Genomic DNA, 46,813 nt, shown 5'->3' with positions numbered 1-46,813 from the left:
CTTCGTAGCCCGGCGTCGCGGTCGCCAGGGCTGCGAGCCCCCGCGATGCGCCCGCGGGAATCTGACGGACCGGCCGCAGGCCGTGACGAAGATGACGAGGGGGTAGTCCGGAGCGAACGCTCCGGACCGCAATCGTGGGCGCTCGCAGCCACGGCGCCCGCGACGACGGGCGGCCTACGAAGAACGAGAGACCACCGAAGAACCTGGCACCTGCGAACCACAGCGATCCACGACAAGAAAAGCTCCGACCCGCAATCGCCATCACCCGCCAAAAAGAAAAAGGCCCTGCACCAGCAAGGCCTTCCAAACGAACTCAACAGCAGCCGATCCGCTTCTTCCCCCCGTAGCGCGCCTCCTGCCGCTCCCGAAAGAAATCCTCGTAGCTCATCGGCTCCTGATCAGGATGCGTACGCCGCATGTGCTCCACATACGTCTCGTAATCCGGCACCCCGACCATCAGCCGGAGCGTCTGCCCCAGGTAGCGGCCGGCGGCGCCGGCCGCCGAAGTCATGTTGCTGAACAGCATGCAGCGTCTCCTGTATCAGGGTCAGTCGGCGCCGGCCGCCGCCGTCGCCGGCAGCACCTCGTACGGCGTCTCGCGAGCCGTCGGCTTGTTCTCGTTGCGGGCGCGTTGGACCGACTTCAGGCCGAACACCACGATGCTCACCACCACGAAGATGAAGATCGCGCACAGCCCGGCGTTGATGTAGTCGTTCATCACCACCCGCGACATCTCGCCCAGCGACTTGGCCGGAGCCAGCACCTTGCCCTCGGCGATCGCCGCGTTGTACTTGTCCGCGTGCGCCAGGAAGCTGACGCGCGGATCCGCGTGGAACAGCTTCTGCCAGCCGGCGGTCAGCGTGCATGCCAGCAGCCAGATCGTCGGCACGATCGTCACCCAGGCGTAGCGGTCGCGCTTCATCTTGAACAGCACCACCGTGCCCAGCGTCAGCGCAATCGCGGCCAGCATCTGGTTGGCGATGCCGAACAGCGGCCACAGCGTGTTGATGCCGCCCAGCGGATCCACCACGCCCTGATACAGGAAGTAGCCCCACGCCGCCACGCACAGGCCGGTCGCGATCAGGTTGGCGGGCAGCGAATCCGTGCGCTTGAGCGACGGGGCGAACGTGCCCAGCAGGTCTTGCAGCATGAAGCGACCGGCGCGCGTGCCCGCGTCCACCGCCGTCAGGATGAACAGCGCCTCGAACAGGATCGCAAAGTGGTACCAGAAGGCCATCATGCCCGGGCCGCCCAGCGCCTGGTGCAGGATGTGCGCCATGCCGACGGCCAGCGTCGGCGCGCCGCCTGCGCGCGAGATGATGGTGCTTTCGCCCACGTCCTTGGCCGTCTGGACCAGGTCCGCCGGGCTGATCACGAAGCCCCAGCTGGACACCACCTGGGCCACCTGGTCCGGCGTCGTGCCGATAACGGCCGCCGGGCTGTTCATGGCGTAATAGATGCCCGGCTCGATCACGCAAGCCGCCACCAGCGCCATGATGGCCACGAAGGATTCCATCAGCATGCCGCCGTAGCCGATATAGCGGGCCTGGGTCTCGTTTTCGATCAGCTTGGGCGTCGTGCCCGAGGAGATCAGGGCATGGAAGCCCGACACCGCGCCGCAGGCGATGGTGATGAACAGGAACGGGAACAGGTTGCCCGACCACACCGGGCCGGTGCCGTCCACGAACTGGGTCAGCGCGGGCATCTTCAGCTCGGGCGCCACCACCACGATGCCGATCGCCAGGCCGACGATGGTGCCGATCTTCAGGAAGGTCGACAGGTAGTCGCGCGGGGCCAGCAGCAGCCACACGGGCAACACGGACGCGATGAAGCCGTAGACGATCAGGATCCAGGTCAGGCCCTTGCCGTCGAAGTCGAACATCGGGCCGATGACCGGATGCGCGGCCACGTCCTGCCCGAAGGTGATGGCCGCCATCAGGCCCACGAAGCCGATGATCGAGACTTCGCCGATCTTGCCCGGGCGGATGTAGCGCAGGTACACGCCCATGAAGAGCGCGATGGGGATGGTCGCGGCCACCGTGAAGGTGCCCCACGGCGAATGCGTCAGCGCCTTGACCACGATCAGCGCCAGCACGGCCAGGATGATCACCATGATCATGAACGCGCCGAACAGCGCGATCACGCCCGGGATCTTGCCCAGTTCCGACTTGACCAGGTCGCCCAGCGAGCGGCCGTCGCGGCGCGTGGAAATGAAGAGGATCGTGAAGTCCTGCACGGCGCCGGCGAACACCACGCCGGCCAGGATCCACAGCATGCCGGGCAGATAGCCCATCTGCGCGGCCAGCACCGGTCCGACCAGAGGGCCCGCGCCGGCGATAGCGGCGAAATGGTGGCCGAACAGCACGTGCTTGTTGGTGGGCACGTAGTCCAGGCCGTCGTTGTATTTCCAGGCCGGCGTCATGCGCGTCGGATCAAGCTGGAAGACCTTGCGCGCGATGAAGCGGCTGTAATAGCGGTACGCGATGAGATAGACGCAGACGGCGGCAATCACCACCCATAGCGCGTTGATGGTCTCCCCTCTGGCCAGCGCCACGGTGCCCAGCGCGAACGCGCCCAGTACCGCAACCGCCAGCCAGACCAGGTGCTGACCCAGTCCCTTACTGCTGGTATGCATAAGTGCTCCTCTTGCCTCCCGCCATGCTCTTGGCGTGAAACGCTTTTTTCGTCCCGCGGAAGGCAGACTCATTGTTGTGGGGTGGCGGACGCACGCGTCCGCACTGCGTCCTGTCGACGCGGCCGCTAGTATTTCGTCTCGCCCCCCGGGCAACAAGCGCGGAACTACGCAAACCGGCTACGTGTTACTACGCCATGCGGCGCAGCAAAATTTCCTGGAAATCGTAAAATCCTCGGACACTTGACCCATTTCTCCCAGGCGCTCCGTCCCTAATGCGCCGCAGCAATTCCCGCCCGCTCCGAAACAAATCCTTATGAAGCTGCGCCTCAAGATCCTGCTGCTCGCGGCGGTTCCCCTGCTGGTGGCCGTCGCCGCCATCACGGTCGCCGTCTACGTGCAGGGATTGCAATTGGCGCAGCGCGAAAAACAGGTCGTGGAAACCGCCTGGCTCGCCAGCAAGGAAGGCGAGCTGCGCCACTACGTCAACCTGGCCTACAGCGCCATCGCCCCGCTGCAGGCGGCCGGCGACGACGACGCCACCCGCCAGCGCGCGCTGGACCTGCTGGCGCAGATGGAATTCGGGCACGACGGCTACTTCTTCGTCTACGACCTGCAGGGCCGCAACCTGATGCACCCGCGCCAGCCCGAACTCGTCGGCCAGGATCTCTGGAACCTGCGCGACACCCAGGGTCAGCCGGTCATCCAGAACCTGCTGACGGCCGCCCGGCGCGGCGGCGAGCAAGGCGAGACGGTGCATTACCTGTGGGAAAAGCCGTCCACGCACCAGACCGAGGAAAAGCTCGGCTACGTCGTGGTGCTGGAGCGCTGGGGCTGGATGCTGGGCACGGGCATCTACCTGGACGACGTGCAGCAGGCGCTGGTGCGCATCGACGCCGCCGCGCAGGCCAACATCCGCAACATGTTCGCCTGGGTGGCGGGCATTGCCGCGGTGTCCATCCTGGGCGTGGCCGCCTGCGGCCTGGCGCTCAACATCAGCGACCATCGCCAGTCGGACGCCAAGCTGCGCCTGATGGCCCAGCAGCTCGTCCGCTCGCAAGAGGACGAACGCGCCCGGCTGTCGCGCGAACTGCACGACGGCATCAGCCAGGTGCTGGTGTCGGTCAAGCTGTCGCTGGAGGCCGCGCGCGAACGGCTGCGCCAGTCGCAGCCGCGAGACCCGGCCGCGCTGGCGCACATCGACACGCCGCTGGGCGGCGCGCTGGACCGCCTGAACACCGCCGTGGGCGAGGTGCGCCGCATTTCGCACAACCTGCGCCCAACGCTGCTGGACGACCTGGGCCTGCCCGCCGCGCTTGAGCATCTGGGGCGGGAATTCGCCGTGCCCGCCGAAGACGGCGCGCCCCCGCTGGCCGTCGACCTGCGCACCACCGGGCTGCCGGTGAGGCTGCCCGACGCCTACGCCACCGCCCTGTTCCGGGTCACCCAAGAGGCGCTGACCAACGTCCTGCGCCACGCGGGCGCCACCCGCGCCGACCTGACGCTGGCCTATTCCTCGCGCGATTTGCGCCTGACCATCACCGACGACGGCCGCGGCTTCGACTATGCCGAGGTGCAGCAGGACCCGCACCGCGGCATCGGCCTGCGCAACATGCGTGAACGCATGAGCGCGCTGTCCGGCAGCCTGAGCTTCCATTCCACCGCCCAAGGCACGACCTTGCAGGCCTGGCTGCCCCTGCCGGCCGCCGGCGCCCCACCCGCGACACCCCAAGCATGACCGACAACCTCGACGCCGTCCGCCTTCTGCTGATCGACGACCACCCGCTGGTGCGCGACGGCCTGCGCCTGCGCCTGGAAACCGTGCCGCACCTGCGTGTGGTGGGCGAAGCAGGCAATGCCGCCGCCGCCCAGGCCTTCCTGGCCGCCTGCGTGGCCGAGGATCCGCAGGGCGGCACCCTGCCCCACCTGGCGCTGATGGACCTGAACATGCCCGGCGTGGGCGGGCTGGAGCTCACCGCCGTGCTGCATGAACGCTATCCGCAGATCGCCGTGCTGGTGCTGTCCATGCACGACAATCCGGAATACATGGTGCAGGCGGTCAAGGCCGGCGCCCGCGGCTACCTGCTCAAGGACGAGCCGGCCCAGGAGATCATCGCCGCGATCGATGCGGTCATGGCCGGCCGCAGCTACTTCAGCGCGGCGGCGGCGGTGCGGCTGTCGCAGGCCAGCGCGCTTGCCACCCTGCTCACGCAGCGCGAACGCGACGTGCTGCGCCACATCGCCGACGGCCACGCCAACAAGCAGATCGCGCATGCGCTGGGGTTGTCCGTGCGCACAGTGGAAACCCATCGCCTGAACATCAAGCGCAAACTGGGGATCGACGGGCAGGCCGAACTCATCAAGTACGCGGTGGAAAACAAAGGGGTATGAAGGCCGCCAATACCCCCACACGGCGTGCGCCAGCCCCCAGACCCGTCCCCGGCCTGAGGTAGACTTGCGTCACAAATGCACCACGGCGCGCCACAGGGCGCGCGCAGCCCCAGGAGTCCCCCCATGTCATTGGAAAAGCACTACACCGCCATTCTTGAAGCACTAGGGGAAGATCCGTCCCGCGAAGGGCTGGCCGACACGCCCGCGCGCGCCGCCAAGGCCATGCGCCACCTGTGCCGCGGCTACGACCAGAACCTGGACGAAATCGTCAACGGCGCGCTGTTCACCTCCGACACGCGTGAGATCGTGCTGGTCAAGAACATCGAGCTGTACTCGCTCTGTGAGCACCACATGCTGCCGTTCATCGGCAAGGCCCACGTCGCCTACCTGCCGGCCGGCAAGGTGCTGGGCCTGTCCAAGGTTGCGCGCATCGTCGAAATGTACGCGCGCCGCCTGCAGATCCAGGAAAACCTCAGCCGCCAGGTGGCCGAGGCCGTGCAAAGCGTCACCGGCGCGGCCGGCGTGGCGGTCGTGATCGAGGCGCAGCACATGTGCATGATGATGCGCGGCGTCGAAAAGCAGAATTCCTCCATGGTCACGTCGGTCATGCTGGGCGAATTCCACGACAACCCCTCCACCCGGGCGGAATTCCTCAGCCTGATCCGCTGAACGCGGGCGCGGCCGCCGCGCCCCTCATCCTTTTGGCGCATATCGCGGGCCCGCCCGCTGCGACGACGATGCCCCTGCGGGCATTGCCGGCGCGGCCGGCGGGCCCGGGCGCTTCCGGCGCCCGGTTTTGGCCCCTTGTTTTGGCACCTACTGATCCGGACATCTGGCCCTAGCGTTCTGGTCCCATCCGGGCAAACTGGCACCAGCAAGCCGGTCGCGCCGGGGCGCGGCCGTTCTCTCTCCCGGAGATCACCATGAACGCGATATACCGCCTGATTCGCCGCTGCACCCTGGCCGGCCTGGCCGCCGCGCTGCTGGCCGCGCCTGCCTACGCGCAGACCAAACTCGTGGTGGGCTACCAGCTCATCGTGGGGCCGTTCCTGTCCGCCATCGCGGACGGCAGTTTCGACAAGGCCCTGAAAGAGGCCGGATACCAGGTGGACTGGCGCCAGTTCACCTCGGGCGGCGACATTTCCACCGCGCTGGCCTCCGGCAACGTCCCGGTCGGCGTGCTGGGCTCCACCGGCATCACCTCGGGCGCCACGCGCGGCGTGGACATGCAGCTCTTCTGGATCCTGGACAACATCGGCAAGTCCGAGGCCCTGGTGGCGCGCAATGGCTCCGGCATCAACAGCACCGCCGACCTGAAGGGCAAGCGCGTGGCAACGCCCTTCGTGTCCACGTCCCACTTCCACCTGCTGGTCGGCCTGGAACAGGTCTGGAAGGTGCCGCCGCGCGACGTGCGCATCCTGAACATGCAGCCGCCGCAGATCGTGGCCGCCTGGACGCGCGGCGACATCGACGCCGCCTACGTCTGGCCGCCGGCGCTGACCGAGATCGCCAAGACCGGCAAGATCATCGCCGACTCCGAGCAGATCGGGGCCGCCAGCGTTCCGACCTTCGACGGCATCGTGGTCGACAAGGCCTGGGCGCAGAAGAACCCGAAGTTCATGGCCGCCTTCACCGGCGTGCTGGCCAAGTCCTACGCCGACTACCGCGCCAACGGCGCCAAGTGGACCGCGGACTCGCCGCAGGTCAAGGGCATCGTCAAGCTCATCGGCGGCAAGCCGGACGACATCGTCGAGGCGCTGGGCCTGCTGGTGTTCCCGACCGTCGAGGAACAGATCTCCAAGACCTGGCTGGGCGGCGGCAAGGAATCGGGCGCCGCGCGCGCCTTCGCGGCCAGCGCCAAGTTCCTGAAGGACCAGAAGCAGATCGACAAGGCGCTGGACGACTACAGCCCCTTCGTCACGGACCAGTACGCGAAGGCCGCGGCCAAGTAGTCCCGCCCGCCACGGCGCGGCGCCATCCCGGCGCCGCCGCCGGCCGCGGGCGCCGCCCTACACAACAGGGGGAAACGGCATGACCATGCAGTCCTCACCCACCGCGCAACGCCTGTGCGCGGAAGGCGTCAGCGTCACCTATCCCGGCCTGCACGACAGCGGGCCCGTCATCGCGCTGCACGACGTCAACCTGACCATCCAGCCGGGCGAATTCGTTGTCGCGCTGGGCGCGTCCGGCTGCGGCAAGACCACCCTGCTCAGCCTGCTGGCGGGATTCCTGTCGCCCACCGAAGGCGAGATCACGCTGGGCGGCAAGCCCATCGTGGGCCCCGGCGCCGACCGCGGCGTGGTGTTCCAGAAGCACGCGCTGCTGCCCTGGCTGAACGTGCTGGAAAACACCGAGTTCGGCCTGAAGCTGCAGGGCGTGGACAAGGAAACGCGCCGCGCCCGCGCCCGCCGCAACCTGGAGCTGGTGGGCCTGCAGGACTTCCACCGCCACATGATCTATCAGCTGTCCGGCGGCATGCAGCAGCGCGTGGGCATTGCGCGCGCCCTGACCTGCGACCCCGCCATGCTGCTGATGGACGAACCCATGGCCGCGCTGGACGCGCTGACCCGCGAAACCATCCAGGAACTGCTGCTGGATATCTGGCGCCAGACCGACAAGATGTTTTTCTTCATCACCCACAGCGTGGAAGAAGCGCTCTTCCTGGGCTCGCGCCTGATCGTCATGTCGCCGCGCCCGGGCCGGATCACGCACACTTTCGCGCCGGACTTCAACCGGCGCTACCTGGAGACCCGCGATGGCCGTGGCATCAAATCCAGTCCCGACTTCATCGCCATGCGCGAGCAAGTCCTCGGCATCATCTACGGGGACGAGCGCGCCGCCGCCCCGCACGCGGTGCATGCCTAAGCGCCGCGCCGGCCACACGCCGCCCGGCAAGGTCTACGGATCGCCGGGCGCCGGCTACAGCGGCCACATCAGCCTGCTGACCAGCCTGGCGCTGATCGCGCTGTGGTTCCTGGTCACCAGCGCCGGCTGGGTGCGGCCGCTGTTCCTGCCCTCGCCCATCGCGGTGTACGACAAGTTCGTGTTCGCCATGACCGAAGGCGTCGCCAATTCCACGCTGACCGAGCACGCGCTGGCCAGCCTGTCGCGGGTGTTCGGCGCCTTCTTCCTGGCCTGCGTCACGGCCATTCCCGTCGGCATCCTGATGGGCGTGAACCGCTACGCCCGGGGCGTCTTCGACCCGCCCATCGAGTTCTACCGTCCGCTGCCGCCGCTGGCCTACCTGCCGCTCATCATCATCTGGTTCGGGATCGGCGAATTCCCGAAGATCCTGCTGATCTACCTGGCCATCTTCGCGCCCATGGCGATCGCCGCGCGCGCGGGCGTGCGTTCGGTGTCCATCGAGCAGATCCACGCGGCCTACGCCATGGGCGGCAGCAGCCGGCAGATCGTCTGGCACGTGATCCTGAAGGCGGCCATGCCCGAGATCTTCACAGGCATGCGCATCGGCATCGGCGTGGGCTGGACGACGCTGGTGGCGGCCGAGATGGTGGCGGCCGACCGCGGGCTGGGCTTCATGGTGCTCAACGCCGCCCAGTTCCTGGCCAGCGACACCGTGATCATGGGCATCATCGTGATCGGCGTGTTCGCCTTCGCCTTCGATCTGCTGGTGCGCTACCTGGAGCGCTTCGCCATCCCCTGGAAGGGGCGTGTCTGACAGGGCAATCCCGCATTCCTTACCCCATCCGGCTCCTTTATCCTGAGACTCGGACACCCCGGGCGCGGCAGCGCCGCGCCCGTCCGTGCCGCAGTCAAAAGGAGCCGTCCATGTCCAGCCAGGCCTCGATGCTCAAGCCTGTGTTGTGGGAACGCCTGTTCGAAAAGGCCAGCGCGCCCAACCTCAGCCTGCAGGGCCGCGTGCGCCAGATGCTGGTGTCCGCCATCCTCAGCGGCCACCTGCCGCCGGGCATGCCGGTGCCCTCCAGCCGCTATCTGGCCGACCAGCTCCGCATCGCGCGCAATACGGTCGTGTTCGCCTACCAGCAGCTGGTCTGCGAAGGGTATCTGGTGTCGCGCGAGCGCAGCGGCCATTTCGTCAGCGACACCGTCATGCAAGGGCATTCCGGCCCGTCCGCCGACGCCGCCGCGCCGGCCGACGCGGCGGGCGCCCAGGACGTACGCTGGGACGAACGCCTGCGCTTCCGGCCCACGCGGCAGCGCAACATCACCAAGCCGCGCGACTGGCAGAAGCAGCCCTACCCGTTCGTCTACGGACAATTCGACCAGGACCTGTTCCCCACGGCCGAATGGCGCGAATGCTGCATCAAGGCCTTGTCCGTGCTGGACATCCGCAGCTGGGCGCCCGACCTCATCACCCATGACGACCCCGCGCTGATCGAGCAGATACGCACGCAGGTCCTGCCGCGCCGCGGCGTGTGGGCCGACGCCGAGGAAATCGTCTGCACGGTGGGCGCGCAGCACGCCCTTTACCTGCTGGCCGACCTGCTGGTGAACGAGGACACCGTCGTGGGCATGGAAGACCCCGGCTACCCCGACGCCCGCAATATCTTCGCCAGCCACACCCGCCACCTGTTGCCCCTGCCGGTGGACGAACAGGGCCTGCGCACCGGAACGCAGCTCCTGGGCTGCGACTACGTGTTCGTCACGCCCGGGCACCAGTGCCCCACCACCGTCACGCTGTCGATGGAGCGCCGCGCGAGCCTGCTGGCGCTGGCGCGGCAGGCCGACAGCCTCATCATCGAGGACGACTTCGAAAGCGAAAGCCGCTGGGGCGAAGGCGCGATTCCCGCCCTGAAAAGCCTGGACCGCGACGGCCGCGTCATCTACGTGGGCAGCCTCGCGAAGTCCTTCGCGCCCGGGCTGCGCATCGGCTACATCGTCGCGCCGCGCGAACTGGCGGCGGAGCTGCGCGCGCTGCGCCGCCTGATGCTGCGCCATCCGTCCGCGTACATCCAGCGCGCGTTCTCGCTCTTCATTTCGCTAGGGCACCACCATTCGCTGCTGCGGCGCCAGTCGCAGGCCTACCAGAAGCGCGGCGCCGAACTGGCCCGGGCGCTGGCCCGCCATCTGCCGGACTTCAGGCCCATGCCGATCACCGGCTCATCTTCGTGCTGGCTGCAGGGTCCGCCGTGGCTCAACGCCACGGCGCTGTCCGAGGCCGCGCTGGCCGAAGGCGTGGTCGTCGAGCCGGGCGACGTGTTCTTCATGGACGGCGCCGACGCACCACGCAATTTCCTGCGCGTGGGATTCACGTCCATCCGGCCGGAACAGATCGAACCCGGCATCGCGCGGCTGGCGAAAGTGGTCGACGCCCAGCGCCGCGCCGCGCAGGATCTCGCATACTGCCCAGGTGCGTGAGCGCTGCGAGCTGAGCCCTACAGCAGCTCGTCCCGCAGGTAATACCACCGATACAGCAACCCCTGCCCGATCCTGCGGAACGGCGCGAACATATGCCCCGGCAGCGGCGAGTCATAGATCGGCAGATCCCATGCAATGCCGTCCTGGCCCATCATCCGCTGCGCCAGCCGCCGGCCGGCATGGGCCGAGAACGCCACGCCATTGCCGCCATAGCCGAATGCGTAATACACCTGCTGCGCCGGATCCGGCTGCGTGATGCGCGGCATCATGTCGTGGCTGACGTCCACCCAGCCCCACCACGAATACGCCACGTCCACGCCCCGCAGCGCCGGGAACTTGCGCGCCAGGCCTTCGCGCAGCAGCGCCAGGTGGCGCGGGTTTTCCGCGTCCGCGCCGCGCAGCGCGCTGCGGCTGCCGATCTGCATGCGGCCGTCGGGCAGCAGCCGGTAGTAGAAGCGCAACGTGCGCGTGTCGGTGATGAACACCGTGCTTTTCAGCCCGGCCGCCTCGCGCTCGGCCGGCGTCAGCACCCGCGTCACCATCGAATTGGACAACACCGGCATGATCCGGTTGTCCAGCAGGCGATTCACGCCCTGCGCGGTGTAGCCGCCCGTGGCGAACGCCACGCGCCTGGCCCGCACCGTGCCCCCGGGCGTCTGCAGCCGGTACATGCCGTTTTCCACGCGCCATCCCAGCACCGGGCTGGCGGGATGCAGGCGCACCCCCAGCGCACGCGCCTGCCGCAGATAGCCATAGGCCAGTTTCAGCGGGTGCACGCCCACGCCGTCCGGCTCGTGCATCGCGCCCACGGCTTCGCGATCGTCCACATACCGCTCCCGCAGCTGCGCGCGGCTGAGTATCCGGGCGTCGTAGCCGAACACGTCCCGCATCACCTTGGCCTCGTTTTCCAGGAAGGCCATCTTCTTCTGGCGGTGCGCCGTGTACAGGTGCCCCCCCGGCTGCGCGTCGCAGTCCACCTGCGCCACCAGGCTCTTCCAGTATTCGAAGCCTTCTCGGATCTCGGCGTCCAGCCGCCGCGCGGTGTCCAGCCCCCAGCGCGCGATCCACTGCGACCGGTACAGGCGCCCGGAGGCGTTCTGGCCCTGGCCGCCATTGCGGCTGGTGCAGCCCCACACGGCGCGGTTGGCCTCCAGCACCACGGCCTTGACGCCGAAGTCCCGCGCCAGCGCCAGGGCCGCCGATAGCCCCGTGAAGCCGCTGCCGACGATCACGACGTCGGCGTCGATATCGCCCTGGATCGGACCATCGTCCTCGGGCGGCGCGCCAGCCGTCGCAACCCAATACGTGGGCGCATAATCCTGGCCCCGACCAGGCGGGGATACCAGCGGATCGTAAGCCGGGTTATAGGCGTTGATCGCGGCGCCGGACGCGGCGGCCGGGCGGTGGGAGCCGACGGACATTTGCGTATCCATGACGAGGTCTACGTCCGTGCCGGCAAGGCCGGACGCTGTTTGCGGAATGCGTTCTTCACGCGGATCTTGCCGTCCTGGAACGTGAACACGTCGACCATGTCGGCCTCCACCCGCGAGCCGTCCGCCGCCGTGCCGCGGAACGTGGATTCCGACACGCCGCGGTCCCCGGCCACCCAGTGCCGCCCGTCGTCCCAACGCGCGTCGGGGAAATTCTTCCAGGCCGCGGCGAACGCGGCGCGCACCGCTTCCGGGCCGGCATGGCGGCTGCCGTACTGTTCGGGTCCGCCAACGGTCTCGAACACGCAATCCTCGCTCATGAACGACATCAGGGCGTCGATGTCGTGCCGGTTCCAGGCGGCCGCGAACTCGGCCAGCATCTCGACGGTGACGGACTTTTGCATTGCCTACCCTCCTCTGCGGGCGAGGCGCGAGATGCGCCCACGCTGAACCCCCAAGGTACGTTCGGGGTACGCCAGGGTCTAGAACCAGACACGGGGAATCGCTTGCACCAGATCTAGGCGCCCGCGCCCATCTCGGGCACGCCGTGCGCGAACGCCTGCGCGAGCCGCGCCGAGACGGCTTCGAGGTCGACGCCGCCGCGCATGCCGATCAGCACCAGCGACGGGCCGTCCAGATCGGCTGGCGGGCGCGCCCGCGCGTCAAAGCGCACGCGGCGCCCGGCCAGCTGCACCAGCACCCGGCCGTGGCGGTCCGTATCCACCCAGCCCTTGGCGCGCAGCACCTCGCGCGGCAGTCCGCGCAGCGCGGCGGCCAGGCGGTCCGCATCCAGCAAGGCGGGCGCGCGCCACAGCCAGCTCTGGAACGGATGTTCGGGTGCGGAATGCGCATGCGGGCCGGCGCCGTGCGCGCAGTGGCGCCCGCAGACATGATCCTCATCACCTGCCGACGCCGCGCCATCGTCGCCGGCCAGGCAGCGCAGATCCACCCGCCCCTCGCGCGCGTCCACGATGGGCGCGCCGCCGCTCGCCTCGCGCAGCCACCCGCGCAGCGCCGCCAACGCGGCCGCGGGGACCAGATCGGTCTTGTTCAGGACCAGCAGGTCCGCCGCCCTGAGCTGGCGCTCGACGGTATCGGCCAGCAAGGGGTCGGCCGCCACGTCGCGGATGGCGCCCGCATCGGCCAGCACGACCACGGCTTGCAGCTGCAGCATGGGATCCGACAGGCCGACCTGCGCGATGCGGCCAGGGTCCGACACGCCGCTGGCCTCGATGACGATCCATTCCGGCAAGGGATCCAGCGCCAGCACCCGCGCCAGCGCATCGTCCAGCCCGCCCGCCATGGAACAGCAGACGCAGCCGTTGGCCAGCCGGATCACGCCGTCGGCGCGCTGGGCGATCAGGCCGGCGTCGATGTCGACGGGCCCGAAATCGTTGACCAGCACCGCCGCCCGCCGCGGGCTGGCCGCCAGCACGTGGTTCAGCAAGGTGGTCTTGCCCGCGCCCAGGAAGCCCCCCACCACCGTCAGCGGGATGCGCGCCATCTCACGCCTCCTGCAACGGCAGCGGACGTCCGCCGATGACCGTGCCCAGCACCTTCAGGTCTTTCAGGCTTTCGGGCGGCACAGCCGTCGGGTCGTCATGCAGCACGCAGAAGTCCGCGTGCTTGCCGACTTCGATGGAGCCGACCAGGTGGTCCATGTGCAGCGTGTACGCCGCGCCCAGCGTGATCGCGTGCAGCGCCGCATCCACGCCGATGCGCTCGGACTCCCCCAGCACGCGGCCCGACGCCGTCTGCCGGTTCGCCGCGCACCACGCGGTGAACAGCGGCCCCAGCGGCGTGATGGGCGCATCGGAATGGATGGCGAACGGCACGCCGGCACGCTCGGCCGACGCGCAGGCGTCCATGCGGTTGGCGCGGTCCGGACCCATGGTCAGCGCATAGTGCGCATCGCCCCAGTAGAAGATGTGGTTGGCAAACAGGTTCACGCACATGCCCAGGCTGGCCATGCGGCGGAACTGCGCGGCGTCCGCCATCTGGCAGTGCTGCAACGTGTGGCGGTGGTCGCGGCGCGGCGTGCGCTGCAGCGCGCGGTCCACGGCCTCGATCGCCAGCTGCGTGGCCTCGTCGCCGTTGGTATGGATGTGCAGTTGCGCGCCTGCGTCGTGATAGGCCTGCACCATCGCATCCAGTTCGCCCGGCGCGATGACCCAGATGCCGTTGGGCGCGCCGTTGAAATAGCCGGGCCAGCGCACCCGCGCCGTGAAACCCTGTATCGATCCGTCCACCACCAGCTTGACCATGCCCAGGCGCAGCTTGCCGTGGTTCAGCTTGCTGGCGGCCGCCAGCTTCTCCAGGCATCGCGCCGGGTCGCCGGCGTAGGTCAGCGCGGACGCAGCGGGCACGATCCGGACGGGATAGTCCGGCTCGGCGGTCACGCGCGCCAGCGTCGCCAGCCCATCGTCATTCAGCTCGTTGACCAGGTCCGTCGCGGTGGTCACGCCGGCCCATTGCGCCACCTTGCCGAACATCCGCAGGCCCTCTTCGGTCAGGCCCACCGTGCGGAACGGACTGCCGATCAGGCGCATCACGGGGAACATGGCCGCGAACTCGCAGAGCTCCCCGCTGGGCCGTCCATCGGCAAGCCGTGTCACGCCTTCGATGTCGGTGTCGCGGTCGATGCCCGCGCGCGCCAGCATGGGCGTGTTCACGTTCATCAGGTGCATGCTGGCGTGCATCACCACGACGGACCGCTCGGCCGACACGGCGTCCAGGTCGCGGATGCTCATGCGCTCGCCGCCGAAGAAGATGGGATCGAAGCCCCAGCCGATCAGCGTCTCGCCCTGCGGCAGCGTGCGCTCGACGTCGCGCAGCCTGGCGGCCACCTCGTCGAAACTCTTCAGGCCCGGCCACAGCTTGCCGTCCGGCCCGCGCCGGTCGTAATAGCCGACGTAGACGAACTTCCACATGCCGCCTTCGGGCAGATGGCAGTGCCCTTCCACCAGCCCCGGCATCAGCACGCGATCCGCAAAGCGCTCGTCGACGTCGGCGGGGCCCCAGCCCGCCAGGTCATCCAGGCTGCCCACGCCCAGGATGCGGCCGTCGCGCACCGCGACGTGCGTGGCGCGCGGCTGGGCGGGGTTCATGGTCAGGATGGTTCGCGCGGCATAGATCGTGGTGGCGCCGGAAGGTTGGCTCATCGGGCTTTTCCTTGGTTTCAATGGGATCAGGCCTGCAACGGCGATATCGCCTCGCCGTTGTGGGTCTCGACAAAATGGCAGGCGACGTGGTGGGCCGGGGCCACCTCGCGCAGCGCGGGTTCCCGTTCGGCGCACAACGGCTGCGCGGCCGGGCAACGGCCCGCAAAGCGGCAGCCCGGCGGCGGGTTCACCGGGCTGGGCGGATCGCCCGCCAGCCGGATGCGGCGCGCCGCCGTTTCGCGCCCGCCCTTCACGGTGGGCACGGCGGACATCAGCGCCACGCTGTACGGATGCAGCGGACGCGAAAAGAACGCGCGCCGCGAGGCCCGCTCGATGATCTTGCCCAGGTACATGACCGCGATGTCGTCGCAGACGTGCTCCACCACCGCCATGTCGTGCGAGATGAAGAGAAAGGACTGCCCCTGTTCGCGCTGGATCCGCCGCAGCAGGTTCAGGATCTGCGCGCGGATGGCGATGTCCAGCGCCGACACGGGCTCGTCGCACACGATCAGGTCGGGCGCGCTGGCCAGCGCCCGGGCGATGTTCAGCCGCTGCCGCTGGCCGCCGGAGAACTGGTGCGGAAACAGCTGGCGCTGTTCGGGCCGCAGACCCACCAGTTCGAACATCAGGGCCACCCGCGCCTCGCGTCCGCCGGGCGGATCGATGCCCATCAGGTCCAGCGGCGTGCGCACGATTTCCTCGGCCCGCTGGCGCGGATTGAGCGACGAATACGGGTCCTGGAAAACCAGCTGCAGGCGCCGCCGCATCTTGCGCAGCGCCGCGCCGCGCATCGCGGTCAGGTCGCTGCCGTCGAAATGGATGCTGCCGCCCGTGGGGTCCGCCAGGCGCAGCACGGACAGCGCCGTGGTGGTCTTGCCCGAACCGGACTCGCCCACGATGGCCAGCGTGCGTCCGCGCTCCAGGTCGAACGACACCCCGTCCACCGCACGCACGACCGCGGGCGCGCCGCCCGGCCCGCGCCCGCCCACCGGAAAGTGCACCGCCAGGTCGCGCACCGACAACAGGGAAGATGGCTGCGCCTGCATCATCGCGAGGCCTCCGGGTAGAGCCAACAGGACACCCCCTGCCCGCCTTCCAGCAGGGTCAGGGGCGGAAATTCACGGCTGCAGCGCGCCATCGCGTGGCCGCAGCGGTCATGGAAGGGGCAGCCCGCGCCGCGCTCCCACACCGACGGCACCACGCCGGGAATCTCCGGCAGGTCCGGCCGGTCCTCGCCGGGTTCGCGGTCCAGTTCCGGCAGGCAGGCGATCAGGCCCTGCGTGTAGGGATGGCGCGGATAGGACAGTATCTGCCCGACGCTGCCCTGCTCCACCACGCGCCCGCCATACATCACCACCACGCGGTCCGCCATCTCGGACACCGCGCCCATGTCGTGGGTGATCAGCAGCACGGCGGTGCCGCGGCGCGCCTGCTGCTCGCGCAGCAGGTCGAAGATCTGCGCCTGCACGGTCACGTCCAGGGCCGTCGTGGGCTCGTCCGCGATGAGCACGTCCGGGTCGCACGCGAGCGCGATCGCGATCATGACGCGCTGCCTCATGCCCCCGGACAACTGGTGCGGGTAGTCGTCCACGCGGCGCTCGGGCAGCGGGATGCCCACGGACTTGAGCATGTCGATGGCGCGCTCGCGCGCCTGGCTCTTGGTCAAGCCCTGGTGCAGGCGCAGCGGCTCGGCGATCTGGTCCCCCACCGAATACACCGGATTGAGCGCTGTCATGGGCTCCTGGAAAATCATCGAGATATTGTTGCCGCGCACCTGGCGCATGGCCTCGTCGTCGTGCATGGCCAGGTCGGCGCCGCGCAGGCGCACCGTGCCGGCCCCGATGCGCGCCAGGGGCGGTATCAGCCGCATGATGGCCAGCGCCGTCATGCTCTTGCCGCACCCGGATTCGCCCACCAGGCACAGCGTCTCGCCGGGACGCAGGTCGAAGCTCACGTCGCTGAGCACTTCGGCGGCGCGCCCGCGGGTCCGGAATTCCAGGCTCAGGCCCTCCACCTCCAGCACGGGTCCCAGGTCGGCGGCGTTCATGCCCGCCCCCGCGACGTCGGATTGAGGGCGTCGTTCAGGCCGTCGCCGATCAGGCTGACGGCCAGCACGGTCAGGAAAATGGCCGCGCCCGGCAGGGTCACCGCCCACCACGCCGTCAGGATGTACGGGCGGTTGCTGCCGATCATCAGGCCCCAGCTCATCACGTTCGGATCGCCCAGCCCCAGGAACGACAGGCCGGCCTCGAACAGGATCGCCGTGCCGATCGCCAGCGTGGCCGACACGATCAGCGGCGCCAGCGCGTTGGGCAGGATGACGCGCCAGATGATGCGCGCGTCCCCGGCGCCGATCACCCGTTCCGCCAGCACATATTCGCGCCGCTTCAGGCGCAGGAACTCGCCCCGCGCCAGGCGCGCCGTCCCGGTCCAGCTGACCACGCCGATGGCCACCGCGATGGTGGCGAGCGACGGCGTGAACAGCGTGACCAGCACCATGGCGAACAGCAAGGTGGGCAGCACCTGGAAGAACTCCGTGATGCGCATCAGCGTTTCGTCGACCCAGCCGCCGTAGTAGCCCGCCAGCGCGCCGACGGTGATGCCGATGGCCATGGACAGCACCGCCGCCACCACGCCCACCAGCAAGGTCGCGCGACCGCCGTAGACCATGCCGGTCAGCACGTCCCGGCCCAGGTAGTCCGACCCCAGCAGCAGATCGCCTCCGGGCGGCTCCATGGGCGCGGCCGCGATCTCGAACGGATCCGCCTCCATCGCCATCGGCCCGAAGATCGTCACGGCCAGGATCGCCGCCAGCAGCAGCACGCCGAACAGCGCGCTGGGGTTGCGCGCGAAGACGCGCAGCGCCTCGTAGGTAGGCCGGGGCGGCGGCTTGGGCCGCGCATCGCCGCGGGCGGCGGCGGGGATTGCAATGGGTGCGGGTCTCATGATGTCTTGATCCGGGGATCGATCAGCCGGTAGGCCAGATCGGTAAGCTGGTTCATCACCACCACCAGCAACGAGGCAAAGAGCAGGATGCCGAGCAGGGTCGGATAATCGCGCCTGAGCACCGAGTCGAAGGCCAGGCGGCCCAGCCCGGGCCAGTTGAAGACCGTCTCCACCAGGATCGCGCCGGCCAGCACGTTGCCGAACTGCAGGCCCAGCATCGTCACCACCGGCAGCACGCCGTTGCGCAGCGCGTGCTTGTACAGCACGGTGTTTTCGGACAACCCCTTGGCGCGCGCGGTGCGGATGTAGTCGGCCGACAGCGCGTCCATGACGCTGGCGCGCGCCAGCCGGCTGTACTGCGCCAGGTACACGAAGGCCAGCGTGAAGGCCGGCAGCACCAGGTGGTGCAGCACGTCCGCCACGCCCGCCCACCCGTCCTGCGGTCCGCCGGCCGAACGCATGTCGGACACCGGGAAGATCGGCAGCGCCGACGCGAACAGGATGATGAGGATGATGCCTGTCCAGAACACCGGCGCCGAATAGCCCACGATGGACAGCAGCGTGATGCCCTGCGACAGCAGCCCGTTGGGCTTCCTGGCGGCCAGCGTGCCCAGCAGCGTGCCGACGATGAACGCACAGGTCACCGACGTGACCACCAGCAGCAGCGTCGCCGGCACGCGCTCCCAGATCAGCTGGGCGACCGGCACATTGAAGAAGTACGAATAGCCCAGATCGCCGCGCAGCACCTGGGCCAGGTACAGCCCAAGCTGCGTGAGGAACGGCTTGTCCAGCCCGTACTGCACGCGCAACTGGGCGCGCAGTTCCTCGCTGATGCCGCCCATGGACCCCGCGATGGTTTCCACGGGATCGCCCGGCGAAATGTGGATGAGCAGGAAATTCAGCGTCACCACGGCCAGCAGCAACAGCGCGGCATAGGCAAGACGGCGCGAAAGATAGCGCATCATGTCGCGGCCCCCGCTACTGCAGGTACGTTTCGTCCAGCGGCGACAGCATGCCCCATATGCCCGCCGGCAGGCCCTGCACCTTCTTGGACGACAGCGTGTGGTACGGGATGATGGTCAGGAAGTCGATGGGCACGTCCTCGGTGACCAGGCGCTGGAACTCCGCGTACAGCGCGCGTCGCTTCTCCGCGTCGGTCTCGGTGCCTGCCTGCTCCAGCAGCGCGTCGACCTTGGGGTTCTTGTAGGACTGGGTGTTGGTCCAGATGATGTCGCGGATGTTGGACGACAGATACGTGCGGTGCACGCCGATGACGGGGTCGCCCCAGTTGAAGACGATGTCGGTGGTGATGTCGAAGTCATGGCTGGCGATGCGCTTGGCCCAGGTCGGGAAGTCCGGCGACGCGCGCACCTGCACGTTGATGCCCACCTTCTTGAGCTGGCTGCGCAGGTATTCGGCGACGTTCTTGCCCTGCACGTCGCTGCCCGGCATGTAGTCCACCGTCAGCGTCAGGCGCTCGCCCTTGCCGTCCTTCTTGAACCCGGCCTCTTCCAGCAGCTGTTCGGATTTCTTCAGGTCCAGCGGATACTTCTTCAGGTCCTGGGTGGCGAACGGGCTGGTGCCCACGATCGGGCCATACGCCGGCGCGGCGAAGCCCGCGTTCAGCGCCTTGGTGATGAAGCCCTTGTCCGTCGCATAGGCGATTGCCTGGCGCACCCGCACGTCGTCAAGCGGCTTGCGCGCCGTGTTGAACGCCAGCCAGCTCAGCGCGCCGATGCCTTCGTAGCCCTTGTTGGTCATGACGATGGCCGGATTGTCCTTGGCGCGCCGCAGGATGGTGGGCTCGGTCATGAAGGGCAGCGCGCCGATGTCGCCGCGCTCCAGCCCGATCAGCAGATTGGTCGCGTCGGGATTGATCTTGACCACCACGCGGTCCAGCAGCGGCTTGCCCGGCAGGAAGAACTTGTCGAAGCGTTCCAGCACGATCTCCTGGCCCGGCTTGAACTCCTTGAAGATGAACGGTCCCGAGCCCACCACGTTGGCGGAATTGCGGGGATGCGTCTTCAGGTCCTGGCCGTCGCCGTAGATGTGCTTGGGCAGGACCGGCATCAGGGCCGGCGACAGCGCCAGCAGGATCGCCGGATGCGGCTTGCTCATGCGCAGCACGGCGGTGCGCGCATCGGGCGTGTCCACGCGCTCGACCGGCGCGAACATGGTCTGGAACGGATGGTTCTGCTTGACCGCCATGACCGAGAACGCCACGTCTTCCGAGGTGACGGGCTTGCCGTCGTGGAACACCGCGTCGCCGCGCAGATGCAGCGTCAGCGACTTGCCGTCCGGCGCCAGTTCCCACGATTCGGCCAGGTAGGGCTGCGGCTTCCAGTCCGCGTCGTAGCGCAGCGGGCTGGCAAAGAGCTGCGCGCTGGGCAGCGCGGTGGCGGTGCCCGATTGCACCGCGCCGTTCAGGTGCCGCGGCACCTGCGTGGAACCGATGACCAGCGTGCCGCCCGCCTTGGGCGCGTCCGCCGCGACGGCGCCTCCCGCCATCGCGAACACCGACAATATCGTGGCCAGGCCGAATCTTGCGCTGCGCATGTGCTACCCCTTTGATGTCGTGGCGTGAACCATTCATGGATGGCTTGCGGTCTAGCGTATCCACCCATCGGGTCCGGGCTTAGTACCAAACCGCCGGACTTTCTGGTGCCAGGGTCCCGGGCCGGTCAGCCCGCCAGCGCGCGCCCGTACAGGGCCGCGACGGCGCAGCTGTTGACGCGCGCGTCCATCGAATCGGAGCGGCTGGTCAGCAGCACCGGCACGCGCGTGCCCAGCACCAGCCCCGCCGCGCCCGCGCCGGCCAGCCAGGTCAGCTCCTTGTAGAGCATGTTGCCGGCCTCGATGTCGGGCACCAGCAGGATGTCGGCATCGCCCGCCACGCGCGACACGATGCCCTTCTGGTCCGCGGCTTCGCGCGAAATCGCGTTGTCGAACGCCAGCGGCCCGTCGATGTCGCCGCCGCGGATCTGCTGCCTGTCGGCCATCTTGGACAAGGCCGCCGCGTCCAGCGTGGCGGGCATGGCCGGATTGACCGATTCGGTCGCGCACAGCACCGCGACCTTGGGCCGCTCCACGCCCAGCGCGCGCGCCAGGTCGATGGCGTTCTGCGCGATGTCCGCCTTCTCCTGCAGCGACGGCGCGATGTTGACGGCGGCGTCGGTCAGGATCAACAGCTTGGGATAGGCGGCCACCGCCATCACGAATGCGTGGCTGATGCGCCGGCCTGTGCGCAGGCCGGACTCGCGCGCCACCACCGCCGACATGAAATGGTCCGTGTGCAGGCTGCCCTTCATCAGCATGCGCACGGCCCCGTCGCGCGCCCGCGCGGCCGCGGCGCGCGCCGCCAGCAGCTCGTCGTCCGGCGTGTCGACGATCTCCATCGAAGCCGGATTGATGCCTTCCTGCGCCATCAGCGCGGCAAGCCGCGCCGACGGTCCGACCAGCACGGGCTCGATATAGCCCGCCTCGCCGGCCTGCGCGGCCGCGCGCAGGCTGGTGGCGCACAAGGGGTACGCCACCGCGGTGCGCAGGCGTCCCGCCGCCAGCGCGGCGACGCGCAGCGGCTCGAACAGACGGTCGACTGCCATGTCTTCGCTCCTGCCGCGGGCGCGCCCGCGGCCGCCCGGAAGATGTCCTGCGCGGCGCGGAACCTGTGCGGCCCCGCGCCGCGCACGCCTTTCAGCGTCCCGCCGGCTCGATCGGCAGCGGCACCTCGCCGGCCTTGAACGGCTGGTTCACGTACTTGCGGTACTTGTCCAGGAAGCGCACGGGCTGCTTGAGGGCGTCGCGGCGGAACGGGTCGCCCAGTTCCTGGCTGACCATCATCTCCAGCACGGTGGTCTTGCCTTCAAGCTGCGCCTGGCAGGCGGCCTGCAGCGCCGCGCCGACCTGGTCGGCATGCTCCACGCGGATGCCCTCCGCCCCCATGGCGCGCGCCAGGTCGGCAAAGCCCGGATTGCGCAGGTTGCTGCCCACGAAGCGCCGCCCGTAGAAATCCACCTGGTTCTTTTTCTCGGCGCCCCATTGGCCGTTGTGGAACACCACCGCGGTCACCGGAATCTGCTCGCGCACGCAGGTCAGCAATTCCTGGAAGCTCATGCACCACGCGCCGTCGCCCACGTAGGCCACGGCCGGACGGTCGGGCCGGCCCAGCTTGGCGCCGATCAGCGCCGGCAGCGCGTAGCCGCAGTTGCCGAAGCTCATCGCGGCCAGCATGGAATTGGGCTCGTCGAAACGCAGGTAGCTGTTGGACACCGAGCAGATGTTGCCGATGTCGGTCGACACCATCACGTGCTTGGGCATGGCGCGTTCCAGCTCGCGCAGCATGCGGCGCGGATGCATGCGGCCGCCGCCTTGCTCGATGATGTCCAGGCTCCAGTCGTCGCGTTCATGCGACCACCCGTCCAGTTCCTGTTCCCATTCCGCCTTCTGCGCGGCGATCTCGCCGGCGCGCCCTTCCTTCGTGCGGCTGCAGGCCACGTCGCGCGCCTGCAGTTTGGCCGTCAGCGCGGCCGCGGCGGGCTTGGCGTCGCCGCAGATGCCCACCGACACCGGCCGCACCAGGCCCAGCATGCGGTGGTCGGCGTCCACCTGGATGATGCGGGCATTCTGCGGCCAGTAGTCCAGCCCGTGCTGCGGCAAAGTGCCGAAGGGCCCCAGCCGCGTGCCCAGCGCCAGCACCACGTCCGCCTGCGCCAGCAGTTTCATGCCCGCCTTGGCGCCCTGGTAGCCCAGCGGCCCGCACCACAGCGGGTGGCTGGCCGGGAAGGCGTCGTTGTGCAGATAGCTGGTCACCACCGGCGCGCCCAGCAATTCGGCCAGCGCCACGCATTCGGCCTGGCCGTCCGAGAACAGCACGCCGCCGCCCGCCACGATGACCGGGAACCTGGCGTCGGCCAGCATGCGCGCCGCCGCTTCCAGGTCCTCTTCCGAGCCGGGCCCGCGGCGGATCCGGCGCGGTTCCGGAATCGCCACGTCGATCTCGCCGTAGAAGTAGTCGCGCGGGATGTTCAGCTGCGACGGCCCGCGTTCGGCCATGGCGTTGTCGAAGGCCTTGGCGGTGAATTCCGCGATGCGGTCCGGGCGGTTCACGTGCGCCTGGTATTTGGTGATGCGCGAAAAAATGGGCAGTTGCTCGGTCTCCTGGAAGCCGCCCAGGCCCATGCCCGACGTCCCGGTCTCGGGCGTGATCGCCACCACCGGGCTGTGCGCCCAATAGGCCGCCGCCACGCCCGTCACGAAATTGGTGATGCCGGGGCCGTTTTGCGCGATGCACACGCCGTGCCGGCCGGTCACCCGGGAATAGCCGTCGGCCATGTGCGCCGCGCCCTGCTCGTGCACGGTCGGCACAAAGCGGATGCCGGCCGCGGGAAACAGGTCCAGCGCATCCATGAAGGCCGAACCGACGATGCCGAAAACATCCTTGACGCCCTGCGCGACCAGCGTCTCGACAAACGCTTCGCTGGGGGTCATGTGTTGCTTGCTGCTCATGGTCTCTCTCCTGGCGGGCCGGCGCTCGTCCGATTGCTCATTGGCCGGTGTGATCCGATACTGCGCCAGAAAGCCCCGGCTTCCCACCCCTCGCCGTTTCATTTTCTGCAGTTTCTGTGCGAGGATGGACAGCCGTTCGCCGAATCTTCAAATATTGAAAGATGAAAGACGAATCCTCCGCCGCCCTGCGCGCGCTGACCCTGCTGGAACAGGTGGCGCGCTCCGCCCAGCCCGTCTCGCTGGCCGAACTCACCGACTCCACCGGCCTGCCCAAGCCCTCGGTGCTGCGCATCCTGTCGCGCCTGGTGGATGCCGGCATGCTCCTGCGCGAGCCCGCCGGCAAAAGCTATGTCAGCGGCCCGCGCCTGGGCGCCCTGGCCCGCGACACGCTGCTCAACTCGCCGCTGCGGGGCGAGCGCCACCGCATCCTCGACAGCCTGGTCGATGAAATCGGCGAAACCTGCAACTGCACCATGCTGGACGGCGACGAAGTCATCTACCTGGACCGCGTCGAAACCGCCTGGCCCCTGCGCGTCAACCTGCAGTCCGGCTCGCGCGTGCCCCTGCACTGTTCGGCTAGCGGCAAGCTGTTCCTGGCCTACATGCGCCGCGAAACGCGCCAGCGCCTGCTGGCGGCCGCCACGCTGCCGCGCTACACGCCCAACACCCTGTGCGACGTGGACGTACTGGAAGAGGAACTGCGCGTCATCAAGAAAGAAGGCGCCAGCTTCGACCGGGAAGAATTCCTGCTGGGCATCGTCTGCATGGCGGTGCCCATCCTGCACGGATCAAAGGCCATCGCGGCGGTGGCGCTGCATGCGCCGGTCGCCAGGCTGTCGATCGACGGGGCCCGGGCCTGGCTGCCGCGGATGCAGGAGGCGGCGCGGGCGCTGGCGGGGACCTACGCGCCTTTGCCTTAGCCGGCGCCGGATTGCGGCTGGTCTTCAGCGTAGCCGAACGGCCAGCGGCGCTTGGTCGAATCCGGCGTGGGGTTTTCACAGTTATTGGTTTGCATGCTGATTCCCTCTAAATATGTCCCCGAATCCTAGACCAGCAGTCGTAACGGCAATGTAAGCGTTCGCAAAGATCCTCGTCTGGGCGGGCCTGCTCGATAAAACCGGGCCTGGAAAACGCCGAACGGCGCACCGCCGCCGGAGCCAAACCCTTCCAGGCCTTAAACTATGGCCCAATTCAGCCTTTCCCCGATCCCACTGGATCCGCCCGCCGTGACCAACACCCCCTTCTCCACCCTTCCCCTCCTGCCCGCCCTGCTCGACAACCTGCAAAGCCTGGGTTTCGAGCAGATGACGCCCATCCAGGCGCAGGCCCTCCCGCTCATCCTGGAAGGCCGCGACCTGATCGCGCAGGCCAAGACCGGCAGCGGCAAGACCGCGGCGTTCGGGCTGGGCGTGCTCCAGAACCTGGACGTCAACCGCCTTGTGCCGCAAGGGCTGGTGGTGTGCCCCACCCGCGAACTGGCCGACCAGGTGGCGCAGGAACTGCGGCGACTGGCGCGCCTGATTCCCAACGTGAAGATCCTGACATTGTGCGGCGGCGCCGCCGCGCGGCCGCAGGCCGAATCGCTGGCGCGCGGCACGCATCTGGTGGTGGGCACGCCGGGCCGCATCCAGGACCACCTGGAACGCGGCAGCCTGGACCTGGCCGGCCTGAACACGCTGGTGCTGGACGAAGCCGACCGCATGGTGGACATGGGCTTCTACGACGACATCGTCGCCATCGCCTCGCACTGTCCGACCAAGCGCCAGACGCTGCTGTTCTCGGCCACCTACCCCGACAACATCCGCAAGCTCAGCGCGCGCTTCCTGCGCAACCCCGCCGAGGTCAAGGTAGAAGCGCAGCACGACGCCAGCCGCATCGAACAGTTCTTCTATGAGATCCGCGAAGACGAAAGGCTGGATGCCGTGGCGAAGCTGCTGGCCCACTTCCGTCCGGTGTCCACGCTGGCCTTCTGCAATACCAAGATCCGCAGCCATGACCTGGTCGAACGCCTGCAGGCCGAAGGCATCAGCGCGCAGGCGCTCAACGGCGACCTGGAACAGCGCGAGCGCGACGAGATCCTGATCCAGTTCGCCAACCAGAGCTGCGCCGTGCTGGTCGCCACCGACGTGGCCGCGCGCGGCCTGGACATCCAGAACCTGGGCGCCGTGATCAACGTGGACGTGACCAAGGACACCGAGGTCCACGTGCACCGCATCGGCCGCAGCGGCCGCGGCGACCAGAAGGGTCTGGCGCTGAGCCTGTGCTCGCCCGAGGAAATGCGCTGGGCCAACCTGATCGAGCAGTACCAGGGCTCGCCGCTGCAATGGGCCGACCTGAAATCGCTGCGGCCCAAGGCCGACCGCCCGCTGCGGGCGCCCATGATCACACTGAACATCCAGGGCGGCAAGAAGGACAAGCTGCGCCCCGGCGACCTGCTGGGCGCCCTGACCGGCGACGGCGGCCTGACCTTCGAGCAGGTCGGCAAGATCAACATCACCGAGTTCAATTCCTACGTGGCGCTGGACCGCCAGATCGCCAAGCAGGCGTTCTCGCGCATCTCCAACAGCAACATCAAGGGGCGCCGGTTCCGCATGCGCTTCCTGGAAGAGTTCTAAGCACGGAAAGGCCGGCCGGCGCCATGGTCCGGTGGCCGGCAACCGATGGCCCGGCCGATCCGCCTGCTTGCCCCATGGCGTCCGCCGCGATGGCGATTGTCGCGGTGGCGGCTTAATGCTTGATGGTTTTGCTTGGCCTTTGCCATAATGGCGCCGCCAGCACCTGGCCGGCCCCTCTCGCGGGGGGCTGGCCGGACGCGGAACCAAAGGCAAGCGGCGCGCTCCAACCAGCGCACTGTCCCCCTTAACCATCACAAGAGAAACTCACCATGATCAAGTCCGATGACACCGGCAAGCTGATCCTGCGCCTGACCCTCGGTATCCTGATTCTGCTCCACGGCCTGGCCAAACTGACCGGCGGCGGCGTCGGCGGCATCAGCGGCATGCTGTCCTCGCACGGCTTGCCCGGCTTCCTGGCCTACGGCGCCTATGTCGGCGAGATCATCGCCCCTGTCCTGCTGATCATCGGCGTCTACACCCGCCTGGGCGGCCTGCTGGTCGCCATCAACATGGTCGTGGCGATCCTGCTTGCGCACAGCGGCCAGATCGGCGGCATCAACAATCAAGGCGGCTGGGCACTGGAACTGCAAGGCATGTTCCTGTTCACCGGCCTGGCCATCGCCTTCATGGGCGCGGGCCGTTTCAGCCTGGCCGGCAACGGCGGCCGCTGGAACTGATCACAAGCCGCCGCACCTGCCCCTCCATGGGCGGGTCGACAAGGCCAGAGGGGCCGCTCGACGAGCGGCCCCTTTCTTTTGCGCAGACATTGATACGAACGACATTGACGGTCACGCAGACGCAAACATCCGTCACCCGAAAGCTGTTTCGGAACGATTACAGTCCGGAACGCGCAGCCCCGGCTATGGCCTAATTCCTACGAGCGCAAGAAAAGGCGTGCCTCACGCCCCGCGTTCGGCAGGAGCTGCGAATGAAGAAGAGTCTGTTGTTGTTGGTGGCGATGGCAAGCGCCCTGAGCGGGTGCGTGGTGGTTCCGGCGCGGCCGGCATACTACCGTCCCGCGCCGGTCTACTACACGCCGCATTATTACTATCCGGCCTATCCCGCGCCGCATTACTACTACCGCGGGTATTGAGCCGCGAGCCCCTGCGCAAAGGAAATCTCCATGAGTCCTTGTTTCCAGATCGTCCGATTGCGTCCCTTGGCCACCGCGGCCCTGCTGGCAGCCAGCGCGACGGCTGCCGCGCAGACCTATGCGCCGCCACCCGCACCGGCCGATGCCGCCTACGATCCCGCCTACGGCAACGGCGACCCCGCCAATGCCAACCTGGCGCTGGTCGACCGCAGCCCCGAACCGCCGCCGGCGCTGCCCGTCTACGTGCAGCCCCCTGCCCCCGGCGATGGCTACCTGTGGGTGCCGGGCTACTGGAGCCGCAATCACTACGGCTTCTTCTGGGTTCCGGGCGCCTGGGTCCTGGCGCCGTACGCAGGCGCCCTCTGGACGCCCGGCTACTGGGGCTATTCCAATGGCGTGTACCTCTGGAACGCGGGCTACTGGGGCCCTCACGTGGGCTTTTACGGCGGCATCAACTACGGCTTCGGCTACACCGGGCTGGGCTACGTCGGCGGCTACTGGAAACGCGACCGCTTCTACTACAACCGGTCCGTCACGAACGTGAACGTCACGCGCGTCACCAACGTCTACAACCACACCGTCGTGGTCAACAACGTCGACAACCGGCGGGTCAGCTATCACGGCGGCCCCTCCGGCATCCGGCGCCAGGCCGACCCTCGCGAGCTCGCCGCCCGGAAGGAGCGCCACGCCCCGCCCACCGACATGCAGCGCGCCTACGTCCGCGACGCCGGCAACAACCGCGCGCAGTTCTACGACCACAACAAGGGCCGGCCGCCCCAGGCCTACCTGGACCATTCCGATAACGGCAGGCGACCCGACGGACAGAAGCCCGGCTCCGAAGGCCGCCCGGGCCGCGGCTGGGACGGCCGGGACAATGTCCGCGAAAACCGGCCGGGCGGCGGCAATGACGCGGCCCAGGACCAACGCCAGCGCGCGCAGGTGGCGCAACAGGACCGGCAACAACAGGCCCGCGACCAGCAGGCCCGGGAACAGCTGCAGCGCGACCAGCGCAGCCAGCAACAGGCACGCGAGCAACAGAGCCGCGATCAACAAGCGCGGGAACGCCAGCAGAACGACGCCCAGGCGCAGCAGCAGGCCCGCCAGCAGCAGGCCCGCGACCAACAGGCGCGCGAGCAACAGGCCCGCCAGCAGCGTGAGCGCGACGACCGGGCACGGCAGCAGACCCGCGACCGGCAGGAGCACGAGCAGCAGGCCCACCAGCAACGCCAGCGGGACCAGCAGGCGCGCCAGCAACAGCAGCGCGACCAGCAGGATCAGCAGGCCCGCCAACAGCAGCAACGCGACCAGCAAGCCCAGCAGGCCCGCCAGCAGCAGCAACGCGACCAGCAAGCCCAGCAGGCCCGCCAGCAGCAGCAACGCGACCAGCAAGCCCAGCAGGCCCGACAGCAGCAACAGCAACGCGACCAGAATCGCGGCGATGGCAACGGCCGCGGTGGCGGCGACGGCAATGGCCGCGGCGGTCCGGGCCGCGACTGAACTGGACCCATGCCATCCGCGCCGCTACAGTAGGCAACTTGCGCGGCCTTCCCGCCGCGCCTGGACTCAGGAGACTCCGATGAAGCGCCTTGCCCCGTGGTTACTGGTATGCGGCCTGCTGGCCGGTCCGTCGGCGCAGGCCGCGCTGAACGTGGGCGCCCCCGCGCCGGACTTCAGCGCCCAGGCGTCGCTGGGCGGCAACGTGTTCACCTTCAAGCTGAACGAGGCGCTCAAGCAGGGTCCGGTGGTGCTGTATTTCTTCCCGGCCGCGTTCACGCAGGGCTGCACGATCGAAGCGCACAACTTCGCCGAGGCCACGGACGAATACAAGTCGCTGGGCGCCACCGTCATCGGCGTGTCCACCGACAACATCGACACCCTCAACAAATTCTCGGTCAGCGAATGCCGCAGCAAGTTCGCCGTGGCGGCGGACGGCGACGGCAAGATCATGAAAGCGTACGACGCCGTCCACGACAGGCGTCCGGAATACGCGCAGCGCGTGTCCTACGTGATCTCGCCGGACGGCAAGATCCTGTACGAATACACGGACATGAGCCCGGAATCGCACGTCGCGAACACGATGCGCGCCCTGCGCGACTGGAAGGCCAAGAAGTAGGCGGTCAAGGACCCCCTAGTTGAAGGGCCAGACCGTCTGATGCGTGCCGGGCGGGCTGGACGGACGCGTCCAGCGCGCGGGCGTTTCGGAAAACCGCGCGGCGTGGCGCACGGCGACCAGTTCGCCGAAGCCCGACGGCACGGTTTCCAGCAGTCCGTCGAAACCGGGCATGGGACAGGCAAGCCCACCTTCCACCCGACCCAGGCCGCGCAGCCAGTGCGCGGTCTGCGCCAGCGAGACCCGCACGTGCCAGCTCCCGCCTTCGGTCGCCTGCCGCGCCAGGGCCACCTGTGCACCGAACGCCATCAGGTAGCCCGACGCGTGGTCCAGGATCTGCATCGGCATCGGCTTGGGCACTTCCTGCCCGGCGGCCTGCGCCTCCGCATGGTTGAAGCCGGTTGCCGTCTGCACCAGAGAATCGAAGCCGCGGCGGTTGGCCCAGGGGCCCGAGTTGCCATAGGCGGTGAGCGACACGTAAACGATGCCCGGGCGGATGCGCGCCGCATCCTGCGGGCCGAATCCCAGGGCGGACATCCCGCCGGGACGGTAGCCCTGCACAAAGATGTGCGCGCTGCGCAGCAGATTGCCCAGCGCGATGCGGCCATCGGCCGTGTCCAGGTCGGCAAGCACGGAAAGCTTGCCGCGGCTGGTGTCGATGATGTTGTCGATATTGGGCAGCTGCGGGGAATTGACCAGCATGACGTCGGCGCCATAGGCGGCCAGCGCCCGGCCGCAGACCGGGCCGGCGATGATGCGCGTCAGGTCCAGCACGCGGATGTCCTTCAGGGGACGGGCGTCCTGCCCGTACCTGGGCAAGGGCCTGGGGTCGGCCTCGCCGATGCGTTCGATGGTCAGCAGCGGCTGGGCAGCCACGGCCTGCGCCTGCGGATGCCGGTCCCATTCGTCGAAGCTGCGCATGGCGGACACCACCATGCCCGCATCGGCCGCCACCTGCTCGAAATCCAGGGCCTTCCAGCGCGCAAGCGCGCGCTCCACGGCCTCACGCGTGGCGCCGTCCCCGGTGGGGCACCCCAGCAGCGCCAGGGCGCCGTCGCGATGATGGGCGAAGTTGGCGTGGATGCGCACCCAGCCGCCGTCGCCGCAGCGGTACACGCCGGTGATCGGATCCCACGGATTGGGCGTGATGCCGTTGATCGTGAAATGGCTGCGGCATTCCTGCGCCGCATGCAGCATGTCCACGCTGACCTGCTGCCTGGCGCCGCCGCGCAGGTGCCAGATTTCCGCGGCCGCCAAGGCGGCCGCCGCCATGCTTGCCTGCGCCGCCGTGCCCACGGCAAAGGAAGAGGGAACGACAGGGTCGGCCCCCGTCAGCACCACGTGTTCCAGCGATTCGTCGGGCAGGTCGACGGAACGCCACAGCTTTTGCAAGACATCCCGGGACGACTTGCCGGCGGGTGTGCGTCCCTTCAGAAAGGACGGGCGGAGGTCCATCAGATTTCCCATAGCGTTTGTCTGCTCTCATCGTTTACAGCCATTACATGGCGGGGTCCCACCCGCGTCAATACGCCCGACGCCCCAGCGTGTTTCATGGTTTGACCGTCCGAAAAGCGCCCGGAGCCGCCCGAGCGCCCGCTCGGCTCTCCCCCTGCCAGCAGCCCGGCGCGGCGGGTTGCACTGCAACACCCGTCACATCTCCTCGTAGTTTTTACATCGTCTTCCAGGCCCCGCTGACCGGGGCGCCGGCCGGGCTCGGGATAGAATCCCAGCCTCGCCGGCCAGCCGCCCGACCGCGCGCCGGCTCCCCTGCCCTGGAGCCCCTTCATGAATACGCTGCTCTGGCTGCGCACCGACCTGCGCATGCACGACAACGCCGCCCTGGCCGCGGCAGCCGAAGCCGGCGCCGTTACCGCGCTGTTCCTGGCGGCGCCCGGCCAATGGCGCCTGCACGGCGATGCGCCCGCGAAGGTGGATTTCTGGCTGCGCAACCTGCGCGAGCTGTCCCAGGATCTGGGCCGGCTGGGCATTCCGCTCAAGCTGCTGACCGTCAACGACTGGAGCGAGGCGCCCAAAGCCATTGCCGGCTTTTGCCAGGCGCACGCGATCGCAGAGGTCCACGCCAATGCCGAATGGGCGGTCAACGAACGCCGCCGCGACGCCGCCGTCGCGGACAGCCTGCAGGCCATGGGCGTGGACTGGACCCTGCATCACGGCGCCACGCTGTTGCGTCCGGGCACGGTGCTGACGGGCAAGGGCGAATGCTATCGGGTCTACACCCCCTACGCCCGCACCTGCCGCGAACGCCTGCGCACCGCGCCGATCCGCGCCATCCCCGCCCCGCGCGCCCAGACGCCGCCCGACTGGGCGGCCGACCCGCTGCCCGCCTCCTTTGACGGATTCGATGCGCCGGGCGACGCCGTGCGCGCCCTCTGGCCGGCTGGCGAAACCGCCGCCGGCGACCGCCTGGCGGCCTTTGCCGACGACGCCATCGACGCCTACAAGGACGAACGCGACTTCCCGTCGCTGCCCGCCACGAGCTGCCTGTCGCCCTACCTGGCCGCGGGCGTGCTGTCGCCCGGCCAGGCCCTGCGCGCGGCGCTGGCCGCCAATCACGGCGAGCTGGACAGCGGCAAGGCCGGCGCCGCCACCTGGATCAATGAACTGCTCTGGCGCGAGTTCTACCAGCACCTGCTGGCCGCCTATCCGTCCTTGTCCATGCACCAGCCCATGAAGCCCGAAACCGCCGCCGTGCCCTGGCGCGACGCGCCGGACGACCTGGCCGCGTGGCAGCAGGGAAAGACCGGCATCCCGATCGTCGACGCCGCCATGCGCCAACTACTGGCCCTGGGCTGGATGCACAACCGGCTGCGCATGGTGACCGCCATGTTCCTGTCCAAGAACCTGCTGATCGACTGGCGGCTGGGCGAGGCCTGGTTCATGTCGCAGCTGGTGGACGGCGACCTGGCCGCCAACAACGGCGGCTGGCAATGGAGCGCCTCCACGGGCGCGGATGCCGTGCCCTACTTCCGCGTGTTCAATCCGCTGTCGCAATCGCGCAGGTTCGACCCGCACGGCGCCTTCCTGCGCGAATGGCTGCCGGAGCTGGCGCACCTGGACGACAAGGCGATCCACGATCCCAGCCCCATGGAGCGCGCCGCCGCCGGTTATCCGCAGCCCATCGTGGATCTGGCGCAAAGCCGGCTGCGCGCGCTGGAAGCCTTCGGGAACCTGCCCGCCGCGTAAGCCGCCGAACCTCCCGGTCTGTTGACGTACGTCAACGCCGCCGCCCCGCCCGTCCCGGATGATCGCGCTGCCCCCGCCCATCACAGGACGCAAGACGCATGCGCAACAACCAGCCGGTTCATGACACGGAATACACGCTGCGGGACGAGCAGTACCTGATTTCCCGCACCGATGCGCGCGGCCGCATCATCTACGCCAACCCGGCGTTCGTCGAAGTCAGCGGCTTTTCGCGCGACGAGCTCGTCGGCGCGGCGCACAACATCGTGCGCCATCCCGACATGCCGCAGGCCGCGTTCGAAGACCTGTGGCGCACCATACAACGGGGCGAGTCGTGGACGGGCGTGGTCAAGAACCGCCGCAAGGACGGCGGCTTCTATTGGGTGCTGGCCAACGTCACTCCCATCGTGGAACGCGGCGAAACCGTCTGCTATGCCTCGGTCCGCGTCAAGCCGACGCCGGCGCAGATCGAGGCCGCGGAGCACGCCTACGCGCAACTAAGCGACGGCGCCGCGCGCGGCATCCGGCTCAGCGGCGGACAGGTCAGGCCCACCGGCCTGCGGGGCGTGCTGGCGCGCCTGAAGTTCTGGCGCCTTACCGGCGTGCGTTCGCGCATGCTGGCCTGGGCGGTGCTGGCATCGTCGCTGTTCCTGGCCGCCGGCGGCGCGGCCGTGTACGGCATGGCCGACCACCTGGGCGCCGAAGGGATCGGCATCGCGGCGGCGGCGCTGGCGGGCGGCGTGCTCCTGATCTTCGCCTCGGGCTGGGGCTTTGCCCGCTCCATCGCGGGGCTGCTGGTCACCGCGACCGACTTCACGCGCCAGATCGCCGCAGGCAATCTCAGCACGCCGTTGCCGCCTGGCACGGCGCAGGACGAGATCGGCGCGCTGAAGTTCTCGCTGGAAGTCATGCGCAAGAGCCTGGTCAGCATCACGCGGGACGTGCACAACGGCATCGAAAGCGCCCTGCAGTCCGCCGCCGAGATCGCCGACGGCAACGCCGACCTGTCGGCCCACACGGAACGCCAGGCCGCGTCGCTGGAAGAAGCCGCGGCCAGCATGGAACAGCTGGCCGCCACCGTGAAGCAGAATGCCGCCAACGCGCTCGGGGCGGACACGATGGCCAGCCAGGCCAGCGACGTGGCAAGGCACGGCGGCCAGGTGGTCGACGAGGCGGCGCAGGCCATGCAGGGCATCGTGCAGAGTTCATCGCGCATCGCCGAGGTGGTGGGCCTGATCGACGGCATCGCCTTCCAGACCAACATCCTGGCGCTAAACGCCGCCGTGGAAGCGGCGCGCGCCGGCGAGGCCGGCAAGGGTTTCGCGGTTGTCGCCAGCGAAGTGCGCGGCCTGGCGCAGAAAAGCGCCGTCGCCGCGCGCGAGATCAAGGCGCTGATCGAGGCCTCCAACGAGCGGGTCGGCGACGGCGTGCGCCACGTCGGACGGGCCGGCGAAAGCATGCGCGACATCGTTGCTTCGGTGCACCAGGTGACGCGCATCATGAACGAGATCGCCGCGACCTCCTCCGAACAGCATGCCGGCATCGACAACGTCAGCCGCACGATCTCGGAAACCGACAACGCCGCGCAACGCAACGCCGCGCGTGTCGAACAGGCTTCACGCGCCGTGGAGAACCTGCGCACGCACGGCGCGCAGCTGCGCCACGCGATCGAGGTGTTCCGGGTGTCGGGCACGCATTCTGCGCCGCGCGCCGCCGCCGCATCCGCCGGACGGCTTGCCGCCCCCAGGCCTGCCATCGCGCTGGAAATGACGTAGCATGCCGGGTCGCAAATCGGACAAGGCGTCGCCCGGACCCACGACATGGACAAGCAGGCCAGGAACATACTCTTCAAGACCTACTGGAGCAGCGGCTGGATCGACCGGGCGCAGCGCCACACCGCCCCCGAGGATTTCGAATACGCAAAGTCCAGGGGGCTGATGTTCGATCCGGTCAGCCTCTCGCACGATGACTGCCTGGCGCAAACGCTGGCCCTGCGCGAGCGCATCCCGGCATCGCTGCCGGCGCGCGCGTTCCTCTGCAGCCTTTCCGCCCGCCGCCTGGACTGGCGCTCGGGCCTGGCCTCGTATCAGGTCGCCCAGGCGCTGGCGCCCCACGCCTATGCGGCCGCGATCAGCGGTGAAAGCTACGCGCCCGACGGCAGCGTCGCGCACGTCAGCCACGTCTGCGGCGTCTGCCGCGACGCCGCAGGCAGCGTGGTCGCCAAGGAATGCTACGCGGACCTCGACCTGAACGTGATGAACTTCGAACGGATCAAGTGGGGCGGCGTGCGGCACGGCATGCTTGAATACACCTGGTTCGACCTGCGCGAACTGGCGGCCGCCGATATCCCCGCGCCCACCGCGCAGGACATCGCCTTGTTCCGGGAAATCCTGGCCGTCGCCGCCTCCTGCGACGCCAAAGATGGCCCCGGCGCGCTGGAGCAGAAGCTCAAGACCGTGGTCGCGTCATCGAAGTCCGAACGCCAGATGCTGATCGACATCCTGGCCTGCGCGGACGTGCTGCGCCCGCTGTCGTACGACCGCCGCGTGCCCGGCCGCAGCGACTGGCGCTATGCGGCAGCCTGGCGCGGCGAGGACGGCTATTCGGAGGACGCCGTGCAGCGCTGCTTCGGCGATTTTCTCTAGGCCCGCCGCGGGCGCTCAGGCGCCCGCCGCCTCTTTGTCCAGGCGCTTGATGAACACCTGCAGTTCCTTCACGACCTGCTGGTCGCCCCGGGCGTGGGCCGCCTGCAGGCCGGACTCCCAGGCGGCGCGCGCGCCGTCCTTGTCGCCCAGCCCCAGGTAAGCCTTGCCCAGCCATTTCCACGCCACCGAATAGGCGGGATCGAACGCCAGCGCCGCCCGCAGATGCGCTTGCGCCTCACGGTAGCAGGCCTGCTCGGCATAGGCCTTGCCCAGCGAAAAGCGCAGCAGCATGTTGTCCGTGCCCTTGGCCAGCATCGCCTCCAGGCGTTCCGTCATTCCTTCCATACTGTGGCTCCTTTTCCCTGGCGCATCCGGCAATAACGCATGATAGGACCGCCGCGGCTCACGGGCCGCAAAGCCCCCGCAGGCACTGGGGCCGGACGCGGACGCCGCCGGATCGCAAGCGCTTGCGGGAGCCATCCGGGATCAGCGGATCCTTGCGCCGCATCCATGCCCCGCGCGGCCGGCGGCGCTACACTCGCTGGGTGATTCCGCGTCGACGCGCCGCGTCCCCGACGCACACTCCAGGAGCCCGCATGACCACGATCCACGATTTCTCCGCCCGCGACATCGACGGCGCGGAACAGTCTCTTGCCGCCTATCGCGGCCGCGTGCTGCTGGTGGTGAACGTCGCGTCCAAGTGCGGCTTCACGCCGCAATACGCGGGACTCGAGGAACTGTACCGTTCGTTCCACGACGACGGCCTGACCGTGCTGGGCTTTCCCTGCGACCAGTTCGGCCACCAGGAACCCGGCAACGAAGCCGAGATCCGCGATTTCTGCAGCATGCAGTACGACATCACCTTCCCGCTGTTCGCCAAGATCAACGTCAACGGCACGGACGCCCATCCGCTCTACCAGTGGCTCAAGGGCGAAAAGCCTGGCGTCTTCGGCACCGAAGGCATCAAGTGGAACTTCACCAAGTTCCTGGTGGGGCGCGACGGCCAGGTCATCAAGCGCTATGCGCCCACCGACACGCCGGCCGGCATCCGCGACGACATCGCCAAGGCCCTGTCCGCGCCCGTCTGACGCGCTAACGCAGCGGCGGCAGCCGCCGGCGCACGGTGTGCGCCTTGACGATGGACGTGTTGGTTTCGGCAAATTCGGTCACGCGGTCCAGGATGCCGTCCAGGTGCGAGATCGACCTGAGCACCATGCGGGCGATGAAGCAGTCGTCGCCCGTCACCTTGTCGCATTCCACAAATTCCGGAATGTCCTGGATCACGCCTTCCACGTGGCGCAGCTGTCCGGGCAACGGCCGGATGCGCACGATGGCTTCCAGCCCGTAGCCCAGCGCCACCGGGTCCACATCCAACGTGTAGGCGCGGATCACCCCCGATTCCTCCAGGCGCCGCAGGCGGTCCGCCACGCTGGGCGCGGACATGCCGACCTGCCGGGCCAGATCGGCCGTGGTCGTGCGCGCATTGGCCGACAGCATCTCCACGAGACGGCGGTCGATGCCGTCCAGCACCGGGTTTTCATTTTTTAGGTCGTTTTGCATAAATTCCACCTAAAGGAAGGTTGAATCATCAAAGTGCCACGACAACATCATATAAGCAGTTCGAAGCGCCTGGGATAATTTCTCCATCGAACATCGGGGCCGCAGGGCCTGTGGAGAAACATCATGATCCCCTCGACTGAACGCGTCGGCCTTGCGCAAATGGCGGCTGCCATGACCCTGTCGGGCACGCTGGGCGTGTTTGTGCTGGAATCGGGCCAGAGCGCCTGGAACGTCGTCTTCTTCCGCTGCGTCTTCGGCGCGCTGTCGCTCTTTCTGTATTGCTGGGCCCGGGGCCTGCTCAAGCCCGGCCTCTTCACGGCCCGGACGCTGGCCCTGGCGCTGGGCGCGGGCGCGGCCCTGGTCCTGAACTGGGTGCTGCTGTTCTCGGCCTACCGGCTGGCTTCCATTTCGCTCGCCACCGCCGTCTACAACGTGCAGCCCTTCTTCCTGATCGGCCTGGGCGTGCTGTTCCTGGGCGAACGCCCGTCGCGCGGCAAGCTGGCCTGGTCGGTGGTGGCCTTTGCCGGCCTGCTGCTGGTGCTGCGGCTGGGCGATACGGGCGCCGCGGGCGGCAGCGCCTACCTGTCGGGCCTGATGCTGGGGCTGGGCGCGGCCGCGCTCTATGGCATCACCGCCATCATCGTCAAGCGCCTGAAGGGCATCCCGCCCCAGGTGCTCGCCCTGGTGCAGGTAACGCTGGGCGCGGTCATGCTGCTGCCCATGGCCGACTTCAACGCCCTGCCCGCCCAGCCCGTGCAATGGGGATACCTGGTGGCGCTGGGCCTCATCCACACCTGCCTGATGTACATCCTGATGTACTCGGCCATCCAGAAGCTGCCCACCACCTCCACCGCCGCGCTGAGCTTCATCTACCCGGCCGTCGCCATCCTGCTGGACTTCGTGGTCTACGGCCACCGCATGGACGCCTCGCAGATCGCGGGAGTTGCGCTGATCTTCCTGGCCGCCGCGGCCGTCAGCCTGAACTGGACCTGGCGCCTGCCGGGCAGCCCGCGCGCAGGCGCGGCCTGAGCACGCGGGGCCGGGACCGCGGGCAAACCCGCACCCGGTCCCCGGTTATTCAGGGGTCTGTCCGGCATGCCCCGCTATCATGGCCTTCCGAACCGCGGGCTCCGGCCCGCGGCGCCATGACGACAGGACACCCCCATGATCGATCTCTATTACTGGACTACCCCCAACGGTCACAAGATCACGCTGTTCCTCGAAGAAACCGGCCTGCCCTACAAGATCCACCCCGTGAACATCGGCCGGGGCGACCAATTCAAGCCCGAATTCCTGGCCATCGCGCCCAACAACCGCATCCCCGCGATCGTGGACCAGGCGCCCGCCGACGGCGGCGCGCCGATCCCGCTGTTCGAGTCCGGCGCCATCCTGCTCTACCTGGCCGAAAAGACCGGCCGCTTCCTGCCTGCCGACGTGCGCGGCCGCGCCGAAGTCTCCCAATGGCTCTTCTGGCAGATGGGCGGCCTGGGCCCCATGGCCGGCCAGAACCACCACTTCTCGGGCTACGCGCAGGAACGCATTGCCTACGCCATCGACCGCTACGTCAAGGAAACCAACCGCCTGTACGGCGTGTTGAACAAGCGCCTGGCGGACCGCGAATTCGTGGCCGGCGACTACTCCATCGCGGACATGGCGGCGTATCCCTGGATCGTGCCCCACGCCAAGCAGGGCCAGGACCTGAACGACTTCCCGCACCTGAAGCGCTGGTTCGACGCCATCCGCGCGCGCCCCGCCACGCAGCGTGCGTACGCGCTGGCCGACACGATCAACACCGCGCCGTCGGTCAGCGACGAGGAATCCCGCCGCATCCTGTTCGGCCAGACCGCCCAGAACGTCGCCCGCTGATTCCAAGGAAGCGCCATGACCGACCTGCAACTGGTTTTCCGCCGCGCGCGCCTGGCGGATCTGCCCGCCATCGTGGCGATGCTTGCCGACGATGCGCTGGGCGCGGCGCGCGAGGACGCGTCCATCCCGCTGAATCCGGCCTACACCGCCGCATTTGGCGCAATCCAGCAGGATCCCAACCAATTCCTGGCCGTGGTTGAGCAGGATTCACAAGTGGTAGGCTGTTTGCAGTTATCGTTCATACCCGGCTTGTCGCGGCTGGGGCAGTGGCGGGGTCAGATCGAAAGCGTGCGCATCGCTTCCTCGTTCCGCGGCGCCGGCCTGGGCCGCGCCATGTTCGAATGGGCAATAGAACAGTGCCGCACCCAGGGGTGCGGGCTGGTCCAGCTGACCACCGACCGCGCCCGTCCCGACGCGCGCCGGTTCTACGAAAGTCTGGGTTTCAAGGCCAGCCACGACGGCATGAAGCTCAGCCTGTAATGTCTTGTTTTCAAGGAGCGCCCATGCATGGCGAATACAAAGTCCCCGGCGGCAAGCTGGTCGTCGCGGATCTGGAAGTGCGGGACGGCCGCCTGGCCGACGTGCGCATCAGCGGCGACTTCTTCCTGGAGCCGCCCGAAGCGCTGGAGGCCATCAACCGCGGCCTGAACGGCATGCCCGCCGACGCGGGCGAACTGGAACTTGCGGTGGCGGTGCAATCCGCGTTGCCGGCCGATGCCGAAATGTTCGGCTTCTCCGCCGAAGCCGTGGCCGTGGTGCTGCGGAGGGCCCTTGCATGACCCGCACCGACTGGAACGACTACGACTGGCAATTGATCCATGAAGGCCCGCAGGCGCCCGCGCTGCACATGGCGCTGGACGCCGTCATCACCGACGAAGTCGGCGCCGGCCAGCGTCCGCCCACCCTGCGCATCTGGGAATGGTCCGCGCCCGCCGTCGTGATCGGCCGCTTCCAATCCCTGAAGAACGAGGTCGATCCCGAGGGCGCACGGCGCCACGGCATCGAGGTCGTGCGCCGCGTCAGCGGCGGCGGCGCGATGTTCATCGAACCCGGCAACTCCATCACCTATTCGCTGAGCGCGCCCCAGGCCCTGGTCCACGGCATGAGCTTCCAGGAGTCCTATGCGTTCCTGGACGCCTGGGTGCTGACCGCCCTGCAGGGCCTGGGCATCAAGGCCTGGTATCAGCCCCTGAACGACATCGCCTCGGACATCGGCAAGATCGGCGGGGCCGCCCAGGCCCGCCGCGCCGGCGCCGTGCTGCATCACGTCACCATGTCCTACGACATCGACGCCGATAAAATGGTCGAGGTCTTGCGCATCGGGCGCGAGAAGCTGTCCGACAAGGGCACCACCAGCGCGAAGAAGCGCGTCGATCCGCTGCGGACGCAGACCGGGCTTGCGCGCGAAGTCATCATCGACCGCATGGTGGAAACTTTTGCGGGGCTGCATCGTCTGACTCCGGGGCTGGTGGGCAGCGACACGCTGGCGCGCGCGCAGGCGCAGGCCGACGAAAAGTTCTCCACCGCGGAATGGACGGGTGTCGTGCCCTGAAGGCGGCGCCCTGGTTTTCTGGAGGTAATTCAATGCGTCGCACGTTCACGCCGCAAGGCGCGATAAGCGGTCTGATCCTGGGCGCTGCCCTGCTCGCGCTCGCGGGCTGCGGCAGCACGCCGCCGTCGAACATCACCCTGGCGTCGCCGGACGCCAAGTCGTCCGCCACGCCGGAAAAAGTGGGCGACCTGTCGACCGAGCGCATCAAGTGGGCGTCCAGCAAGCCCGGCTGCGACGGCGACTGCCCGCGCATTGAAATCGACAGCGTGGCCTTTCCGGGCATCCCCAAGCTGACGGCGCTGGTCGACCACGTACTGGCCTACATGACGGGCACCGACGCCAACCGCCGCGGTCCCTACGACACCCTGTCGGAATACACGAAGTACTTCTGGTCGACCGCGCGCCCCCGCGACGCGACCTACTTCAAGGCCAGCGTGAAGGACACCGTGGGCGACGTCGTGTCCATCGAACTGCATACCGAACAGTTCCTGACCGGCGCCGCGCACGGCATACCGGCCACGCAGTACCTCAACTGGGAGCGCAGCCGCGGCCGCGTGATGAGCCTGGACGAAGCGCTGATCCCCGGCCGGCGCGCCGAATACGTGGCCGCCCTGCAGCGGGCGCACACGAAGTGGCTGGCAGGCAACCCCGACGCCAAACGTGATCCGGCGTCCTACAACAAGATGTGGCCCTTCCAGGAAAGCGACAACTTTGCGCTGACGCGGGACGGCATCGTCGTCAAGTACGACGCCTATTCGATCGCGCCGTATTCGCACGGCGAGCCCGAACTGGCGATACCCTATGCGGACCTGCGGGGCATCCTGAAACCGGAGCTGCTGCCGGCGTCGTAGAGGCGGAACCGCGGCTTGCGTCGCAAGCCCGGAACCGGACGCGCGAACGTGGCACACAACCCGGGCGCACAGCCGGACACAAAACCGGACGCACAAACCGGACGCACAAATGGGAATCGCCCCTTTCGGGGCGATTCCTTTTTTTGTCTCTCTCGCCTCCTCGGCAATGCGCGGCAAAGCGCATTGCCGATTCAGTCTTTACGGATACAGGCCGCGCACCTGGCGCGCCTGCAGGATGCGCGTGCAAGCCACGATGAACGCCGCGGTGCGCAGCGTCACCTTGTGTTCGCGGGCCACTTGCGCCACCGATGCATAGGCTTCGCGCATCAGGCGTTCCAGGCGCTGGTTGATTTCCTCTTCGCTCCAGAAGAAGCTGGAGAAGTCCTGCACCCATTCGAAGTAGCTGACCGTCACGCCGCCGGCGTTGGCCAGCACGTCGGGCACCACATAGACGCCGTTTTCGGCCAGGATGTCGTCCGCTTCCGGGGTGGTCGGGCCGTTGGCGCCTTCGACCACGATCTTGGCGCGCACCTTGGCGGCGTTGTCCACCGTGATCTGGCTTTCCAGGGCTGCCGGGATCAGGAATTCGGTTTCCAGCGTCCAGAACTCGTTCTTGTCCAGCGCCTGGCCGCCCGAGAAGCCGCCCACGCCGCCGGTCTGCGACACGTGCGACAGCAGCTTGTGCACGTCCAGGCCCGCGGGATTGTGCACGGTGCCGGTGTGGTCCTGCGCGGCGATGACCTTGGCGCCGGCTTCATGGAACAGGCGGGCGGCCGTGCCGCCCACGTTGCCGAAGCCCTGCACGACGACGCGCGCCTTGGAGACATCGATGTTCTGGTCGCGCGCGGCTTCGCATGCCACGACGAACACGCCGCGGCCGGTGGCCTCGACGCGGCCCAGGCTGCCGCCCAGCGCGATGGGCTTGCCCGTCACCACGCCGGTGGCGGTGGCGCCTTCGTTCATGGAATACGTGTCCATCATCCAGGCCATGGTCTGGGCGTTGGTGTTCACGTCAGGCGCGGGAATGTCCTTGGAGGGTCCGATGATGACGCCGATTTCGCTGGTGTAGCGGCGCGTCATGCGCTCGAGTTCAGACGCGGAGAGCTTGCGCGGATCGACCCGCACGCCGCCCTTGGCGCCGCCGTAGGGCAGGTTCACCGCGGCGTTCTTGACCGACATCCAGGCGGCCAGCGCCATCACTTCGGACAGCGTGACGTCCTGGTGGAAGCGCACCCCGCCCTTGCCCGGGCCGCGCGACACGTTGTGCTGCACGCGGTAGCCCTCGAAGTGGGCGATGGTGCCGTTGTCCAGTTCGATCGGCACGTCAACGATCAGCGAGCGCTTCGGACGCTTCAGCGTCTCGACCCACCGGCTCAGGGAACCGAGGTACGGCGTAACCCGGTCGACTTGTTGCAGGTAATTACCCCAGGGGCCGAGGTCATCGGCATTCAGATAAGACGGCAAGGCATGGGTGGGAGTTTGAGACATGAGCATGCTCTCCTGACAAAGTTGCGCCATTTTATCCACGAAAATCATAGCGTCCCTATTTAAAGTTTAAATATTTTAAATGGGGACGTATATATGTTGCGGATACCGAACGGGTCGCAGACCGGCCCTGAAGGTCCTTCTATCCTAAGTCGCCATTCCGCACGCGTCCACCCTCCGGGCGCCCGCATCCGCCGCCTGGATGACGGCCCCCACCCCGCCACACCTCCCATCCAAATAAAAAAGGGCGGATTCCAAAGAATCCGCCCCCCACTCAAATCACCCCGCGACGCGTGCCGCAGGCCGTCACGCCGACATCAGCTGCCACGCCAGCCGCGCCGCCGCGCGCGCGCCGTGGCCGTCGATATCGAACGCCGGGTTGAATTCCGCCATGTCGGCCAGTCGCAGCTTGCCGCTGGCCTTGACCCGCAAGACGATTTCCTCGATCACCGCCATCGGCACCCCATAGGGCGCCGGCGCGGATACGCCCGGCATGACGGCCGCCGGCAGGACGTCCAGGTCGATCGTCAGGTACACGTGCCGCGCCCGGGCCAGCAAGGCGTCGACATTGGCCAGCCGCGCCTCGAGGTGGCGCTCCTGCATGTCGCGGTCTTCCACCCAGACAGCGCCCACTTCCGCGGCGCGCGCGTACAGCGCGGGCGTATTGGCCAGCCGCGACACGCCCAGGCAGGCGTACTGCAATGCCTGTCCGCGCGCTTCGCAATCGCGGGCGATCTGGTCGAACGGCGTGCCCGAACTGCCTGGCCGCCCGGTGCGCAGGTCGAAGTGCGCGTCCAGGTTCAGCACCAGCACGGGACCGGTATCGCCGCGCGCCTCCAGCCAGCGCTTCAGGCCCTGAAAGCTGCCCCACGCGATCTCGTGCCCGCCGCCCAGCACCACCGGCCGCGCGCCCTGCTCCATCAATCCCGCCACGCGCAGGCCCAGCCGTTCCTGGGCGTCTTCCAGTTCATCCCCCTGGCAAGCCACGTCGCCCGCATCCAGCAGGCGGGTCAGGCCATGCGCGGGCAGTCCCGCCATGAACTTGCGAATGCCCGCAGGACCCGCGGCCGCGCCCAGGCGGCCCTGGTTGCGCGCAACCCCCGCGTCGCAGGCAAAGCCCAGCAGCACGGCCTCGCCGCGCTTGGCCTGCCCGGCCTCCGGCTCGACGATATGCGCCAGCCGGCGCGTGTCGCCCTGCTCGGCGCTGTCGTCGCGCGCCTTCCAGAGGCTCTTGTCCAGTTGCGCCACGCTCATGCCGCCGCTCCCGGACCGGCGCTCAGGACCGCCTGCAGGAATTCCCGGGTGCGGGCCTCGCGCGGCTGGCTGAAGATGACCTCCGGCGGGCCGGATTCGAGAATGACGCCGCCGTCCATCACGGCCACCATGTCCGCCACGTCGCGGGCAAAGCCCATTTCGTGCGTCACGACCATCATGGTCATGCCCTCGCGGGCCAGCAGCTTCATGACCTGCAGCACCTCGCCCACCAGCTCGGGATCCAGCGCCGACGTCGGCTCGTCGAACAGCATGACCTGCGGCTGCATGGCCAGCGCGCGCGCAATCGCGACGCGCTGCTTCTGCCCGCCGGACAGGCTGGCCGGCATGGCCGACATCTTCTGCGACAGGCCGACCTTGTTGAGCAGGTCGGCAGCCAGGGCGTTGGCTTCCTCGCGGCCCATGCCGCGCAGCTTGCGCGGACCGACCGTCACGTTGTCCAGCACCGACAGGTGCGGGAACAGGTTGAAGCCCTGGAACACCATCCCCACCTGCATGCGCAGCTGGTTCAGCTCGGCCTCGGGCAGCATCTGGCCATGGTCCTGCAGCGTCTGGCCGCAAATCTCCACGGTGCCGCCCTGCGCCACCTCCAGGCCGTTGCAGCAGCGCAGCAAGGTGCTCTTGCCCGAGCCGCTGGGCCCGATGACCACCACCACCTGCGACGGCAGCACATCGAAATCGATGCCGCGCAGGACGGCGTGGTCGCCGTAGGACTTGTGCAGGCCGCGGATGCGGATCATTTCTTTGGCGTGGCTCATTGCACCATCCCTCCGGCGCGCAGGTGCTGTTCCACCTTGCGCAAAATCACCATGGCGACCGTGGTCAGGACCAGATAGATCAGCGCCACCACCAGGTAGGTTTCCAGCGAGCGATACGACACGCTGATGATCTTCTGCCCTTCGTGCATCAGATCGTGAATGGTCAGCAGCGACACCAGCGCGGAGTTCTTGATCAGCGCGATGAATTCGTTGCCCAGCGGCGGGATCATGCGCACCACCGCCTGCGGCAGGATGATGATGCGCATGGCCTGGCCGGACGACATGCCCAGCGACCGCGCCGCTTCCGTCTGGCCGCGGTCCACCGACTGGATCGCGCCCCGCACGATTTCCGACACGTACGCACCCGAGTACATACCCAGGCCGATCACGCCGCAGGCGAAGGCCGGCAGCGTCACCCCGAACTGCGGCAAGCCGAAGAACCAGATGAACAGCTGCACCAGCAGCGGCGTGCCGCGGAAGAACAGCAGGTACGTGCTGCACAGGTGATAGATGACGCGGCGTTGCGGGTTGAGGCGGCCGACGCCGACCAGCAGGCCCATCACGCAGCCCAGCAGCAAGGCGCCGGCGGTCACCTCGACGGTGACCAGCGCGCCACGCAGCAGCGCGTCGAAATCGGCGAAGACGGGAGCAAATTCCAGGTTCATTTCGCGGGCGCCTCGAACCACTTGTTCACGATGGCCTGGTAGCTGCCGTCAGCCTTGAGCTTCTGCAGCGCGGCGTTCAGGTCGCGCGTCAGCTCGGGCTTGTTCTTCGGCACGGCGATGCCGTAGTCCTCGGTCGTCACCTGCTCGTTCAGCACGGTCAGGCCCGTGGTGCTCTGCGCGAACAGCTTGGCGGCGGGCTTGCCCGTCACGGCCGCATCGGCGCGGCCGATCTGCACCAGGTTGAACATTTCCTGGTTCTTCTCGACTTCCACGCGCTGCACCTTCGGGAAGTGTTCCTTCAGGTAATTGACCGACTTGGTGCCGACCTGCACGGACACCTTGCGGCTGTCCAGGTCCTTCAGCGTCTTGATCGGACCGTCGGCCTTGGTCAGGACCACCAGGCCGCCCGCATAGTAGGGATCGGTGAAGTCGACGACCTTGCTGCGCTCGGGCGTGATGTAGATGGCGGACACGGCGATGTCGGCACGGCCGGCCTGCAGGGCGGGAATCAGCCCCTTGAAGTCGATGTCGATCCATTCGACTTTCTTGCCCATCGCGCCGGCCAGCGCTTCGACGAGTTCAATGTCGAAGCCGGTGCGCTTGCCGTCCTTGACGAACTCCATCGGCGGGAAGGTGGCGTCCGTGACGGCGCGAATGGTTTCCTGGGCATGCGCGGAACCGGCGGCCCAGGCCAGGCTCAGGGTCAGGGCGGCGGTCAGCAATGTGCGGCGAGTGGTCATGGTGGGTCCTATGGATATGGGTAGGTACGGTTTTCGTTGCGGCTAGGGACTGGCTAAGGGTGCAGCGTGTAATCCGGTATGGCGGCGGCCTGGCGGTCAGGCGGACTTCAATCGTTCGGAAATGCGGCGGGCGGCGGCCACGGTCATGTCGATCAGCGCGTCCGGGCGTTGCGCGGCCCGCGTGGACGGCGCCATCAGGGTGATGGAGGCGACGGCCTGGTGGGCGCGCTGGAAGATCGGAACGCTGACCCCCCACACGCCGGCATCGACCTCGCTGTCGGTCACGGCGTAGCCCTGCTCGCGGATGGCTTCCAGTTCGCCGGCCAGCCGGCCGGCATCCACGCCGGCTTCGGCGGCCAGGTAGGCCAGCGCAGCCTGAAGGCGGGCATGCGGCATGAATGCCAGCAGGGACTTGGCCGACGCGCCGCGCGCCAGGGGCAGCCCGCGGCCTTTGGTGAACGAGCAGCGCAGCGGGTGCTGGCTTTCCACCATGTCCAGGCAGACGGCCTGATCCTTGACGGCCACCAGCAGGCCGATGGTTTCGCCGGACGCCGCCGCCAACGCCGCCATGTCCGGCTGCGCTTCGTGAATCAGGAAGGAAGACTGGTCAAAGCCCCAGGCCAGCTGCACGCAGAGCGGTCCGGGTCCGTATTCGCCCTCGTGCTCGGCAACGAACCCCCAGCGCTTGAGCAGCGCGACCTGCCGGTAAAGCGTGCTCTGCGCCAGGCCGGTTTTTTCGGCCAGGGCGGCGATGCTGAGCGGGCCGTCGTGCCGGGCCAGGGTGGCCAGCACATACAGGACGCGATCCGCGCCCGCCCCTACGGACGTATCCGACATAAGCATTCATCTCCCAGCAATATGGCGGCGAGATTATCAACTTATGGTTTTGCGTCCTTGATTTTTTCCCACCTACTGAGAATCACAAGGGAAAACCCCGAAACACAGGCCAAAAAAAACCCGCCTCAGGCGGGTTTTCAGCGACTGCGGGGCTGCGC

Annotated in this window: 45 protein-coding genes; 23 read left to right on the top strand and 22 right to left on the bottom strand. The window is 68.2% G+C overall.

What is annotated here, in order from left to right; genetic code table 11:
* Positions 1-313: 313 nt before the first annotated feature.
* Together ABE485_RS24095 and ABE485_RS24090 are read right to left on the bottom strand one after the other, a co-directional pair.
* Positions 314-526, bottom strand: coding sequence for a YbdD/YjiX family protein (locus tag ABE485_RS24095; protein WP_085945451.1), 213 nt, complete (start codon positions 524-526; stop codon positions 314-316).
* 21 nt (positions 527-547) lie between these two features.
* On the bottom strand, positions 548-2,635 hold the full coding sequence (locus tag ABE485_RS24090; protein ID WP_346517766.1) for a carbon starvation CstA family protein: 2,088 nt from the start codon (positions 2,633-2,635) through the stop codon (positions 548-550).
* A 313-nt stretch (positions 2,636-2,948) separates the two neighbouring features.
* On the opposite strand from ABE485_RS24090, the gene ABE485_RS24085 reads away from it, so the two are divergent.
* The 7 genes from ABE485_RS24085 (at position 2,949) to ABE485_RS24055 (ending at position 10,363) form a co-directional block, all read left to right on the top strand.
* Positions 2,949-4,370, top strand: coding sequence for a cache domain-containing protein (locus ABE485_RS24085; protein ID WP_346517765.1), 1,422 nt, complete (start codon positions 2,949-2,951; stop codon positions 4,368-4,370).
* The gene (locus tag ABE485_RS24080; RefSeq protein WP_346517764.1) at positions 4,367-5,023 is read left to right on the top strand and encodes a response regulator transcription factor; all 657 of its coding nucleotides are present in this window, start codon (positions 4,367-4,369) and stop codon (positions 5,021-5,023) included. The genes ABE485_RS24085 and ABE485_RS24080 overlap by 4 nt, the downstream gene beginning before the upstream one ends.
* Before the next feature lie 123 nt (positions 5,024-5,146).
* Positions 5,147-5,692, top strand: coding sequence for a GTP cyclohydrolase I FolE (gene folE / locus ABE485_RS24075; protein ID WP_008162296.1), 546 nt, complete (start codon positions 5,147-5,149; stop codon positions 5,690-5,692).
* Between the two features lie 254 nt (positions 5,693-5,946).
* Positions 5,947-6,975, top strand: a complete 1,029-nt coding sequence (gene tauA / locus ABE485_RS24070; protein ID WP_346517763.1) for a taurine ABC transporter substrate-binding protein — start codon at positions 5,947-5,949, stop codon at positions 6,973-6,975.
* Between the two features lie 79 nt (positions 6,976-7,054).
* Complete coding sequence (locus ABE485_RS24065) at positions 7,055-7,888, top strand: taurine ABC transporter ATP-binding protein (RefSeq protein WP_346517762.1); 834 nt, start codon at positions 7,055-7,057, stop codon at positions 7,886-7,888.
* Positions 7,881-8,702 carry an ABC transporter permease subunit gene (locus tag ABE485_RS24060; RefSeq protein WP_346517761.1) on the top strand — a complete coding sequence of 274 codons (822 nt, stop codon included), beginning with the start codon at positions 7,881-7,883 and terminating at the stop codon, positions 8,700-8,702. Before ABE485_RS24065 ends, ABE485_RS24060 begins: the two co-directional genes overlap by 8 nt.
* Positions 8,703-8,812: 110 nt before the next feature.
* Positions 8,813-10,363: a PLP-dependent aminotransferase family protein gene (locus ABE485_RS24055; protein ID WP_346517760.1), complete on the top strand. Its 1,551-nt coding sequence runs from the start codon at positions 8,813-8,815 to the stop codon at positions 10,361-10,363.
* 17 nt (positions 10,364-10,380) lie between these two features.
* Here ABE485_RS24055 and ABE485_RS24050 read toward each other — a convergent pair whose 3' ends face one another.
* The 11 genes from ABE485_RS24050 to xsc form a co-directional block, all read right to left on the bottom strand.
* Positions 10,381-11,784, bottom strand: a complete 1,404-nt coding sequence (locus ABE485_RS24050; protein WP_346517759.1) for an NAD(P)/FAD-dependent oxidoreductase — start codon at positions 11,782-11,784, stop codon at positions 10,381-10,383.
* Between the two features lie 20 nt (positions 11,785-11,804).
* Positions 11,805-12,197 carry a nuclear transport factor 2 family protein gene (locus tag ABE485_RS24045; RefSeq protein ID WP_346517758.1) on the bottom strand — a complete coding sequence of 131 codons (393 nt, stop codon included), beginning with the start codon at positions 12,195-12,197 and terminating at the stop codon, positions 11,805-11,807.
* Between the two features lie 113 nt (positions 12,198-12,310).
* Positions 12,311-13,297 carry a CobW family GTP-binding protein gene (locus ABE485_RS24040; protein WP_346517757.1) on the bottom strand — a complete coding sequence of 329 codons (987 nt, stop codon included), beginning with the start codon at positions 13,295-13,297 and terminating at the stop codon, positions 12,311-12,313.
* A gap of 1 nt (position 13,298) precedes the next feature.
* Complete coding sequence (locus tag ABE485_RS24035; protein WP_346517756.1) at positions 13,299-14,954, bottom strand: amidohydrolase; 1,656 nt, start codon at positions 14,952-14,954, stop codon at positions 13,299-13,301.
* A 26-nt stretch (positions 14,955-14,980) separates the two neighbouring features.
* A complete protein-coding gene (locus ABE485_RS24030) occupies positions 14,981-16,003 on the bottom strand; it encodes an ABC transporter ATP-binding protein (RefSeq protein WP_346517755.1) in 1,023 nt (340 codons plus the stop codon).
* Positions 16,000-17,001 (bottom strand): ABC transporter ATP-binding protein, encoded by a 1,002-nt coding sequence (locus ABE485_RS24025; protein ID WP_346517754.1) that lies wholly within the window; start codon positions 16,999-17,001, stop codon positions 16,000-16,002. The genes ABE485_RS24030 and ABE485_RS24025 overlap by 4 nt, the downstream gene beginning before the upstream one ends.
* Positions 16,998-17,900: an ABC transporter permease gene (locus ABE485_RS24020; protein ID WP_346517753.1), complete on the bottom strand. Its 903-nt coding sequence runs from the start codon at positions 17,898-17,900 to the stop codon at positions 16,998-17,000. Before ABE485_RS24020 ends, ABE485_RS24025 begins: the two co-directional genes overlap by 4 nt.
* Complete coding sequence (locus ABE485_RS24015; RefSeq protein WP_346517752.1) at positions 17,897-18,865, bottom strand: ABC transporter permease; 969 nt, start codon at positions 18,863-18,865, stop codon at positions 17,897-17,899. The genes ABE485_RS24020 and ABE485_RS24015 overlap by 4 nt, the downstream gene beginning before the upstream one ends.
* 13 nt (positions 18,866-18,878) lie before the next feature.
* The gene (locus tag ABE485_RS24010) at positions 18,879-20,456 is read right to left on the bottom strand and encodes an ABC transporter substrate-binding protein (protein ID WP_346517751.1); all 1,578 of its coding nucleotides are present in this window, start codon (positions 20,454-20,456) and stop codon (positions 18,879-18,881) included.
* A 125-nt stretch (positions 20,457-20,581) separates the two neighbouring features.
* A complete protein-coding gene (locus ABE485_RS24005) occupies positions 20,582-21,502 on the bottom strand; it encodes a bifunctional enoyl-CoA hydratase/phosphate acetyltransferase (RefSeq protein ID WP_346517750.1) in 921 nt (306 codons plus the stop codon).
* A 91-nt stretch (positions 21,503-21,593) separates the two neighbouring features.
* Positions 21,594-23,405 carry a sulfoacetaldehyde acetyltransferase gene (gene xsc / locus ABE485_RS24000; RefSeq protein ID WP_346517749.1) on the bottom strand — a complete coding sequence of 604 codons (1,812 nt, stop codon included), beginning with the start codon at positions 23,403-23,405 and terminating at the stop codon, positions 21,594-21,596.
* Positions 23,406-23,566: 161 nt separating this feature from the next.
* Between xsc and ABE485_RS23995 the strand changes: the two genes are divergently transcribed.
* The 6 genes from ABE485_RS23995 (at position 23,567) to ABE485_RS23970 (ending at position 29,226) form a co-directional block, all read left to right on the top strand.
* Positions 23,567-24,325 (top strand): IclR family transcriptional regulator, encoded by a 759-nt coding sequence (locus ABE485_RS23995; RefSeq protein ID WP_346517748.1) that lies wholly within the window; start codon positions 23,567-23,569, stop codon positions 24,323-24,325.
* Between the two features lie 306 nt (positions 24,326-24,631).
* Entirely contained in the window at positions 24,632-26,020 is a 1,389-nt protein-coding gene (dbpA, locus tag ABE485_RS23990) for an ATP-dependent RNA helicase DbpA (RefSeq protein WP_346517747.1), read from the top strand.
* A 269-nt stretch (positions 26,021-26,289) separates the two neighbouring features.
* The gene (locus ABE485_RS23985) at positions 26,290-26,697 is read left to right on the top strand and encodes a DoxX family protein (RefSeq protein WP_346517746.1); all 408 of its coding nucleotides are present in this window, start codon (positions 26,290-26,292) and stop codon (positions 26,695-26,697) included.
* A gap of 251 nt (positions 26,698-26,948) precedes the next feature.
* Positions 26,949-27,113, top strand: coding sequence for a hypothetical protein (locus ABE485_RS23980; RefSeq protein ID WP_346517745.1), 165 nt, complete (start codon positions 26,949-26,951; stop codon positions 27,111-27,113).
* A gap of 30 nt (positions 27,114-27,143) precedes the next feature.
* Positions 27,144-28,610 carry an adenylate cyclase gene (locus tag ABE485_RS23975; RefSeq protein WP_346517744.1) on the top strand — a complete coding sequence of 489 codons (1,467 nt, stop codon included), beginning with the start codon at positions 27,144-27,146 and terminating at the stop codon, positions 28,608-28,610.
* A gap of 79 nt (positions 28,611-28,689) precedes the next feature.
* Positions 28,690-29,226, top strand: coding sequence for a peroxiredoxin (locus ABE485_RS23970; protein ID WP_346517743.1), 537 nt, complete (start codon positions 28,690-28,692; stop codon positions 29,224-29,226).
* 15 nt (positions 29,227-29,241) lie between these two features.
* Here the strand turns inward: ABE485_RS23970 and ABE485_RS23965 are convergent, their stop codons facing one another.
* On the bottom strand, positions 29,242-30,690 hold the full coding sequence (locus tag ABE485_RS23965; protein ID WP_346517742.1) for a CoA transferase: 1,449 nt from the start codon (positions 30,688-30,690) through the stop codon (positions 29,242-29,244).
* A gap of 318 nt (positions 30,691-31,008) precedes the next feature.
* Between ABE485_RS23965 and phrB the strand changes: the two genes are divergently transcribed.
* The 3 genes from phrB (at position 31,009) to ABE485_RS23950 (ending at position 35,069) form a co-directional block, all read left to right on the top strand.
* Complete coding sequence (gene phrB, locus ABE485_RS23960) at positions 31,009-32,427, top strand: deoxyribodipyrimidine photo-lyase (protein WP_346517741.1); 1,419 nt, start codon at positions 31,009-31,011, stop codon at positions 32,425-32,427.
* Positions 32,428-32,525: 98 nt separating this feature from the next.
* Positions 32,526-34,199, top strand: coding sequence for a methyl-accepting chemotaxis protein (locus ABE485_RS23955; protein WP_346517740.1), 1,674 nt, complete (start codon positions 32,526-32,528; stop codon positions 34,197-34,199).
* 45 nt (positions 34,200-34,244) lie between these two features.
* Positions 34,245-35,069, top strand: a complete 825-nt coding sequence (locus ABE485_RS23950; RefSeq protein WP_346517739.1) for a hypothetical protein — start codon at positions 34,245-34,247, stop codon at positions 35,067-35,069.
* Between the two features lie 15 nt (positions 35,070-35,084).
* On the opposite strand, the gene ABE485_RS23945 is transcribed toward ABE485_RS23950, so the two are convergent.
* The gene (locus tag ABE485_RS23945; RefSeq protein ID WP_346517738.1) at positions 35,085-35,414 is read right to left on the bottom strand and encodes a tetratricopeptide repeat protein; all 330 of its coding nucleotides are present in this window, start codon (positions 35,412-35,414) and stop codon (positions 35,085-35,087) included.
* Positions 35,415-35,665: 251 nt separating this feature from the next.
* On the opposite strand from ABE485_RS23945, the gene ABE485_RS23940 reads away from it, so the two are divergent.
* On the top strand, positions 35,666-36,157 hold the full coding sequence (locus tag ABE485_RS23940) for a glutathione peroxidase (protein WP_346517737.1): 492 nt from the start codon (positions 35,666-35,668) through the stop codon (positions 36,155-36,157).
* A 4-nt stretch (positions 36,158-36,161) separates the two neighbouring features.
* On the opposite strand, the gene ABE485_RS23935 is transcribed toward ABE485_RS23940, so the two are convergent.
* On the bottom strand, positions 36,162-36,629 hold the full coding sequence (locus tag ABE485_RS23935; RefSeq protein ID WP_346517736.1) for an Lrp/AsnC family transcriptional regulator: 468 nt from the start codon (positions 36,627-36,629) through the stop codon (positions 36,162-36,164).
* 123 nt (positions 36,630-36,752) lie between these two features.
* Between ABE485_RS23935 and ABE485_RS23930 the strand changes: the two genes are divergently transcribed.
* The 6 genes from ABE485_RS23930 (at position 36,753) to ABE485_RS23905 (ending at position 40,898) form a co-directional block, all read left to right on the top strand.
* Entirely contained in the window at positions 36,753-37,658 is a 906-nt protein-coding gene (locus ABE485_RS23930) for a DMT family transporter (protein WP_346517735.1), read from the top strand.
* A 135-nt stretch (positions 37,659-37,793) separates the two neighbouring features.
* Positions 37,794-38,495: a glutathione binding-like protein gene (locus ABE485_RS23925; protein WP_346517734.1), complete on the top strand. Its 702-nt coding sequence runs from the start codon at positions 37,794-37,796 to the stop codon at positions 38,493-38,495.
* A gap of 15 nt (positions 38,496-38,510) precedes the next feature.
* Positions 38,511-38,975, top strand: coding sequence for a GNAT family N-acetyltransferase (locus ABE485_RS23920; RefSeq protein WP_346517733.1), 465 nt, complete (start codon positions 38,511-38,513; stop codon positions 38,973-38,975).
* A 23-nt stretch (positions 38,976-38,998) separates the two neighbouring features.
* A complete protein-coding gene (locus tag ABE485_RS23915) occupies positions 38,999-39,274 on the top strand; it encodes a lipoate protein ligase C-terminal domain-containing protein (protein ID WP_008162345.1) in 276 nt (91 codons plus the stop codon).
* Positions 39,271-40,047, top strand: a complete 777-nt coding sequence (locus ABE485_RS23910) for a lipoate--protein ligase family protein (RefSeq protein WP_346517732.1) — start codon at positions 39,271-39,273, stop codon at positions 40,045-40,047. The genes ABE485_RS23915 and ABE485_RS23910 overlap by 4 nt, the downstream gene beginning before the upstream one ends.
* Positions 40,048-40,079: 32 nt before the next feature.
* Positions 40,080-40,898 (top strand): RsiV family protein, encoded by an 819-nt coding sequence (locus ABE485_RS23905; protein WP_346517731.1) that lies wholly within the window; start codon positions 40,080-40,082, stop codon positions 40,896-40,898.
* 198 nt (positions 40,899-41,096) lie between these two features.
* Here the strand turns inward: ABE485_RS23905 and ABE485_RS23900 are convergent, their stop codons facing one another.
* The 6 genes from ABE485_RS23900 to ABE485_RS23875 form a co-directional block, all read right to left on the bottom strand.
* Entirely contained in the window at positions 41,097-42,386 is a 1,290-nt protein-coding gene (locus ABE485_RS23900) for a Glu/Leu/Phe/Val family dehydrogenase (RefSeq protein ID WP_346517730.1), read from the bottom strand.
* 303 nt (positions 42,387-42,689) lie between these two features.
* A complete protein-coding gene (hutG, locus tag ABE485_RS23895) occupies positions 42,690-43,637 on the bottom strand; it encodes a formimidoylglutamase (RefSeq protein ID WP_346517729.1) in 948 nt (315 codons plus the stop codon).
* On the bottom strand, positions 43,634-44,413 hold the full coding sequence (locus tag ABE485_RS23890; RefSeq protein WP_346517728.1) for an amino acid ABC transporter ATP-binding protein: 780 nt from the start codon (positions 44,411-44,413) through the stop codon (positions 43,634-43,636). The genes hutG and ABE485_RS23890 overlap by 4 nt, the downstream gene beginning before the upstream one ends.
* Positions 44,410-45,078, bottom strand: a complete 669-nt coding sequence (locus ABE485_RS23885; RefSeq protein WP_346517727.1) for an amino acid ABC transporter permease — start codon at positions 45,076-45,078, stop codon at positions 44,410-44,412. The genes ABE485_RS23890 and ABE485_RS23885 overlap by 4 nt, the downstream gene beginning before the upstream one ends.
* Positions 45,075-45,818, bottom strand: a complete 744-nt coding sequence (locus ABE485_RS23880; RefSeq protein WP_346517726.1) for a transporter substrate-binding domain-containing protein — start codon at positions 45,816-45,818, stop codon at positions 45,075-45,077. Before ABE485_RS23880 ends, ABE485_RS23885 begins: the two co-directional genes overlap by 4 nt.
* 96 nt (positions 45,819-45,914) lie before the next feature.
* Positions 45,915-46,655, bottom strand: coding sequence for an IclR family transcriptional regulator (locus ABE485_RS23875; RefSeq protein ID WP_346517725.1), 741 nt, complete (start codon positions 46,653-46,655; stop codon positions 45,915-45,917).
* Positions 46,656-46,813 lie beyond the last annotated feature (158 nt).

Source organism: Achromobacter spanius (assembly GCF_039673305.1).
GTDB lineage: Bacteria > Pseudomonadota > Gammaproteobacteria > Burkholderiales > Burkholderiaceae_B > Achromobacter > Achromobacter spanius_F.
Note: the sequence above shows the minus strand (reverse complement) of the source record. Positions and strands in the feature narration are given on the sequence as shown.

Coding starts and splice junctions, on each gene's coding strand:
- ABE485_RS24095 (WP_085945451.1), bottom strand. CDS start 526: ATGCTGTTCAGCAACATGACTTCGGCGGCCGGCGCCGCCGGCCGCTAC.
- ABE485_RS24090 (WP_346517766.1), bottom strand. CDS start 2,635: ATGCATACCAGCAGTAAGGGACTGGGTCAGCACCTGGTCTGGCTGGCG.
- ABE485_RS24085 (WP_346517765.1), top strand. CDS start 2,949: ATGAAGCTGCGCCTCAAGATCCTGCTGCTCGCGGCGGTTCCCCTGCTG.
- ABE485_RS24080 (WP_346517764.1), top strand. CDS start 4,367: ATGACCGACAACCTCGACGCCGTCCGCCTTCTGCTGATCGACGACCAC.
- folE (WP_008162296.1), top strand. CDS start 5,147: ATGTCATTGGAAAAGCACTACACCGCCATTCTTGAAGCACTAGGGGAA.
- tauA (WP_346517763.1), top strand. CDS start 5,947: ATGAACGCGATATACCGCCTGATTCGCCGCTGCACCCTGGCCGGCCTG.
- ABE485_RS24065 (WP_346517762.1), top strand. CDS start 7,055: ATGACCATGCAGTCCTCACCCACCGCGCAACGCCTGTGCGCGGAAGGC.
- ABE485_RS24060 (WP_346517761.1), top strand. CDS start 7,881: ATGCCTAAGCGCCGCGCCGGCCACACGCCGCCCGGCAAGGTCTACGGA.
- ABE485_RS24055 (WP_346517760.1), top strand. CDS start 8,813: ATGTCCAGCCAGGCCTCGATGCTCAAGCCTGTGTTGTGGGAACGCCTG.
- ABE485_RS24050 (WP_346517759.1), bottom strand. CDS start 11,784: ATGTCCGTCGGCTCCCACCGCCCGGCCGCCGCGTCCGGCGCCGCGATC.
- ABE485_RS24045 (WP_346517758.1), bottom strand. CDS start 12,197: ATGCAAAAGTCCGTCACCGTCGAGATGCTGGCCGAGTTCGCGGCCGCC.
- ABE485_RS24040 (WP_346517757.1), bottom strand. CDS start 13,297: ATGGCGCGCATCCCGCTGACGGTGGTGGGGGGCTTCCTGGGCGCGGGC.
- ABE485_RS24035 (WP_346517756.1), bottom strand. CDS start 14,954: ATGAGCCAACCTTCCGGCGCCACCACGATCTATGCCGCGCGAACCATC.
- ABE485_RS24030 (WP_346517755.1), bottom strand. CDS start 16,003: ATGATGCAGGCGCAGCCATCTTCCCTGTTGTCGGTGCGCGACCTGGCG.
- ABE485_RS24025 (WP_346517754.1), bottom strand. CDS start 17,001: ATGAACGCCGCCGACCTGGGACCCGTGCTGGAGGTGGAGGGCCTGAGC.
- ABE485_RS24020 (WP_346517753.1), bottom strand. CDS start 17,900: ATGAGACCCGCACCCATTGCAATCCCCGCCGCCGCCCGCGGCGATGCG.
- ABE485_RS24015 (WP_346517752.1), bottom strand. CDS start 18,865: ATGATGCGCTATCTTTCGCGCCGTCTTGCCTATGCCGCGCTGTTGCTG.
- ABE485_RS24010 (WP_346517751.1), bottom strand. CDS start 20,456: ATGCGCAGCGCAAGATTCGGCCTGGCCACGATATTGTCGGTGTTCGCG.
- ABE485_RS24005 (WP_346517750.1), bottom strand. CDS start 21,502: ATGGCAGTCGACCGTCTGTTCGAGCCGCTGCGCGTCGCCGCGCTGGCG.
- xsc (WP_346517749.1), bottom strand. CDS start 23,405: ATGAGCAGCAAGCAACACATGACCCCCAGCGAAGCGTTTGTCGAGACG.
- ABE485_RS23995 (WP_346517748.1), top strand. CDS start 23,567: ATGAAAGACGAATCCTCCGCCGCCCTGCGCGCGCTGACCCTGCTGGAA.
- ABE485_RS23985 (WP_346517746.1), top strand. CDS start 26,290: ATGATCAAGTCCGATGACACCGGCAAGCTGATCCTGCGCCTGACCCTC.
- ABE485_RS23980 (WP_346517745.1), top strand. CDS start 26,949: ATGAAGAAGAGTCTGTTGTTGTTGGTGGCGATGGCAAGCGCCCTGAGC.
- ABE485_RS23975 (WP_346517744.1), top strand. CDS start 27,144: ATGAGTCCTTGTTTCCAGATCGTCCGATTGCGTCCCTTGGCCACCGCG.
- ABE485_RS23970 (WP_346517743.1), top strand. CDS start 28,690: ATGAAGCGCCTTGCCCCGTGGTTACTGGTATGCGGCCTGCTGGCCGGT.
- ABE485_RS23965 (WP_346517742.1), bottom strand. CDS start 30,690: ATGGGAAATCTGATGGACCTCCGCCCGTCCTTTCTGAAGGGACGCACA.
- phrB (WP_346517741.1), top strand. CDS start 31,009: ATGAATACGCTGCTCTGGCTGCGCACCGACCTGCGCATGCACGACAAC.
- ABE485_RS23955 (WP_346517740.1), top strand. CDS start 32,526: ATGCGCAACAACCAGCCGGTTCATGACACGGAATACACGCTGCGGGAC.
- ABE485_RS23950 (WP_346517739.1), top strand. CDS start 34,245: ATGGACAAGCAGGCCAGGAACATACTCTTCAAGACCTACTGGAGCAGC.
- ABE485_RS23945 (WP_346517738.1), bottom strand. CDS start 35,414: ATGGAAGGAATGACGGAACGCCTGGAGGCGATGCTGGCCAAGGGCACG.
- ABE485_RS23940 (WP_346517737.1), top strand. CDS start 35,666: ATGACCACGATCCACGATTTCTCCGCCCGCGACATCGACGGCGCGGAA.
- ABE485_RS23935 (WP_346517736.1), bottom strand. CDS start 36,629: ATGCAAAACGACCTAAAAAATGAAAACCCGGTGCTGGACGGCATCGAC.
- ABE485_RS23930 (WP_346517735.1), top strand. CDS start 36,753: ATGATCCCCTCGACTGAACGCGTCGGCCTTGCGCAAATGGCGGCTGCC.
- ABE485_RS23925 (WP_346517734.1), top strand. CDS start 37,794: ATGATCGATCTCTATTACTGGACTACCCCCAACGGTCACAAGATCACG.
- ABE485_RS23920 (WP_346517733.1), top strand. CDS start 38,511: ATGACCGACCTGCAACTGGTTTTCCGCCGCGCGCGCCTGGCGGATCTG.
- ABE485_RS23915 (WP_008162345.1), top strand. CDS start 38,999: ATGCATGGCGAATACAAAGTCCCCGGCGGCAAGCTGGTCGTCGCGGAT.
- ABE485_RS23910 (WP_346517732.1), top strand. CDS start 39,271: ATGACCCGCACCGACTGGAACGACTACGACTGGCAATTGATCCATGAA.
- ABE485_RS23905 (WP_346517731.1), top strand. CDS start 40,080: ATGCGTCGCACGTTCACGCCGCAAGGCGCGATAAGCGGTCTGATCCTG.
- ABE485_RS23900 (WP_346517730.1), bottom strand. CDS start 42,386: ATGTCTCAAACTCCCACCCATGCCTTGCCGTCTTATCTGAATGCCGAT.
- hutG (WP_346517729.1), bottom strand. CDS start 43,637: ATGAGCGTGGCGCAACTGGACAAGAGCCTCTGGAAGGCGCGCGACGAC.
- ABE485_RS23890 (WP_346517728.1), bottom strand. CDS start 44,413: ATGAGCCACGCCAAAGAAATGATCCGCATCCGCGGCCTGCACAAGTCC.
- ABE485_RS23885 (WP_346517727.1), bottom strand. CDS start 45,078: ATGAACCTGGAATTTGCTCCCGTCTTCGCCGATTTCGACGCGCTGCTG.
- ABE485_RS23880 (WP_346517726.1), bottom strand. CDS start 45,818: ATGACCACTCGCCGCACATTGCTGACCGCCGCCCTGACCCTGAGCCTG.
- ABE485_RS23875 (WP_346517725.1), bottom strand. CDS start 46,655: ATGTCGGATACGTCCGTAGGGGCGGGCGCGGATCGCGTCCTGTATGTG.